The sequence below is a fragment of the Hydrogeniiclostridium mannosilyticum genome (genome assembly GCF_003268275.1).
Classification (GTDB): Bacteria; Bacillota; Clostridia; order Oscillospirales; family Acutalibacteraceae; genus Hydrogeniiclostridium; species Hydrogeniiclostridium mannosilyticum.
This window is the reverse complement of the sequence record NZ_QLYR01000002.1, coordinates 226,439-284,109: the sequence shown is the minus strand read 5'-3', so window position 1 is coordinate 284,109 and position 57,671 is coordinate 226,439. Positions and strand designations below refer to the sequence as shown.

51 protein-coding genes and 3 pseudogenes (2 of these 54 running past the window's edge) are annotated in these 57,671 nt (G+C 49.9%); 14 read left to right on the top strand and 40 right to left on the bottom strand.

The annotated features are described in order from the left end of the window. The 3 genes from DPQ25_RS06200 to DPQ25_RS06180 all read right to left on the bottom strand — a co-directional run. Positions 1-134, bottom strand: the 5' portion of a protein-coding gene (locus DPQ25_RS06200) for a uroporphyrinogen decarboxylase family protein (RefSeq protein ID WP_112332292.1). Its footprint begins 928 nt before the window's first position; 134 of the gene's 1,062 nt are visible here — the first part of the coding sequence; it begins with the start codon at positions 132-134; its stop codon lies beyond the left edge, outside the window. 310 nt (positions 135-444) lie between these two features. Further along, positions 445-1,461, bottom strand: coding sequence for a tryptophan--tRNA ligase (gene trpS, locus DPQ25_RS06190; RefSeq protein WP_407928155.1), 1,017 nt, complete (start codon positions 1,459-1,461; stop codon positions 445-447). A gap of 509 nt (positions 1,462-1,970) precedes the next feature. Continuing rightward, on the bottom strand, positions 1,971-3,164 hold the full coding sequence (locus DPQ25_RS06180) for an aminotransferase-like domain-containing protein (RefSeq protein ID WP_112332289.1): 1,194 nt from the start codon (positions 3,162-3,164) through the stop codon (positions 1,971-1,973). Between the two features lie 401 nt (positions 3,165-3,565). Between DPQ25_RS06180 and DPQ25_RS06175 the strand changes: the two genes are divergently transcribed. The 4 genes from DPQ25_RS06175 (at position 3,566) to DPQ25_RS06160 (ending at position 8,549) form a co-directional block, all read left to right on the top strand. Then, a complete protein-coding gene (locus tag DPQ25_RS06175) occupies positions 3,566-5,938 on the top strand; it encodes a SpoIIE family protein phosphatase (protein WP_112332288.1) in 2,373 nt (790 codons plus the stop codon). A 285-nt stretch (positions 5,939-6,223) separates the two neighbouring features. Continuing rightward, entirely contained in the window at positions 6,224-7,024 is an 801-nt protein-coding gene (locus DPQ25_RS06170; protein WP_112332287.1) for a MerR family transcriptional regulator, read from the top strand. Further along, complete coding sequence (locus DPQ25_RS06165; protein ID WP_112332286.1) at positions 7,021-7,836, top strand: ABC transporter ATP-binding protein; 816 nt, start codon at positions 7,021-7,023, stop codon at positions 7,834-7,836. The genes DPQ25_RS06170 and DPQ25_RS06165 overlap by 4 nt, the downstream gene beginning before the upstream one ends. Next, positions 7,833-8,549 carry an ABC transporter permease gene (locus DPQ25_RS06160; protein ID WP_112332285.1) on the top strand — a complete coding sequence of 239 codons (717 nt, stop codon included), beginning with the start codon at positions 7,833-7,835 and terminating at the stop codon, positions 8,547-8,549. Before DPQ25_RS06165 ends, DPQ25_RS06160 begins: the two co-directional genes overlap by 4 nt. Positions 8,550-8,728: 179 nt before the next feature. Here the strand turns inward: DPQ25_RS06160 and DPQ25_RS06155 are convergent, their stop codons facing one another. The 5 genes from DPQ25_RS06155 to DPQ25_RS06135 all read right to left on the bottom strand — a co-directional run bounded on the left by DPQ25_RS06155 (position 8,729) and on the right by DPQ25_RS06135 (position 15,129). After that, positions 8,729-9,577 carry a metal ABC transporter permease gene (locus DPQ25_RS06155; RefSeq protein WP_112332284.1) on the bottom strand — a complete coding sequence of 283 codons (849 nt, stop codon included), beginning with the start codon at positions 9,575-9,577 and terminating at the stop codon, positions 8,729-8,731. Beyond that, the gene (locus DPQ25_RS06150; RefSeq protein ID WP_112332283.1) at positions 9,574-10,335 is read right to left on the bottom strand and encodes a metal ABC transporter ATP-binding protein; all 762 of its coding nucleotides are present in this window, start codon (positions 10,333-10,335) and stop codon (positions 9,574-9,576) included. Before DPQ25_RS06150 ends, DPQ25_RS06155 begins: the two co-directional genes overlap by 4 nt. Continuing rightward, on the bottom strand, positions 10,335-11,231 hold the full coding sequence (locus DPQ25_RS06145; RefSeq protein WP_112332282.1) for a metal ABC transporter substrate-binding protein: 897 nt from the start codon (positions 11,229-11,231) through the stop codon (positions 10,335-10,337). The genes DPQ25_RS06150 and DPQ25_RS06145 overlap by 1 nt, the downstream gene beginning before the upstream one ends. 420 nt (positions 11,232-11,651) lie before the next feature. After that, positions 11,652-13,088: a collagen-like domain-containing protein gene (locus DPQ25_RS06140; protein WP_242978243.1), complete on the bottom strand. Its 1,437-nt coding sequence runs from the start codon at positions 13,086-13,088 to the stop codon at positions 11,652-11,654. A 631-nt stretch (positions 13,089-13,719) separates the two neighbouring features. Beyond that, a complete protein-coding gene (locus tag DPQ25_RS06135; RefSeq protein ID WP_112332280.1) occupies positions 13,720-15,129 on the bottom strand; it encodes an MATE family efflux transporter in 1,410 nt (469 codons plus the stop codon). A 69-nt stretch (positions 15,130-15,198) separates the two neighbouring features. On the opposite strand from DPQ25_RS06135, the gene DPQ25_RS06130 reads away from it, so the two are divergent. Beyond that, positions 15,199-15,546, top strand: coding sequence for a hypothetical protein (locus DPQ25_RS06130; RefSeq protein ID WP_112332279.1), 348 nt, complete (start codon positions 15,199-15,201; stop codon positions 15,544-15,546). A gap of 14 nt (positions 15,547-15,560) precedes the next feature. Here the strand turns inward: DPQ25_RS06130 and DPQ25_RS06125 are convergent, their stop codons facing one another. The 3 genes from DPQ25_RS06125 to DPQ25_RS06115 are packed head-to-tail and all read right to left on the bottom strand — an operon-like array spanning position 15,561 to position 19,486. Further along, positions 15,561-17,213, bottom strand: a complete 1,653-nt coding sequence (locus tag DPQ25_RS06125) for a S1C family serine protease (protein WP_112332278.1) — start codon at positions 17,211-17,213, stop codon at positions 15,561-15,563. A 6-nt stretch (positions 17,214-17,219) separates the two neighbouring features. Beyond that, positions 17,220-18,743: a HAMP domain-containing sensor histidine kinase gene (locus tag DPQ25_RS06120; protein ID WP_112332277.1), complete on the bottom strand. Its 1,524-nt coding sequence runs from the start codon at positions 18,741-18,743 to the stop codon at positions 17,220-17,222. Positions 18,744-18,796: 53 nt separating this feature from the next. Further along, on the bottom strand, positions 18,797-19,486 hold the full coding sequence (locus DPQ25_RS06115; RefSeq protein WP_112332276.1) for a response regulator transcription factor: 690 nt from the start codon (positions 19,484-19,486) through the stop codon (positions 18,797-18,799). A 424-nt stretch (positions 19,487-19,910) separates the two neighbouring features. Here DPQ25_RS06115 and DPQ25_RS06110 point away from each other — a divergent pair, with 424 nt between their 5' ends. Further along, positions 19,911-20,942, top strand: a complete 1,032-nt coding sequence (locus DPQ25_RS06110) for an SGNH/GDSL hydrolase family protein (protein WP_112332275.1) — start codon at positions 19,911-19,913, stop codon at positions 20,940-20,942. Positions 20,943-21,113: 171 nt separating this feature from the next. Here DPQ25_RS06110 and DPQ25_RS06105 read toward each other — a convergent pair whose 3' ends face one another. Further along, entirely contained in the window at positions 21,114-22,181 is a 1,068-nt protein-coding gene (locus DPQ25_RS06105; protein ID WP_112332274.1) for a lysylphosphatidylglycerol synthase transmembrane domain-containing protein, read from the bottom strand. A 239-nt stretch (positions 22,182-22,420) separates the two neighbouring features. On the opposite strand from DPQ25_RS06105, the gene DPQ25_RS06100 reads away from it, so the two are divergent. Genes DPQ25_RS06100 through DPQ25_RS06090 form a run of 3 tightly spaced genes read left to right on the top strand, consistent with a single transcriptional unit; the run spans position 22,421 to position 23,480 of the window. Then, positions 22,421-22,618 carry a spore coat associated protein CotJA gene (locus DPQ25_RS06100; RefSeq protein WP_242978242.1) on the top strand — a complete coding sequence of 66 codons (198 nt, stop codon included), beginning with the start codon at positions 22,421-22,423 and terminating at the stop codon, positions 22,616-22,618. Continuing rightward, positions 22,615-22,881 carry a spore coat protein CotJB gene (locus DPQ25_RS06095; protein ID WP_112332273.1) on the top strand — a complete coding sequence of 89 codons (267 nt, stop codon included), beginning with the start codon at positions 22,615-22,617 and terminating at the stop codon, positions 22,879-22,881. The genes DPQ25_RS06100 and DPQ25_RS06095 overlap by 4 nt, the downstream gene beginning before the upstream one ends. Further along, positions 22,881-23,480, top strand: a complete 600-nt coding sequence (locus DPQ25_RS06090; protein ID WP_112332272.1) for a manganese catalase family protein — start codon at positions 22,881-22,883, stop codon at positions 23,478-23,480. Before DPQ25_RS06095 ends, DPQ25_RS06090 begins: the two co-directional genes overlap by 1 nt. A 413-nt stretch (positions 23,481-23,893) precedes the next feature. On the opposite strand, the pseudogene DPQ25_RS06085 reads toward DPQ25_RS06090, so the two are convergent. From DPQ25_RS06085 to DPQ25_RS14630, 15 genes and pseudogenes are all read right to left on the bottom strand, one after another. Continuing rightward, positions 23,894-24,738: pseudogene (locus DPQ25_RS06085) on the bottom strand (DegV family protein). An 11-nt stretch (positions 24,739-24,749) separates the two neighbouring features. Beyond that, positions 24,750-25,259, bottom strand: a complete 510-nt coding sequence (locus DPQ25_RS06075; protein WP_177576866.1) for a MarR family winged helix-turn-helix transcriptional regulator — start codon at positions 25,257-25,259, stop codon at positions 24,750-24,752. A 217-nt stretch (positions 25,260-25,476) separates the two neighbouring features. After that, the gene (locus DPQ25_RS06070; protein WP_112332268.1) at positions 25,477-27,249 is read right to left on the bottom strand and encodes a recombinase family protein; all 1,773 of its coding nucleotides are present in this window, start codon (positions 27,247-27,249) and stop codon (positions 25,477-25,479) included. Positions 27,250-27,309: 60 nt separating this feature from the next. Next, entirely contained in the window at positions 27,310-27,477 is a 168-nt protein-coding gene (locus DPQ25_RS15035) for an SHOCT domain-containing protein (protein WP_112332267.1), read from the bottom strand. A 381-nt stretch (positions 27,478-27,858) separates the two neighbouring features. Further along, a pseudogene (locus tag DPQ25_RS15385) lies at positions 27,859-28,018 on the bottom strand (helix-turn-helix domain-containing protein). Between the two features lie 67 nt (positions 28,019-28,085). Continuing rightward, positions 28,086-28,517, bottom strand: coding sequence for an RNA polymerase sigma factor (locus DPQ25_RS06055; protein WP_112332266.1), 432 nt, complete (start codon positions 28,515-28,517; stop codon positions 28,086-28,088). A 494-nt stretch (positions 28,518-29,011) separates the two neighbouring features. Further along, positions 29,012-30,274: an ABC transporter permease subunit gene (locus DPQ25_RS06050; protein ID WP_112332265.1), complete on the bottom strand. Its 1,263-nt coding sequence runs from the start codon at positions 30,272-30,274 to the stop codon at positions 29,012-29,014. 18 nt (positions 30,275-30,292) lie between these two features. Beyond that, positions 30,293-31,393: an MFS transporter gene (locus DPQ25_RS06045; protein WP_112332264.1), complete on the bottom strand. Its 1,101-nt coding sequence runs from the start codon at positions 31,391-31,393 to the stop codon at positions 30,293-30,295. Further along, positions 31,371-32,117, bottom strand: a complete 747-nt coding sequence (locus DPQ25_RS06040; RefSeq protein WP_112332263.1) for an ABC transporter ATP-binding protein — start codon at positions 32,115-32,117, stop codon at positions 31,371-31,373. Before DPQ25_RS06040 ends, DPQ25_RS06045 begins: the two co-directional genes overlap by 23 nt. A 6-nt stretch (positions 32,118-32,123) precedes the next feature. Beyond that, a complete protein-coding gene (locus DPQ25_RS06035; protein WP_112332262.1) occupies positions 32,124-33,461 on the bottom strand; it encodes a hypothetical protein in 1,338 nt (445 codons plus the stop codon). Between the two features lie 90 nt (positions 33,462-33,551). Next, a complete protein-coding gene (locus DPQ25_RS06030) occupies positions 33,552-35,168 on the bottom strand; it encodes a sensor histidine kinase (RefSeq protein WP_177576865.1) in 1,617 nt (538 codons plus the stop codon). Further along, on the bottom strand, positions 35,165-35,830 hold the full coding sequence (locus DPQ25_RS06025; protein WP_112332260.1) for a response regulator transcription factor: 666 nt from the start codon (positions 35,828-35,830) through the stop codon (positions 35,165-35,167). The genes DPQ25_RS06030 and DPQ25_RS06025 overlap by 4 nt, the downstream gene beginning before the upstream one ends. A gap of 77 nt (positions 35,831-35,907) precedes the next feature. Next, the gene (locus DPQ25_RS06020) at positions 35,908-36,351 is read right to left on the bottom strand and encodes a DUF3592 domain-containing protein (protein ID WP_177576864.1); all 444 of its coding nucleotides are present in this window, start codon (positions 36,349-36,351) and stop codon (positions 35,908-35,910) included. 19 nt (positions 36,352-36,370) lie between these two features. Beyond that, a complete protein-coding gene (locus DPQ25_RS06015) occupies positions 36,371-37,402 on the bottom strand; it encodes a hypothetical protein (RefSeq protein ID WP_112332258.1) in 1,032 nt (343 codons plus the stop codon). 54 nt (positions 37,403-37,456) lie between these two features. Continuing rightward, a complete protein-coding gene (locus DPQ25_RS14630; protein WP_177576863.1) occupies positions 37,457-37,969 on the bottom strand; it encodes a DUF3592 domain-containing protein in 513 nt (170 codons plus the stop codon). Between the two features lie 229 nt (positions 37,970-38,198). Here DPQ25_RS14630 and DPQ25_RS06005 point away from each other — a divergent pair, with 229 nt between their 5' ends. The 5 genes from DPQ25_RS06005 (at position 38,199) to DPQ25_RS05985 (ending at position 41,761) form a co-directional block, all read left to right on the top strand. After that, positions 38,199-38,552: a helix-turn-helix transcriptional regulator gene (locus DPQ25_RS06005; protein ID WP_112332257.1), complete on the top strand. Its 354-nt coding sequence runs from the start codon at positions 38,199-38,201 to the stop codon at positions 38,550-38,552. Between the two features lie 232 nt (positions 38,553-38,784). Beyond that, a complete protein-coding gene (locus tag DPQ25_RS06000; protein WP_112332256.1) occupies positions 38,785-39,114 on the top strand; it encodes a plasmid mobilization protein in 330 nt (109 codons plus the stop codon). Further along, positions 39,075-40,415, top strand: coding sequence for a relaxase/mobilization nuclease domain-containing protein (locus DPQ25_RS05995; RefSeq protein WP_112332255.1), 1,341 nt, complete (start codon positions 39,075-39,077; stop codon positions 40,413-40,415). Before DPQ25_RS06000 ends, DPQ25_RS05995 begins: the two co-directional genes overlap by 40 nt. Positions 40,416-40,489: 74 nt before the next feature. Next, the gene (locus tag DPQ25_RS05990; protein ID WP_112332254.1) at positions 40,490-40,858 is read left to right on the top strand and encodes a DUF6050 family protein; all 369 of its coding nucleotides are present in this window, start codon (positions 40,490-40,492) and stop codon (positions 40,856-40,858) included. Between the two features lie 30 nt (positions 40,859-40,888). After that, a complete protein-coding gene (locus tag DPQ25_RS05985) occupies positions 40,889-41,761 on the top strand; it encodes a BRO-N domain-containing protein (RefSeq protein ID WP_112332253.1) in 873 nt (290 codons plus the stop codon). Positions 41,762-41,959: 198 nt separating this feature from the next. Here the strand turns inward: DPQ25_RS05985 and DPQ25_RS05980 are convergent, their stop codons facing one another. The 13 genes and pseudogenes from DPQ25_RS05980 to DPQ25_RS05915 all read right to left on the bottom strand — a co-directional run. After that, positions 41,960-42,325, bottom strand: coding sequence for a cysteine-rich VLP domain-containing protein (locus DPQ25_RS05980; RefSeq protein ID WP_112332252.1), 366 nt, complete (start codon positions 42,323-42,325; stop codon positions 41,960-41,962). Beyond that, a complete protein-coding gene (locus tag DPQ25_RS05975; protein ID WP_112332251.1) occupies positions 42,322-42,528 on the bottom strand; it encodes a transposon-transfer assisting family protein in 207 nt (68 codons plus the stop codon). The genes DPQ25_RS05980 and DPQ25_RS05975 overlap by 4 nt, the downstream gene beginning before the upstream one ends. Before the next feature lie 2 nt (positions 42,529-42,530). Continuing rightward, entirely contained in the window at positions 42,531-47,426 is a 4,896-nt protein-coding gene (locus DPQ25_RS14905; RefSeq protein WP_207657295.1) for a YodL domain-containing protein, read from the bottom strand. Between the two features lie 117 nt (positions 47,427-47,543). Next, on the bottom strand, positions 47,544-49,766 hold the full coding sequence (locus DPQ25_RS05960) for a DNA topoisomerase (protein ID WP_112332250.1): 2,223 nt from the start codon (positions 49,764-49,766) through the stop codon (positions 47,544-47,546). Further along, positions 49,763-50,569: a DUF4366 domain-containing protein gene (locus tag DPQ25_RS05955; RefSeq protein ID WP_112332249.1), complete on the bottom strand. Its 807-nt coding sequence runs from the start codon at positions 50,567-50,569 to the stop codon at positions 49,763-49,765. Before DPQ25_RS05955 ends, DPQ25_RS05960 begins: the two co-directional genes overlap by 4 nt. After that, on the bottom strand, positions 50,559-50,810 hold the full coding sequence (locus DPQ25_RS05950) for a DUF4315 family protein (protein WP_112332248.1): 252 nt from the start codon (positions 50,808-50,810) through the stop codon (positions 50,559-50,561). The genes DPQ25_RS05955 and DPQ25_RS05950 overlap by 11 nt, the downstream gene beginning before the upstream one ends. A gap of 21 nt (positions 50,811-50,831) precedes the next feature. After that, entirely contained in the window at positions 50,832-52,586 is a 1,755-nt protein-coding gene (locus tag DPQ25_RS05945; RefSeq protein ID WP_242978247.1) for a C40 family peptidase, read from the bottom strand. Positions 52,587-52,770: 184 nt separating this feature from the next. Further along, entirely contained in the window at positions 52,771-55,203 is a 2,433-nt protein-coding gene (locus DPQ25_RS05940; protein ID WP_112332246.1) for a VirB4-like conjugal transfer ATPase, CD1110 family, read from the bottom strand. Then, positions 55,154-55,555, bottom strand: a complete 402-nt coding sequence (locus tag DPQ25_RS05935) for a PrgI family protein (protein WP_112332245.1) — start codon at positions 55,553-55,555, stop codon at positions 55,154-55,156. Before DPQ25_RS05935 ends, DPQ25_RS05940 begins: the two co-directional genes overlap by 50 nt. Next, a complete protein-coding gene (locus tag DPQ25_RS05930; protein ID WP_177576891.1) occupies positions 55,555-56,454 on the bottom strand; it encodes a radical SAM protein in 900 nt (299 codons plus the stop codon). The genes DPQ25_RS05935 and DPQ25_RS05930 overlap by 1 nt, the downstream gene beginning before the upstream one ends. A gap of 23 nt (positions 56,455-56,477) precedes the next feature. Further along, positions 56,478-57,347: a VirB6/TrbL-like conjugal transfer protein, CD1112 family gene (locus tag DPQ25_RS05925; RefSeq protein WP_112332244.1), complete on the bottom strand. Its 870-nt coding sequence runs from the start codon at positions 57,345-57,347 to the stop codon at positions 56,478-56,480. Positions 57,348-57,366: 19 nt separating this feature from the next. Beyond that, positions 57,367-57,459 (bottom strand): annotated as a pseudogene (locus tag DPQ25_RS15315) (Maff2 family mobile element protein); the annotation flags it as partial. A gap of 90 nt (positions 57,460-57,549) precedes the next feature. Continuing rightward, a protein-coding gene (locus DPQ25_RS05915; protein WP_002569232.1) for a recombinase family protein crosses the window boundary here: on the bottom strand, positions 57,550-57,671 show its 3' portion. Its footprint extends 1,489 nt past the window's final position; the window shows 122 of its 1,611 coding nt (coding positions 1,490-1,611); its start codon lies off the right edge, out of view; it ends in the stop codon at positions 57,550-57,552.

The following is a 57,671-nucleotide window of genomic DNA, read 5'->3' as shown; positions in this document are numbered from 1 at the left end:
CCGCTGCCGCTGTCCACAGGAATGCCGGTGACCGCCCGGATCAGGCCCCAATACACACTAGCGGAGTACTCCGTCCGCGGGATTTTTTCCGGCATCTTTAATTGAATCGCATCCATTGCATTTTGATAAGACAAGATGTTCCCCTCCCTTGCTTGCTCTCTGCCGGCAGACGCGATCCGCCGCACGGCCAAGCTTGAAAACAGTATAGGGGATTTTCCGGATGAAATCAATCCCCCGCATGGCTTTTACGCTGTATAAAATAATATCAGCCGCCGGAGCTTACGCAGCCCAGGGCTATGCCGCTTCCCTTTCACCAACCCCAGCGCTTATTTTTGAAGCCGGTTGTTACAGCCGTCCCTCCTTATCCCAGCTCATAAATAAAAAAGGAGGCCTACAGCTGCTTAAAGCATAGCTGCGGCATCCTTTTTAACTGCGCGGCGACCCTTATTTGACCTGTAAAAAGCCAACCTTTTTCATTACCTTATTCAATGTGCGCTGGGCGATCGCCGTGGCCTTCTGTGCATTTTCACGGTAGCAGGCCTCCAGATAATCCTTGCTGTCAATCAACCGGCGGAATTTTTCCTGAATCGGCGCCAACTCCTCTACAACGGTCTGGCCCACAGCCTCCTTGAAGTCGCCATAGCCCTTCCCCTCAAATTCGCGCTCAATTTCTTCATAGCTTTTACCCGTCAGAACGGCGTAAATCCCCATCAGGTTATTGATGCCATCCTTGCCCTCCGCATAGTGGACGCGGGCCTCGCTGTCCGTAACGGCGCGCTTGAACTTACGCATGATGTCGTCCGGCGTGTCCAGCACGTAGACACAGCCGTTGGCATTGTCATCCGATTTGCTCATTTTCTTGGCGGGGTCCTGCAGGGACATAATTTTCGCGCCGGTTTTTGGGAACATCCCCTCCGGGACCGTGAAGGTCGGACTGTAAAGGGCGTTGAAGCGCTCCGCGATATTGCGCGCAAGCTCGATATGCTGCTTCTGGTCAATGCCCACCGGCACCAGATCCGCCTGGTAAAGCAGGATATCAGCTGCCATCAGGCTGGGGTAGGTGAATAAGCCCGCATTGATGTTGTCCGCATGTTTGGCGGACTTATCCTTAAACTGCGTCATGCGCGAGAGCTCGCCGAACTGCGTGTAGCAATTCAGTACCCAGGCCAGCTGCGCATGCGCCGGCACCTGGCTCTGAATAAAGAACAGACTTTTTTCCACATCGATGCCAAAGGCCAGCAGCAGGGCATAGGCCTCCAGCGTATTTTTGCGGAATTTAGCCGGTTCCTGGCGAACGGTTATGGTGTGCAGATCCGCAAGCGCGTAAATGCAGCGGTATTCATCCTGCATGGCGGCGCAGCCCCTCCAGGCGCCCAGAAAATTGCCGAGCGTAATGCTTCCGCTGGGCTGAATCGCGCTAAAGACCGTCTTTTTTTCGGCAGCTGTGTTTTCCATCCTCATAACTTCCTTTCCATTTAAATCGCCAAAAGGTACTGGCAACCTTTTATAAACACGGCGCGCCGGGGCCGCCTGTTTTTCAAGGAACGCCATAGAAAAAGCTTCCTGTCCCCTTAAACTGGGACAGGAAGCTTGACCTTCATTACAATCAATCCTGCGGTACCACCCGGCTTGGCGATGACGCCCGCTCGCTCTGCAGGGAACCCCTGCACTTCCAGGATAACGGGTGAAGCTCCCGTCGGAAAATACTGCGGCCGGAGCCTGAGCCCCGGGCCGGTTGTTTCCCGCCCTCGCGGACCCATTCGGCCTGCCGCCCCCGCCGCGCTTTCACCGTCCGCGGCTCGCTAAAGGGATAAAGCAAACTTACTTCTTCCGTTCATCGGTTTCAACCTATCTATGTTTTGCGCAGAGCAGCACTTTTGAACTGCCAAAACAGCTTTATTGGTATTTATTATAGGCCCCTTGCCGCTCCTTGTCAAGAAGCACGGCAAGGCCCCGCCGCCGGACCTGCTTTATTTCTCTACGATCTCACGAATCAGGCCGCCCAGAATTTGGATGCCCTTTGCAAGCTGCTCGTCCGTGGGTGTGGAATAGTTGATGCGGAAGCTCTGGCAGGGCTCGGCCTCATCGGTGAGAAAAGCATTCCCCGGCACAACGCAGACCTTACGCAGCACCGCCTGCTTGCAAAACGCCGGCATGTCCACGCCGGCCGGCAGCGTGCACCAGAGGAACAGGCCGCCGTCAATTGGATGGTAGGTAATATAGGGCGCTAGGTGCTTGTCGAGCAGGTCCATGGTATAAGCCGATTTTTCCCGGTAAATATCGCGCAGGCGGGCCAGATGCGCGTCAAAATCATAACGGCGCAGAAAACCGTCGCACACCATCTGGCTCCAGATATTGGTGTGCACATCCTCGCCCTGCTTGCAGACGACCATCTTTTGCATAACCGCCTTGGGCGCCACGGCGTACCCCACGCGCAGGCCGGGGGCAATAACCTTGCTGAAGCTGCCGCTGTAGAGCACGAGCCCATCCTCATCCAGGCTCTTAATTGCCGGTATATGCTCACCGCTGAAGCGCAGGTCCCCGTAGGGGTTATCCTCCAGGATCATGACGCCGTATTTTTTCGCCAGCGCATAAACCGCCTTGCGTTTTTCCCAGCTCATGGTAATGCCGGTGGGGTTTTGGAAATTGGGGATGGTATAAATGAACTTTACCGCCGGCTCTTCCCGCAGCGCGGTCTCCAGCGCCTCAAGATCCATGCCGTCCTCCTCCATGCGGACTCCGCGCAAGCGGACCTTAAAGGAGCGGAAGGTGTTAAGCGAGCCAATGAAGCTTGGCGCTTCGCAGAGCACCACATCCCCCTCATTGCACAGCGATTTTGTCGTCAGGTCCATCACCTGCTGCGCACCGGTTGTAATTAAAACATCGTCAAAATCGCGGCCGATATGGTGGGTCTTTTTCATATAATCCCGCAAGAAGTCCCGCAGCGGCACATAGCCCTCCGTAACGCTGTACTGCAGCGCATCGATGGGGCGGTTCGTCAGAATATCATTTGACACCTCGGCAAGCTCCCGGACCGGGAACGCCTCTGGCGAGGGGTTTCCCGCTGAAAGGGAGATAACCTCGGGGTCTGCCGCATATTTAAAAATTTCGCGAATCGCCGACGGCTTTAAATTTTGCACGCGCTCTGAAAATTGGTACTCCATATTTTTAAAATCCTCCTTTATATCGTCACGGTTCGATAGATTGCAAGACGCTCCAAATAATATTTTTATTTTAACATAAAGTGCGCCGGGAATCAATGCGGGCTGCTGGGCTTTTTTGCCGCCGCCTCCATGCCGGGCAGCGGCGGCCCCCTGCGGGAAAAGGGGGGAAAAGGCGCTTTACGAAGCTTATCAGCCGGTTTTTCACTTTTCCGCCACGGGGAGCTCCTTTTCCCGCGGGCCTTACAAATAAGCGCATAAAGGTACACGAGGTTTTGACAATGGCCCCCGTTTGCATGAAGGTATAATAATATGCACCAAGGGCGGGTAATATGACACCAAATCCATTCTTTAAGCACACAATTATAATCTGTTGGAAAGCCCGTCTAAAATGAGGTGTTGCAATGAATCTGGCAAATGAGAAACACGCTGTGTCCGCGGGCGGCCCCTCCAGGGTGCTGGGGACCCTCTCCAGGCTGGCGCACACTGCCGCGGGCAGCATCGCCCCGCATATTATCTGCGGCCTGCTGGGCCTGCTGTGTGCCCGGGGAATTGTTTTTGCCCGTTATGCGCCGTTCGGGGTCGCCGCAGTCGCCGCCGCCCCCTATTCCTCTATGTGGGCCGCCGTTCTCGGCGGGATTACCGGCTACCTGATGCCGGGAAACGCCGCCGTACCCATCCACTATATCGCCGCGGTGCTGGCCTGCGCGGCAATCCGCTGGACGCTCAGCGACCTGCTGAAGCTGCGCGCCCACCCGGCGTTTGCCCCGCTGGCCGCAGGGCTTCCAGCGCTGACAACCGCGCTTGCCGTCGCCTTTGTAAACGGTTCCCCCGGCGGGACCACGGCGCTTTTTGTTGCCGAGGCGTTTTTATCCGCCGGCGCCGCTTACTTTTTCTCACGCACGGTGAGCACGCTCCGTGGGAGGCGGCGCTCCTCCCCGCTGAATATTCAAGAGTCCTCCTGCCTGCTCATCAGCCTGGGCATCCTCTTAATCGCTCTCTCAGAGCTCTCTGTCGCGGGGATTTCCCTGGGGCACATCGCCGCCGTGCTGGCAGTCCTTTACGCATCTCGCTACGGCGGGCCGGCGGGCGGGGCCGTTGCGGGCATCGCCTCCGGCGCGGCCTTCGGCATGGCTACCACGGGGCTGAGCTACATTTCCGGCGCCTATGCGCTGGGCGGCCTGGTCGCAGGCATTTTCTCCCCGGTGGGCCGCCTGGCGGCCGCCGCGGCTTTTGTGCTGGCAAACGCAATTGCCTCTCTCCAAGTCGGCGGCGGGGCGGCGGTAACCACCGGGCTTTATGAGGTCGCCATCGCCACCGTGCTCTATTTGGCGCTTCCCTCAAAATTTGGCGCCGGGCTAGCGGCACTTTTCTCTGAGAGCAAGGCCTCCGACCGAAGTGAAGAGCTCCGCGGCGCAATTGTCCGCCGGCTGGACTACGCCGCCAAGGCGCTTGACGGCGTCTCTGATGCGGTGGAGGAGGTCTCCAAAAAGCTTGAGCTTGCCTGCATGCAGGACGTGGGCGTCGTCTATGAGAAAACCATTCGTGAGGTCTGCTCCGGATGCGGCCTGAAGCTTTACTGCTGGGACAAAAATTACCATGAAAATATGGAACGCCTGCTGTCTCTCAGCCCCGCCCTGAAAGAAAAGGGGTACGTACTGCACGGCGATTTTCCAGAAGCGTTCTCCACCCATTGTAGCCGGATGAACCAGGTCAGCGAGAGCATCAGCCGCCATTATCTTGAATTTTCCGCGCGGGAGGCCGCGGAACGGCGCGTGAGCCAGATCCGCGCGCTGGCTGCCGAACAGTTCGGCATGGCGAGCCGCATATTGGAGGACCTGTCGGGCGATTTAGAATTATTTGAACGTATTGATACGATTTCCGCGCAAAAAATCACGGAGATTCTGCGCACCCTGCAAATCAACCCGCTTCATGTCAACTGCTGCATCGACTCCTTTGGACGGCTGCGGGTGGAAGCCGAGCTCACCCCGCAGGAAAAAGGCCTGCTCGACCGGCCCTTTGTCGCCAAGGAAGCCTCCCGCGCCTGCGGAAGGACCTTTGACCTGCCGGTTCTGACTGCGGCACGCGGCAATTACCGCCTTGCCATGGCGGAACGCCCCGCATTCCGCATCCGCACCGGCTATGCCCAGCATATCTGCGGCAACGGCAAGCTCTGCGGCGACAGCTGCGAGTGCTTTTCGGACGGCTCCGGGCGCCAGATCGCCCTCATCAGCGACGGCATGGGCAACGGCGGTCGGGCCGCCGTGGATGCCGCGATGGCAGGCGGGTTGACCGCCAGGCTGCTGCAAACCGGCATCGGCGCGGACGCCTGCTTAAAAATTGTCAATTCCGCGCTGCTGGTAAAGGCGGGAGACGAATCCTTGGCCACTCTCGACCTCGCGCTCATCGACCTCTTCCAAGGCACAATCGAATTTTACAAGGCCGGGTCGCCGCTTTCCGTGCTGCGCACCAACGGGCACACCTCCGTCATTGACACACCCTCGCTGCCTATTGGCATTCTCAACGAGACGCACTTCTCAAAAAGCTCCGCCACAGTGGATGGCGAGGGCCTGCTGGTACTGATGAGCGACGGCGCCCTGGCGGCGGGGGAGGACTGGGTAATCGATGCCGTCGACCAATTCCAGGGCCAGCTGCCGCAGGAGCTGGCGGAGGAACTGGTGGGCGGCGCAATCTCTCGCCGGGATGACGGCCACGACGACGATATTACCGTGCTGGTCGCCGCGATTGAGCCGCTCCGAGAGCGGTCCTCTCCTTGATTACAAGCTCTTTCAAGATAGATCCAAAGCTTTCTTGGCATGCTGCAAAAGGCCCTTTTTGCAGCATATTCGCAGAACCGCCCGCGGGCCGGCCCATCCCCTTGTTTTGGGACGCCGTCCCCAGGCTGCTAAAATCCCGCTGGAAAATTCTCCGGCGGGATTTTTGTCTTATTCGGTAATTTCAGGCTTTTGCTCCTGCCCCCTCTCCAAAAATAAAAGCTGAAAACAGGGCTTGCATGTGACGTAAGGTCATGCGCTATACTAGAATCAAGGAGGCGAGAGCAAATGGAGAAAAGCAAGGCAATCCCACAGGGCTATATGACGGTGGGCGAAGTTGCGAAAAAGATGGGGGTTACCGTGCGCACCCTACAGTATTATGACCGCGAAGGGCTGTTCTCCCCGTCGGCGGAAAGCGAGGGCGGACGCCGGCTTTACACCGATAAGGATGTGGTCAAGCTGCATCAGATTTTATCATTAAAGCACCTGGGGTTTTCATTGAGCGACATCAAAAACCGCTTGATCCCCCTGGACACGCCCAACGAGGTAGCGGAGGTACTTGCAGAGCAGGCCGCCGCCCTCCGCGATAAAATAGAAGCCCTGACGGAATCCCTGCGGGAAATTCAGGCCCTGCGCTCGGAGGTACTGCAAATGCAGGCCGTGGATTTTAAAAAGTATGCCGATATCATCGTCAATGTACAGATGAAAAATAATTTCTATTGGCTGATCAAGCATTTTGACGAGCAGACCCTGGACCACATCCGCAGCCGGTTCGACAGAGACAGCGGCCTGGCCTTTATGGATGCCTTTACCCGGCTGCAGGACGAAGCGCTGCGCCTGCTGAAGGCCGGCGAACCGCCTGAGGGCCAGCAGGGCCAAGCGCTTGCAAAGGCATTCTGGGCAATGGTAACGGAGTTCACCGGCGGCGACACAAGCCTGCTGCCAAAGCTGATGGAAATTGGACAATTCAAGGGCACGGACAATGCGTGGCAGCAAAAGCAGGCCCTGGTAAACCGTTATATTGAGCCTGCCTTGGGCGCCTATTTCAGCCGTCTGGGGATCAATCCCTTTGAGGAGGGCTGCAAATGAACGAGGCCATTCGGGTTGAGGCCCTGCGTAAAAGCTACGGTGAACGAACCGTACTAAACGGGCTGACCTTTTCGGTACAAAAGGGCGAAATTTTTGCCCTCCTCGGCGTAAACGGCGCAGGTAAAACAACGGCGCTTGAGTGCATAGAGGGCCTGCGCAGATATGACAGCGGCACCATCGGCATAAACGGGCGGGTGGGCATTCAGCTGCAGTCAGCTTCTCTTCCGGCCCATATCAGGCCCATGGAGGCCGTGCGGCTGTTTGCAAAATGGAACCGGGTAAGGCCCGACACTGCTATACTTGCCACTCTCGGTATTGATAAGCTGGCTAAAAAACAATATGCCGGGCTGTCGACGGGCCAAAAGAGGCGGCTGCATCTTGCCCTTGCCCTCGTGAGCAACCCGGACATCGTCTTTCTGGACGAACCGACCGCCGGACTCGATGTAGAGGGGCGGCAGGCGCTTCACTGCCTGATTCGCAATCTAAAGGCAAGGGGGAAAACCATTCTCTTGGCCAGCCATGACATGACCGAGGTTGAAAGCCTCTGTGACCGGATTGCAATCATAGCCGGGGGCCGCATTTCATTTTTAGGGAGCGCCGCAGAGCTGGCCGAGCAGACCGGCAGCCGCTATACCGTTTCTATCACAACCAGCCAGGGGAACCGGCGTTATGAGGCCGCCAACATTGCGGACACCCTGCTCACCCTGCTGGAGGACTATAAACGCAAGGGTATGGCTGTTCTGGATATCCGCATAGACCGCGGAACACTGGAACAGCACTTCATGGAGCTGGTGAGGAGGAAAGAGCCGTGAATGCATTCATATATGCTGTGGCGTTGCAGTGGAAGCTGGATATCCGCAGCAAATCCCTGTTGATTACCTGCTATGCTGTCCCGCTGCTTTTTTTCGCCATCATGGGTGGAATTTTTACAGCCGTCAATCCGCAGGCTAAATACACGCTAATACAGTCCATGACCGTCATGGGCGTTTCCATGGGTGCGCTCATCGGCCTTCCCCCTTCGCTTGCCGAGATCTACGGAAGCGACATCCGAAAGGCATACCGGGCCAACGGGGTCCCCCTTTCCCTCGGCCTCTTCTCCATGCTTTTTTCCGCGTTTATCCACCTGCTGCTGATGTCGGCAATCATCTGTTGTGTCGCTCCCGCCGCCTTTGAAGCCGCGCTGCCGGAAAACCTGCCGGCCTATTTTGCGGCGCTCGCCGTTTTGATTTTCGTTTCACTCAGCATCGGCAGCGCCCTGGGGCTGGCAGTCAAAAATCAGGCAAAGCTTACCATGGTTGCCCAGCTGGTGTTTTTGCCCTCCATCATGCTGTCGGGAATCCTCTTCCCCGCTGAGCTGCTGCCGCCGGCGCTTAAGCTTGCCGGCAGGCTGTTCCCGGCTTTTTGGGGGTACCGGCTGATGGTCCCCGGCGGCTTTCATTGGAACAGCCTTTGGCCTCTGCTGTTAATCCTGGCGGCGGCGGGCTTGGCCTGTGCCTTGCGCGTCAAGCGGCTGAGGGCCGAATAATTTAAGGCCCGGCGCTTTTCTGCTATCTCAGTAATATCCGCGCACGAAACGCATGGAGTATGAAGCCGAATAAGACGCTATAGCCCTCTCGGGGCTGTTAAACAGGTACCGCAGTCCGCTCGCCGCATAAAAAGGAACCGGGGCAAGCAGCGTCCCGGTTCCTTTTTATGAAGCTTTGTTCAACTGTGCCCGCGCCGTACGCGGCCGTAAACGAAAGAGGCAAAAAAGATCGCCGCAGCCACCAGCACAATGGTACCGCCCGCAGCCGTCCCCAAGTAATAAGAGAGGATCAGCCCGCTCACCCCGGAGAACAACGAGATCGCAACGCTCCACACATGATAGGAACGCATGGACCCCGACAGATTGCGGGCGGAAGCCGCCGGCAGCACCAGCAGGGAGTTGATGATGAGAATACCCACCCATTTGATGCAGCTGGTGACAATCAGTGCAATCAGCACCACAAAAACCCGCTGTAGCAATTCCACCCGGATATTTTTACTGGCGGCCAGATCCGGGTTTAAACTTGCCAGCAGAAATTTGTTGAAAAAGAAAATCCAAAGCACAACCGTCAGGCAAAGCAGTACCGCCAGCAGAATAAGCTCCTCCGGCTGAATGGTGAGGATGTCCCCAATCAGATAGCCGGAGTACTTGGCAAACCCGCCGGTGGCGGACAGCAGCACGATGCCTAGTGCCAGGCCCGTGCTGGAGAACACGCCGATAACCGTATCCGCCGAGGAGGCGCTGGAGCCCATCACTGCGCTGATGCAGAGCGCAAACAGGAGCGCAAAGCCCAGCATAGATATAAAATAATTATCAATTCCCATCAGCACGCCAATGGCAATCCCCGTCAAGGCCGAGTGCCCCAGCGCATCCGAGAAAAAGCTCATGCGGTTGTTGACAATCATGGTGCCCACCAGGCCAAACAGCGGGGTAATCAGCAGAATAGCCAGCAAAGCGTTTTTCATAAAATCAAATTCCGTCCACTCAAACGGAAGCAGTGTGTCGATGAGTGAATATAAAAAGCTCATCTTCCCGCCCTCCCCACTATCGGAAGGCCAAAAACCTCCCGTACCTGGTCGGAAGCCATCACCTTATCCACCCGCCCGCTGATAATAACCGTTTTGTCAAGCAGGGCGGCTGAGGTCGCATATTTCTGCACATGGGCCAGGTCATGCGAAACCAGAATGACCGGCATGTGGTACTCGCTCCGCAGCGAGCACACCAGCTCATAAAAAAACGCTGTGCCCCGGCGGTCCAACGCCGACACCGGCTCGTCCAGCAGCAGCAGGTCCGGCATCGGCTGCAGGGCAAAGGCAAGCAGCACCCGCTGCAGTTCCCCGCCCGAGAGCGTGCCGATCCGTTTTTTCAGCAGGCCGGGCCGGGCGCCGGCCTTCGCCAGCACCGCCTCCGCCTGGGCCAGCTCCTCCTTGCGGTGCCCAAACCATACCGGCCTACGGGATAGATTCGCCTCCATCAGATCCGCCACCGTCATCGGCGTTGAATGATCAAAAATCAAGCTCTGCGGCACATAGCCGATGCGCGGGCGTTGGACCCGGTTTCCCCTATGGTCGGTAAACAGGACGCTCCCCTCGTAGGCTATCCGCCCCAGCAGGGCCTTGAGCAGCGTGGTTTTTCCGGCTCCGTTCCGGCCGATCAGCGCCATTATTTCCCCGTGCTCCACGTCGAGGTTGACATCGTGCAGGATGACGCCGTTGTGCTTTCGGACGGTCAGCCCGCGAATTTTTGTACTGCACTTGCAGGAACCTAAGTCATGCTTCTCTTCCACTATTCTTGTTCTCCTCCCAAAGCCTCGCAAAGCACCGCCAGGTTTTTCTCCATCGCCCGCAGGTAAGCATCCGGGCTGTCTTCTCCGGTTACCGCCGGGTCCAAGGTGTAAACGGCCGCGCCGCTTTCGCGCGCGACAATATCCGCCGCACTGTCGGGGTATTGGGGCTCTACAAAAACCGCGGTGACATCCGTGCCGCGAATTTCGCGGATGGTTTCGGCCAATTCCCGCGCACTGGGCTGGCTGTCCGGCTCCCGGTTGACGACCCGGACAATATTTAAATCAAACTCCTGGGCAAAATATGGGAATGCCTCATGGAAGGTGATGATATTTCTCGTCTGGCAGTTTTTCAGACGGCGCTGCATTTCCTGTTCCAGCGCGCTGAGCTTTTCAATATAGCGGTCCGCATTGGCGCGGTATTGCTCCGCGTGAGCCGGGTCCGCCCGCATCAGGCCCATAGCAATGTTATCGGTCTGCCGCGCGGCGTAGGAGACGTTGACCCAAAGGTGGGGGTTTTCCTCTCCGGACTCGTCCACAAGCAGAGGGATTCCCTCCCCCGCATTCACAACCTCCAAGGACGGCAGGCTGTCCGTTACCTTTTCCATAAAGCTCTCCATGCCGGCGCCGTTGATGACAAAAACACTGGCCCGCTCCAGATTTTTCATATCCTTGTTCTGCAGCTGGTAATCATGCAGGCAGCCGGCCTGCTGCCCTGCCATGTTATCCACCTGCACGCCCTCAACGCCCTGTGTGATGTTCAGCGCCATAATATACATGGGGTAAAACGACGTCACGACCCGAAAGCCCTGCCGCTGATCCGCCGAACGGCTGCAGCCCGCGCACCAAAGCAGGCAAAGGGCCAGACAGGCCGCAATACTCTTTTTAAGCTGCTTCAAATTTTTATCCTCCAAAAATGGGAATGCGATTCATTTGCATTTATCATATTTTATTTTTCGGAAAAAGTCAAGCGCAAGCTTCGCCGGTAAACCATCCTTTTTCAGAATCTACCCGTGGATGAAAACCGGCAGACTGCTGTCTCTATTATAATTGCCCTCGGTTTCAGAATCTGTCGAAGGCTTAGCCACAGGTAAAAAAGCAACGGCGTCCGTCTGCAAACGGGCGCCGCCATGCTTTGTGTTATATTTTTCAAATAAGAAAAAATATTACGTTTAACGCCAGATAATTGCTATATCAGATATAGGCTTGCGGATACCCCGCGATCCGGATCCAGTTCTCCCCTATTGATCCCGATGACCAAAAGCGCAGGAGTAAACCGCACCGTGGCAAACCAGAATACCGCCTGCTGCAAAAATCAATTAAACATCGCCCAGCCGTGTCACCGTCAGTCCAAGGTTGCTGAGTGAATAGCCCGCGTTATCCACTACCACCTGCAGGCTTGTCGGATTATCAGCGCGCAGGGGAACATCGAACGCGAGTGTAGACGTCTCGCCGGTTGCCGTAAAGGTATGGCTCGAAACCACGCCCTGCAGCGCCGTGCCACCCTGGTACAGCCGAACCGACATGGAGCCGGGGATAGCCGTGCCCGTCTCCACCGCTGCTACGCCGTGGAACGTGACCTGATAAATGCCGGGCTGATTGATCTCGATGTCGGTAGCCCCGGCCTGGTGGTTGATGGCGGATCCGCTGACAAGCAAATTATTGTCAAACACCAGCGCTCCACCGCTGCTGCTGCTCTGTGCCGTTTCGTTCACCGTTGCCAGAACATCCGGTGTTCCGCCGCTGCCCGGCTCCCCTCTGGGAATAACGAAGTCGAAAACCGCTTCCTCGTCCGTTCCCACATTTGTAACCTCGGCATCCGTTCCGGGGTTCCCTGTTGTTACGGTACCTATCCGAATGGTAGCCGCCGCGCCCGTTGGACCGGTTTCCCCTGTAGGGCCGGTTTCCCCCGTAGCGCCGGTAGCGCCAGTGGCACCCTCTGCACCCGTAGCGCCTGCCGGCCCGGTCTCTCCGGTGGCGCCGGTAGCGCCCGTTGCACCCGTTGCACCGCTGATTCCCTGGGGTCCAATAGGCCCTATATCTCCAGTTGCGCCCGTTGCGCCAGCGGAACCTGTCGCGCCTGTAGCGCCCGTTGGACCGGCAATGCCGGCAGGACCTGCGGCACCGGTGGCACCGGTCGCACCAGTGGGGCCGGTCGGGCCAGTAATGCCCTGAGGTCCCTGGGAACCTGTCGCCCCGGTTGCGCCTGTTGCACCGGCCGGCCCAGTAATGCCCTGGGGCCCCTGCGGGCCTGCGGGCCCGGTGGCACCGGTGGCACCGGTAGCACCGGTAGCGCCGGTAGCCCCAGTAATGCCCTGAAGTCCCTGCGGGCCGGTAGCTCCCGTGGCGCCTGTAGGGCCGGTCGGGCCGCCACTTGGCCCGGCGGGTCCCGTAGCGCCGGTGGCGCCTGCCAAACCAGTTGCGCCCGTTGCACCCTGCGGGCCCTGAGGGCCGGTAGCTCCCGTCGCACCGGCAGCTCCGGCCGGACCGGCAACACCCTGAGGCCCCTGCGGGCCGGTAGCGCCTGTACTGCCGGTAGCACCTGCGGCGCCCGTCACGCCGGTGGGGCCCGTGGGACCGGTCGGTCCAGGGTAACCGGGATAGCCCTGCGGGCCGGTGGGACCCGTGGGGCCTGTAGGGCCGGTCGGGCCCGTTATGACAACCGGTGGGCAAGGCGGCGGAACCGGCGGGCAGGGCGGCGGACATACCGGTGAACACGCAGAACAACGATATTTATCCTTTGGATCAATGTACATGTGCATTCCCCTTTCTTGGCAAGGAATAAATCATGGATATTTTCTATCATTCTATGCAAGCCCATAAAAAACGGTTCATTTTTGCTGTCTGCCGGAATAGATTTTCTTCGGGGCCTCAGCCTTTCCCAGCCTGTAAAATCCTAGCCCCGCGTTCCGCGCCGGTTCAAACATTTCCCCCTACCGCGTGCACAGTGCGGTTTATACCCCGGTATTTTTGCCTGCTCTTCATTCGCATGCGGGTCTAAGCTGCTCTTGACAACCGCCTGATTCCCAAGCGATGCCCGCGACGAGGCTTTGGGAAAATATCCTCCGAGCGGGGCTCCCAGCAGCAGCCAAACCCACGAGTGAACCGGCGGGCTGTTCAGGCTCGGGGAGGCCCTGCGCTTACCGATCCCTGGAAAGGGCGCTAAAAATAACCTTACCGCCTATACTGCGGCCGGTAAACCAGCTTGCTTCGGTTTGCCCTTTGGAACGCTGTATGCTATTTTGACAACGCCATTTACGGAGCAATAAAAAACCGCTGAAAGGCAGCTGCCTTTCAGCGGTTCACCCGCCACACCGCGGGAACTATAATAACATAAACGGACGGCTGCCGCCGCATAAAACGGCACAGCCTCTAAGGGCCGCGCTTTTAAGCCGCCCCGTCCGCCGGCTCCCGCTTGTGCAAAAAGCGGGCGGAAATCTGCTTCATAAAAACCAGCGCAACGGCAAGCGCGGCAGCCTCGGCAACCGGGAACGCCCACCAGACCATATCCTGCGCATTGGGCAGCAGGGTAAAAAGCCAGGCAAGCGGAAGTGCCACAACAATTAAGCGCAGCAGGGAGACCACCAGCGACCGCACCCCGCACCCCAGCGCCTGAAAAATCCCCTGAAACGCGACATTGGCGCCAACAAACAGATAGCTCAGCGTAATGATACGGAGGGCCTTCATGCACAGCTCCTGGGTTTCGGCTAAAAGCGGGAAAATTCCAATCAGCTGAGGGGCAAACAGCTGAAGCCCCACTGCGCCAACTGCCATGATGACCAGTGTATAAAGCATACCATAACGGATTCCGGCGCGGAGGCGGGCCTGGTCCTGCTTTCCATAATTAAAAGCAATAACGGGAATCATGGCGTTGTTCATGCCGAAGGCAGCAAAAAAGACAAACTGCTGGATTTTGTAGTAAACCCCATAAGCGGTAACGGCTTCAATTGAGATAAGGCCCAAAATGATATTGACCCCATAGGTCATAAAGGACGTCAGGGCCTGCATGACAATGGCGGGGAAACCAATGGCATAAATCCGGCGGATAACCTGCAGCCTGGGCCGCAGATAACGCAGATGGGTGTCGATATCCTTCCGATTATAGATGCTGTGGAAAATAAAATCCAAAAAGAACGAAACAAACTGACCGATTACGGTTGCATAGGCAGCGCCGTCTACGCCCATGGCCGGGCAGCCGAAGTAGCCGAAGATCATAATTGGATCCAAGATGATATTAACCAGCGCTCCTGCAACCTGGGCGATGGTTGACGGAAGGGTCCGGCCCGTCGCCTGCAAAAGCTTTTCGTAGATCATGTAAAGAATGACGCCGATGGACAAAACACTGCAAATTTTTAAATAGGAAGAGCCCATCCCGATCACCACTGGGTCGTTGGTTTGCGTGGCCAGGTAGGCATCGACCCCAAAAAGGCCGAAGAGCAGAAATACAATATAAGTACAGATTCCCAGAAAAACCGCATTCCCGGCTATCTGGCTGCCCTTCTCACGCTCCCCCTGGCCGATGCTCCTTGAGAGCAAAGCGTTGATGCCCACTCCGGTGCCTACGCCGACCGCAACCATCAGCATCTGAACAGGGAAAGCCAAGGTCAGCGCATTGACGGCATAATCGCCCATATTGGGGATTTCCGCCGTACCGGGCATGCTGCTGACAAAAAAGCTGTCGACAATATTGTAAAGCGCCTGCAGCGCCATAGAGAGGATCATGGGGACACCCATTGTAAGCATCAGCCTGCGGACCGGTACCGTCCCCATTTTGTTCGTTGTTGTTTCCTGTGCCATTAAAAGTCTCCTTCTTCGATTTTTGGGGGTATTTTTCGCCCCGCGGGAAAGCTGCCGCAGCCCCTGGCCTTGAATGAGCGAGCCGGAACCCTTGCCAGCCAAAACGCCGAAGAACAGAAAGGAGGCGTAAACCCGGAACCCGGATTTACGCCGCCACAGCCACTCGATTCTTTTTTTATTTTAGCGTACAAAAAACGCTTTGTCAAGAAATCCGGCCTAAAACTTTTCCGCCATGCCGGTGCGCCTCAGCTCCCTACACCTATTCCGCCGCAGTTCTGGGAAGATGGGCGGCACCGGACGCAGGCCGTCCCTCTGTGTCAGCAAGTAACCGTTTTATCATTAAATTTAGAATTAAAACTTCGCAAACAAGGTAAAAACACAAAATTTATTTTAAAAGTCTTCGGCCTTTACCTATAAACAGATTCTTACTGTCAAGGAAGCTGCTGTGTCTCGCCCTTATCCTCCAGCAGGGTGATGCGCTCCTCCCGGAGGCTGCCGTCGTGATAGATCTCTACCGTCACCACATCGCCGCCCCGATGCCTTGCCAAAATTGCATAGAGATCATCTAGGCTGGAAATGTCTTCCCCGTCCATTTTGGTGATGATATCTCCCTCCTCAGCAACGCCGCTGAAGCTGCTCTCATCATTGATAGTTACAATCAATACGCCGGAGACCTCCGAACCCCAGGAGCCGTTCGCCCCTAAATTCTGAGCGGTAATCCCCAGGCGCGCACGGTTTTCCACATAGCCCTGGTGAATCAGATCATTGAGAATCTCCTGAACCGTAACAACGGGAATGGAGAAGCCCATCCCCTCATACTGGGTAGAGACAATTTTACTGGTATTAATGCCAATAACCTGCCCGTACATATTCACCAGCGGGCCGCCGGAGTTGCCGGGGTTAATGGCGGCATCCGTCTGAATATAGCCGATATCCTCCGAGCCAAGGCGGCGGTTCAGGGCCGAAATGTAGCCGCCGGTCAAAGAGCCCGCGTAGCTCATGCCGCCGGGATTACCAATCGCCAGAACCTCCTGGCCCACCTTCATCTCATTGGCGTTGCCAAATGTAGCCGGGGCCAGTCCCTGGGCGTCTATTTTCAAAATGGCGACATCGGTCGCCTTATCAAAGCCCACCACGTTGGCGTCATAGGTAGATCCATCATGCAGTACCACCTGCACCGCATAATTTCTGGAATTATAAATCACATGGGAATTGGTGATAATGTATCCGTCGCTGGTAGCGATGATTCCAGTCCCCTGCCCTGTACCACTCTGCTGGTTATTGGCGGAAGTGACCGTCGTGTTGACGCCGACGACGCTTTCGACCAGCTGCTCATAAATTTCGTCCGCGGCCTTCTGCCCGGATCCCGGCAGCGGCTCAATTTCAATCCCCACATGACCGGGGTCCGTCTCCGGGGCCTGCGGCTCCTGCTGAGAGTCCCCCGGCTCGGAGGCCTGGGGATCCGAGCCCGAGGAAGAGCCCGGCTGCTGGCTGCTGCTGGAGGCCGGCGGCACTTCATGAAAATGATCCCACTCCAGTGCCGAATATACGATGAACGCCAGAATCAAGCCTACGGTAAGCGTCCCCAAAATCCAAAAGAAAACCTTCAGGCTGCCGCTCATTCGCCCGCGCGGCGGGGGCGGTACCGCGTTTGCGGGCGCAACAGGGGGCTGTGCAGGCGGTTGCGGAGGCGGCGCGGCAGCACCGCGGGAATCCCAGTAGGGGGCGCCGGCAGCGGCTTCCGGTACATTTCCCGTTTCACTGCCGCTCCCGCTGGACGGGCGCTCCGTTTGCTCCGCCGCATTGGCCTCCAGCCCACCGGCGGGGGACCCGGCAGCGGCCTCCTCTGAGGCTGCTGCGGAAGCCGCCGCATAAAGCTCCGCCATCTCCTCGGGCGGCTCAGATGTTGCCCGCCCGGCTTCCGGGGCCGGACCGCTGCCCTGGGGAATATCCGCCGCGGGATTTTCCGACGTACCGCCTTGCCTGCCCGCCTCCGCCTGCGCGCCCGGCAGCGGCGGCTCGCCTGTCCGCGGCCCAAGCGCTTCAGGGGAATCCGCGGAAAAACCATCATGCTTATCGTTCATACCCACTCATCCTTTATCTGCATTTTTCTCCTTGCCGTCTCTCAGCTTTTGGGGTTCCTTGCCCAGAGCCGGCACCGTGGAGACCTTCGGCAGCCAGAACTCAAACTGGCAATACTCATTTTCAATGCTGCTGACGGTAATTTCGCCGCCATGAAGCTTTATAATGGTTTTTACAATATAGAGGCCCAACCCCATGCCGGTTTTATCCTTGCTTCTCGATTTATCTGTCTTGTAAAAGCGGTCGAAGATCATGCCGATTTCATCGGAGGGAATCCCCGCGCCGCTGTTTTTAATCGCCACGGTTGTACGGTTGTCAAAATCCTGAACGCGAACCTCGATATAACCGCCCTCATTGGTAAATTTAGCAGCGTTTTCAATCAGATTATAAACAACCTGATGAATCATATCGGGGTCCCCGTCCACAAACAGGCTGTCGATATTCTCCAGCCCGCGCACCTCAATCCGCTTTTCCTCAATGGTTTTTTCAAAGGAAATCAGCGTTTCCAAGATGGTGCCCACCAGGTCAAAACGGCTGGGCCGCAAGTGAAGCTCACCGCTGTCAATCCGGGAAAGGTCCAGCATGGTGCGCACCAGACGGGACAGCCGCTTGACCTCGGCAGAGACAATCTGCAAATAATGCCGCTGCTTTTCAGGGGGAATGGTTCCGTCCAAAATACCGTCGATAAAGCCCGCAATGGTGGTCATCGGCGTTTTGAGCTCATGCGAGACATTGGCAATAAAGTTGCGCCGCACATTTTCGCCGCCGGCAAGCGAGCTCGCCATATTGTTAAAGGCCAGGGCCAGCTGGCCGATTTCATCCTGGCCGGTTACTGGCAGGCGCACCGAAAAATTCCCGTCCCCAAAGCTTTTTGCTGCGGCAGCCATCTGCCGCAGGGGGCGCACCAGGTTGTAGGAAAACAACCAGACAATACAGAATGAAATCATAAACGAAGCGACCGCTGCCAAGAGGAACATCTGAATCAAATTTGCCCGGTAGAGAGAGAACTCCTGAAACCCACAGGCGGCAAAAACCGTTCCGATGGTCACGGTGGACTCATCAGCCGCCGTGTAGCGAATGGGAACCCCTACCACATAATGCTGCTTTTTGTACAGCCCACCCATTGTGCTTTCATTGCTGTACATGCCGGTGGCAACCGCAATTTTAATCATTTCCTGCGGGATATTGACCTCCGTCGCCACTGGATCCTCGCTGCCGCTGCCAAGCGCCGTTAGAACCGGCTTGCCCGTCAGGTCAATGATAAAGATGTCTGAATTAATATTTTCCGCGAAAAAATTCATAAACACCTTCATGTCGGACCCGGGCAGGGTATAGTGGCCGTCCGCCTCCTCCTGGGCGCCGGTAGCCGCCAGCTTCGCCACGCTGGAGGCGTTTTTTTCCAGCAGGGACTGCTTTTCATCCTGCCAATTGGTGGTAATAAAGGTCAGCATCACCAGCCCAAGCAAAAAAAAGCTGATCAGGATGGTGAATGAGGTAATCCGCAAATATTTTTTAAACAGTGATTTTCGCATCTTGCGCACTCACAATCTGTAGTTATAGCGGAAAGAGGAGCCTGGCGGTCCCTTTATTCCTTCACTTCAAATTTATAGCCCACGCCCCAAACGGTTTTCAGCGCCCATTTATCCGAGACCCCTTCCAATTTTTCACGCAGGCGCTTGACGTGGACGTCAACCGTGCGGCTGTCGCCGTAATAATCAAAGCCCCACACCTCGTCAAGAAGCTGGTCGCGCGTAAACACCCGGTTCGGGTTGCTCGCCAGGTGGTAGATAAGCTCCATCTCCTTGGGCGGGGTGTCGATCTGCACTCCGTTTACCTTGAGCTCATAGTTCGTCAGGTTAATAGACAGCTTGTCGTATTTTACCTCTTTGACCGCCTCCGCCCCATTTTTACCCAAACGGCGCAGCACCGCCTTAATTCTAGCCATGACCTCCTTGGCCTCAAACGGCTTGACCACATAGTCGTCGGCGCCCAGCTCCAGGCCCAGCACCTTGTCAAAGACCTCCCCCTTAGCGGTGAGCATAATGATGGGGCACTGTGATTTTTTCCGAATTTCGCGGCACACCTGCCAGCCGTCAAGCTCAGGGAGCATGATGTCAAGCAAAATCAAGTCCGGATCGGTCTCCTCAAAGACGCGGAGCGCCTGGCGGCCGTCGTTGGCAATTGCGACCTCATAACCCTCTTTTTCAATATATAAGCGAAGCAGTTCGCAGATGTTCTGGTCGTCATCTACTACCATGATTTTTCCTGTAGCCACTCTTTTCTTCCGCCTTTCTTTATCCGCCGGGTCACCGGCGGGAAATATCATAATTTTATTTTACCACATAACTTACCACATAAAGACAACTCTTAAATAGATTATATAAAAAATTGCAGAAAAAATGATGAATATTTCATGAAGCTTCCCCCTAAAAATAAATTTTACCCGGTATGGCGAAGCCCTTTATGCTTTTAGCAATCTGAAAACCGGTCCTCTGCCACCATCAGAAGGCGGAGGGGCACACATGCTGCGTCAGTTTTTCGCGAACCCCTCTATGAAAAATTAAAAAACAGTTCATCCATTTTCTGCCCATCTCACTATTATAGAATCAAGCGGCACAGTCTTTTTATTGCATAAAAACACCGACCGCAAAAATCAAGCCCTTCTTTAATAAAAAATAAGATTAAAAGGAGCAGAAACTATGTCGAAAATACAGACCATTCTGGTTGCGGGAGACTCCCATACCTGGGGGCAGGGCTCCGGCGGCGAGCTGGAGCTTGATTCCCCAGTCAACGGCGAACTGCGTCCCCTGACCTTTACCTGCCCGAGCTATGTAAATCTCCTGCGGCAGCGCATCGGTGAGCTTACTGGCTCTTTAGCAATAGAATATCAAGGCAAAGCCCTGTCCGACCTGTGCGAAGGAAACCGCCGCGGCCAAAGCGCGCTATTGGACGAAGGTCACCGGCTTGTGCTCCCCGCCAACGCGGAGCTCTATCGCATATGCTTCCAAGGGCAGACTGAATCCTCCCGTGCCGAAATCTATTTGGACGGGATAGGCCGCCTTGAGATTGACCTGACCATGCCGGTCTCCGCCCATATGTACCGATTTATTCCCTTGCTCTGTGAGGACGGTCCGAAAAGCCTGGAAATTCGCTGCCGCTCCGGCTCAGTTCTGATCTACCGCATAGAAGCCTATCGCGGCCCCTATGCACTGATTAATGCCGGAATCGGCAGCTGTCCGCTAAACCGCTATCTGACACCCGAGGTATGGGATTCCTGGATTACTCCCTGGCAGCCCGCAGTGGTGATTGCGGAAGGCAACACCATCAACGACTGGCTCACCCGCGAATCCCCTGCTGAATACGGTAGCCTGCTCACCCGGGAGCTGGAGATGATCCGCAGCCTAGGGGCACGCCCCTACCTCCACACTGTTTCCCCCATTCTTGGGGAACAGGCTGAACCCCACAGCCCTTACTTGTACCCGGAGATGGTGGACACCGTGCGAAAGGTCGCTGCTGTGGAAGGCGTTCCTCTTGCAGATACCAACCGCAGTATGGAGCAGTTTCTTTCCGGACTGCCGGAACAGGAGCGGCCCTCTGCTCTATTCTGTGACCCATGGCATCCCAATCCCCGCGGGCATATGTTATATGCGCAGGCACTTTTTGAGCTTTTGACCGCCGATTTTCTTTTTTCAAGCCCTGCAGGCTTCCGCGAAAACCAGCGGGACCCTTAATGCTTCCAAAATACGCCTAAGCAAAAGGGTTCGGAATTTCTCAACAGCCCCCACCTTGCTTTTAAAATTGGACTGCCTCCTAGCGGCGGGCCGTTCAGTATATAACATCTTGCCAAAATCAAAAACCGGCTTGCCGATAAAAGCAAGCCGGTTTTGCTTGTTGTACTTTGGTTATTCGCCGGCGGCCGGTTCAGCCTCTGCCGGTTTACCGCGCCGAACGCTGTACTTGCGGTCGCCCCAATAGCAGAACGCCACGCCGAATAAAATATTGAAATAATAGGAGATGGTGCGCCACAAAAACAGAGCCGGGGCAATATAAAGCTTCCCAAAAAAGCTGCCGAAAAATAGGTAAAAGCTGACCTCGGCTCCTGCTGAAGCACCGGGAAGGGGGACAAACGCCGACACCATATTGACAAAAACCTGTGCGGAAATCATCACAAAGGCAGACTCTCCAGACAAGTTAAAGCTACGATAGAGGAAATAGGTAATCAAGCTGTTGACCGTCATTTGCACGACCGTCAGCAGGCCGGTGGACAGGTACAGCCTCCAGGAGCGCCCCAGCATCTTGGAGCTGCCGTGAAACATGGCCAATTGAGAATGGATGCCATGGTACCTTTTCAACGGCCTTTTGCAGAGCTTCAGCCGGTAGAGCCAGCGAATGCCGAAGCGCAAAATCTTATCCGTCATTTTTTCACTGAGGATAAATAAAAAGATGGCGCTGATAAACAGTACATTGCTGATTAGACCAATGACTGTTAAAAAGGAAAAATCCGTTATATTGGCCTGAAAAAAGCGGACCTGTGTGACGACTACGACCAGCGAATACAGTACCATAACGACCTGGTAAACCAGAGATTTCATGGCGATGACGGCCCCGGCCTTACCGACATCCATCCCCATTTTACCCATATAATAGATCTGCATGGGCTGCCCGCCGGTAGAAAACGGCGTGAGCGCACTGTATAGATAGCCTGTCATACCAACGGAAAAAGAACGGCCGTAAGTCCATTTTTTATCTACCCGCCGGCAGAATATTCCCTGCACGAAGCCTTCCAGCAGCCAGGTGCCCACTGCGGCGCACAGAGCAAGCGCAAACCAATGCACCTGCAAATTCTGCATAATCTCTCCAAAACGTGCAAGACCGTCATTTGAGAGCAAAAAACCGGTCATAACCACCAAGGCCAGTCCAATGGAAATAATTGCAAATAGATTCTTTTTTATTTTTGATCGAATTGACATAACGACTCCCTAAGTTGTTTGATATCCAGACTTTTAATCGGGAAAAGTAGAAGCAATAAGCTATGCAAAGCTTATTGTACCTTATTTTACGGTATTATACAAGCAAAAAATTCCGGCTCCGAAGCCCCTGCACGGCTTCCCCGTGCAACGCCTCGCCACCGTCACAGGAAAAAGCCCTGATTCATACTATAACATAAGGGAAACACTCCCGCTTAAACAAACCTGAAAGGAGAATTATCATGATGGAGAAAATGGATTACCCGTCATGCGACCTGCGTGACCCCACTCCGCTCCCTGCTAATCCAGTACCCACCATGGCCTATGTTCCTTACCAACAATATAATTCGGTATACCAGCCCGAAAAGGGACTTGACCAGGGCACGATTTTCCCGGAGCTTGACAAACCTTTTTACGGCAGAAGGGGGGCGCCGAGATGACCGAACAGGAACGCCTTTTCCGGCGCATCAGCGCCTTCCGCTTTTCAATGTGGGAACTCCATATGTTCCTGGATACCCACCCTAACAACTGTGATGCCGCCAAAAAGCTGGAAGAATACCGCCTGAAAACAGACGAGCTCACTAAAAAATACGAGGCCGAATTCGGCCCGCTGAACGAGACCAGCTCCCAAACCAGCCGCTGGGCGTGGATCAGCGGCCCGTGGCCCTGGGAAAACGGCACAGAAATGGACGGTGATCTTTAATGTGGGTCTATGAGAAAAAGCTGCAATACCCTGTCAACATCAAAAACCCTAACCCGGCGCTTGCAAAGCTGATTATATCACAATATGGCGGACCTCACGGTGAGCTCGGCGCCTCTCTTCGCTATCTTTCCCAGCGATACAGCATGCCATACCCCGAGCTGAAAGCCATCCTGACCGATATTGGTACCGAAGAGCTGGCACATTTAGAAATGATCGGCACCATTGTTTACCAGCTGACGCGGAATTTAACGCCGGAAGAAATAAAAAAGGCCGGCTTCGACGACTATTTTATCGACCACACAACCGGCGTTTACCCGGCTGCGGCCAGCGGTTCCCCCTTTACCGCAGCTTATATCGGTGTGACCGGCGACACCATCGCGGATCTGAACGAGGACCTCAGCGCAGAACAAAAAGCGCGTGTCACGTATGACAACATCCTCCGTTTTTGTGACGACCCTGATGTCAAGGACCCGATTCGTTTCCTGCGCGCACGCGAAATTGTCCATTACCAGCGTTTCGGCGAGGGCTTGAGAATCGCAACCGACCGCTTGGATTCCAATAATTTCTACGCCTTTAACCCCTCTTTTGATAAAAAGTAGCTAAAGACAAAAGGACAATGCCGGGCAAATAGCAACGGTACTCCGCATAGGTAGCGGGCCACGGGGAGGCGGCAGGCTTTTCAAAAGCCGCCTCCCCGTGCTTTTTATAAATGAGCCGGCCTAAGCTTTAAGCAAAATTCTATTCTTTTCAGTTTATTCTGTTTTTGTTCGCGTAATATTCTGAATTTCTTCATGTATTTTTCATATTTTACCGGTATTATAAGATTGTTCCCAAAAGGGAACCCTCAAAACAGCTTACAAGTATGCTTTTTCATAAATTTCTTCCTTCTATAAAAGAGACGCAGCCATGCGTCTCTTTTATATTTTGAAAACCGGCGCCGCATGGAAAAATCCTGTACCGCGCCGGTTTTTGATCTTTTATAATAAGGAGCCCGGGCTTTGTCCGGCAGCACCTATTTTTTCTGAATATAAGCAATACCTACACAGCCGCGGCCGGCATAAGCCCCGACCACCGGGCCAATATCGAAATGCTTGAGCCGGCTGAGCCCAAAGGCCACCTTCAGCCGCAGTGTAAAGGCTTCTAAAAGCTTCGGGCACTGCGTAGAGCCAATGCACGGCGCATAGGTTTGGTCAATCGGTTCCGCGCGGAGCGTCTCCACAATCCAATCATAAGCGGCAAAATTTCCGCGCACCTTTTTTGCTACGGTGATGATGCCGTCCTGAATACGCAAAACAGGCTTCATTTGCAGGATTGTTCCTACAATCGCCGCCGTCGCCGAAAGCCGCCCGCCCTTTTGCAGGTACTTTAAGGTCTCCAGCGCAACATAGACAACCAGCTGCTGCTTCAGCTGGTTCAGCTTTTCCTCGATTTGCGCCGCAGAGACGCCTGCATCGCGCATTTTGACAGCCTCACGAATAAGCAGGCTCAGGCCGAACGAGGCGGAGCCTGAATCGACTAGGCGAATGCTGCGGCGGGGAAACGTATTGCGTGCAATACTGGCCGACTGGAAGGTCCCGCTCAAATGCTGAGAGATAAAAATCCCCAGAATCTCCGCCCCGGGGTCCCGGTCCAGTATTTCTTTAAACGCCTCCATAAAAACGCCGGCAGGGGCCTGGCTGGTGGTGGGAATTTCTGTACAGCCATCCAGCTTTGTGAAAAACTCCTCGGAGGTCAGGTCAATGCGTCCCGGTACTCCTTCCCATCGATGGAAACGGTAAGCGGGACAACGGTTACCCCCAAGCTTTCAGCCTCTGCGGGGGTAAGGTCGCTTGTGCTGTCTGTGATAATTGTCAACATATTGTTCTCTCCTAAATGATGTCCAAATTTTTGAAAGGCTGCGCCGCCGCAGCCGGCTGTTCCCGCACGGCAGGCGTTACGGAAGAGAAATAATCGGCCAGCACCCGCAGCGCTTCGTCTAGCACGGCAAGCTGCTCCGGATTCAGCCGCTCCATAACAGCCCGCACCATCTCCTCGTGGAACCTGCGGTGCTCCAGAAAAGGCTGCTCGCTCAGGGCTGTGGGCTCAAGCCAGACCTGACGCCGGTCCCTCCCCTTTTTTACCCTTTTTACAAAGCCTTTTTTCTCTAACGTTTTTACCGCGGTGGTCAATGTCCCCATTGTAACGCCTAATTTTCGGGAAATTTCACCCATTGTGTTGTTCTTCTCCGCTTTCAGGCTGTATGCGGCATCGATTACATGAAACTCATAAATGGAAAGAATGCCCTCGCCATAAAGAGAGAGCGCCTTTTCCTCCTGGCGCAGCAGGGTATTAAAATTCTCTATCAGGAATTGATTTAAATTTCTTGAGATCGCCTGCAAATCCATCCTCCTCGCCCATTAAAATCCAATATTGCAAACTCAAGTCCTTGTAATTTGAAATTCAAACAATTTTATTATACGCCGCCGCATGGTTATTTGTCCAGTAAATCCTACCGGATTATTGAGCGGACTGTAAATTTATGATGGCCAGGGGGAGGCAAATCCGATTGGAATCCAGCGCCCGCGGCGGTACGCTTAAGCATGAGGCCCGGCCTGCTCAGGGACAAGCAGCGCCACGCACTCCACATGTGTCGTTACTATAATGGGAACACGTTGATTTTGCCTCGTCGGTTGAATGGGAACACAAATTGTCGCTTCGCTTTGTTGCCTTGCCGTTTTTTCTCGGTGGCTTATAAGTCGTACCGTCAACGCTGTTCTTAAAGCCTGTTTTGTAAATAAAGGTTAGCATAGCAGGGTCTTTGTTACCATCTTCATCATACCCGCCAACGATCACTTTTTCAACTATGCTTTCAAAAACATAGCGATCAAATGTGTCAAGCACTTCATTTTGTTCAAGCGTCTTCCTAAATTCAGAAATGCGACGCTTCATAGTGCTTTCGGTTTCTGCCGCTTCTTCCAACCCTCGCCGGGTGTCTTTTAACTGCTCTATCTGCTCCGATAGTACGAGATATTTTTCTTCATAAGTTGCCTTGTCAATAATTTCATCTAGGTGCATATCAACAAGTTTTGTACGTTTGGCTTCAAGAACTTTAATATCCTTGTCGGTTTTAGCTAACTGCTTTCCAGCGTTGGTAGCGGATAGGGCTTCCTCTGTTCGGGCTATAAATTCGTCCAACACATCTTTATTATTTTGACAAAGCAAACGGTAGGATTCAATAAAAGCCTGTTCTATTGTTTCCTCTGCAATACCTTTACTATCAGGGCAAAACTTTTTGCCCTTTTTGGTCGCTGTTACACATTGCCAAATAATTTTGTTATACTGTGAGCCGCTATGCCAACTTCGCCTTGTGAGAGTACCACCGCAAAAGCCACATTCAAGCAAACAGCTAAACGCATATTTTCGGCTAAATTTTTCACGTTTACCATCAGTACCTAATCGGCGCGGCTTTGCTCGGCGTTTCAGTATCTCTTGTGCAGCGTCAAAAACTTCTTCGGAAATAATTGCCTCATGGTGGTCGCGGATATAGAATTGATCTTCCTCTCCAAAGTTATCTAAACGACGTTTTGAAATCGGGTCGAGCGTAAAGGTTTTCCCCATCAAAATATCGCCTTTGTACTTTTCATTTTTGATAATGCCAATTACCGTAGTTTCAGCCCATGTCGTGCTGCCACGTTTGGTTTTATAACCTAAATTCTGTAATTCTTGCGCTATTACAGAACCGCCCGCACCCTCAATATAACGCTTAAAGATATACCGCACAATCTCGGCTTCTTTTTCGTTTATGGTAATCGTTTTGTCCTCTGGGTGATAGTCATATCCCAAACAACCTTGAAATCCCACTAATTCGCCGCGCTGCATTTTCATTTTTAATCCCTTTTTGACGTTAGCAGAAATATTTTCAACTTCTTGCTGTGCGACAGAACTTAAAATGACAAGCAACAATTCGCCGTCCATAGTTAGGGTATTTATATTTTCTTCCTCAAAAAATACAGCTATCCCTTTTTCTTTGAGCATACGCACATACTTCAACGTATCAAGGGTATTTCTTGCAAATCGGGAAATGGATTTTGTAACGATTAAATCAATGTCGCCATTCATACAGTCGTTAATTAAGTGTTGGAAATCTTCGCGCTTTGTTACTTGCGTACCCGTTATTGCTTCGTCTGCATAAATTCCAGCTAAAGACCACTCCGAATTGTTTTTAATTAAGTCGGTGTAATATTGTACTTGGGATTTATAGCTGTTAATCTGATCTTCGCTGTCTGTGCTTACACGGCAATATGCAGCTACTCGCAACCTTTTTGTTAGATTAGTCTTTGCACGAGATGATAGTGTATTACGCGCTTTTATAATCTCAACATCTTTCATTTGCCGCCCTCCTTTTTGTATTCCTATTATAGCGTATTATACAATAAAAAGGTGAACAATTCAAGATGTTAAGTCGGAACTTACTTTATAATCTTTCATAAGGCGATTTTTGATAAGGGAATACTCCTTTTCCGTTATCAGCTTCCTTTCAAGCAACTGCTTCAAAAAGGCAAGCTGCATACTATATCTTAATAAGTCAGCTTTTTTCAAAGAATATCCCCCTTTCATTTTTTATCAATAGGCTTTCATCGGACGGTTGTTAGCACAACCTCGCGGGAATTTCACCCCTGCTTGTTCAAAGCAGCTTTACCCATTGCCTGCGACGCTTTTAACGCTCGGACTGTGGCTGTAAAGACTTGTCTACCCTTAATGCGTGTCGTCGCCCGCAAGCCGCTACACTTGCTCCCCGTTGTGGTAGTGATCGCTCGACTTTTCCCCGTAGGGGAAAAGCGTCGTGGCGTACCCACCGTATGGCTCGGCGCAAAAAGGACGTATCCGATTTGCCCTATACTGCGCCGCCGTTATCTTGCCGCGCTTTCTTTTTCAAGGAGCAAAAAACAAGGTTTTATTGAGTATGCAAGCGGAAAGGGGGAACGCCCGCATATACTCTCAATCTAACTTGTAATTCAGAACAACCCGCATGAGCTTTGCTTGCAGCCGTTCCCGCATATCCTCGTCAATCCCGTAATAGGTGTCCGTATTCGTCGCGTACCTTTCGGGTAGACAAATAGGCTATGTAACCCGCGTAGTGCTGCACAACAATACTCATTGCGCTGGGGTCGCCTTTTGTTGCGGCTAATATGACCGGGTAGGGCAATAAGACGCGTTCATCGTTGTTACAATTCGTCCCATTCATCGGCGCGTTCCTCCAAATAGCGTTTTAGAAGCTCAAAAGAGCTTGTCCGTCGATACTGTACTGTGCTGCGGGGTATTTTTATAAGCTCCGCGATCTCAACGTCATTCATGCCAAAGAAATAGTACAGCGAAACAGCTTGACGCTTTTCCTCCGGTAATGCGCGTAGTGCTTCGGCAAGCAGTTTAGGCGTTATCCATTTTCCCGCCACTTGAAAGCCCTTCTCCTCTGCGAAATAGTGGTCGTAGGTATAAAGCTGGTTTTCTTCCTGCGGCGTTAGTTCCGAAAAAACGACTTCGTGCTTCCTGCGTGTCCGGCTTTCCCGGAAAGCGTCAATCGCTTCATTTTTCAATACTTTTTTATAAAAGCCATTGAAAGTGCAGCGTTTCTGCCATTCGGTGCGATTTGATTCCATGTTCTCACCCCCTTTCGTACCCAGGGGGCGGGTTTTTCTTCCCCTTTCGCAAACCCTTGACGGACGTGGGAGAACGTATGCCAATCGAGAGAAAATTGAAATTGAAAGAATAATAAAAAATGCCCGTCCGCAAGGCGCGAACGGGCGCAAAGGAATTATTAGCGATAATTAGATGTTCTGACAGTTCACATACATAGCCGGAATATCCCGTTGTAGGGCGAAGGCTTTTTTTGACAAATTAGAAAATGTCGTATTTTGTCGGACATAAAGAAACACGGCGGTACCTCCACGATACCGCCGTGTTCTTAAAAAAGGACGACTTTAATAAACCCTCCGCAAGTCCATTTTTTCAAAAGGAAAACGGCGGCTTGAATTTGTTATTTCAAAACCGCCACTTCCGATCTACAACCGTACTTTTGCCGACAAGCGGCGATTAGTCTTTCATGTTTTACCAGTAATCGCACAGCGCGAATAGTCAATAAAACCAATTTGCTTCAATACGTCATCATTTTTTTCTTTATGAAAGGACAAATGAAGCAAATACTTGATACCGCTGCTCCCGTATATAACATACAAATAATAAACTTGCCGGAATCGGTAAATGACGTACCCGCCTGTGCAAGCGGTAGCAGGCTAAAATACTGTGTTAAATTGATTCCCATAAAAGAAAGAATAATAGGAGCCGCCAATAAAAATATGGATAAGAGCATAGAAATCAAGCTGTTTTTATTGACAGATGATATGAGTAAAACAATCGCTGTGTTACTGATGATTGCCAATAACCTTAGTCCGAATAAAATAGCCGTATATCCCCATATCGGCAACCAGCCCGGTAAAACGGAAAACATAGGAATACTCGCAATAGAAGCGTTCCACTGGTTTAATCCGTAAACCTCATTTATCGAAAAAAACTCTAATCCCTGCGCTATCCCTGTAATACTAATTCCGACAACAAAACTCAAAACAACCTTACAGCGAATCGTATAAGAACGCCCTTTTGGAAGTGTACGAATCAATTTCACGGTATTGTTTTTGAGTTCCATAGAAAAGACGTTAAAAAAGCATAGTGCGCAAAAAATCACAAGGGCAAGAAAAGTTATTTGACTGCCCTTATATAAAATTTGATAGCCAGAATCGTAAACAAATGAGCCGCCGCCCTGTTGTGTGAGATGATTGTAATACTGCATGATACGCTGGAAAGCGTTTTGCTTCATTAAAATAGATTGATAGGGTTGCTCGTATTGCACACGCTGGATTTCCGTAATTTTGTTCTCTTGATATAACTGTTCGATACGGGTTATCTCCGCCTGCGCGTCGGCTAAATTTTGCTGCTCCGCTTGTAGATAGGATTCTTTTTCCGGCGTCAATTCGCCTGATAAAATTTGCATATAGTTTTTATAATAAAGTTCGTCTGTGGATAAATACACATTCTGCTGTGCTAACTTTGGAAAAATGAGCAGGGCAAAAACAAGAATGAGAACAATTCCTTTATTCACAATAAGCAGTTTATATGCTTCCTGTACCCAAACCGACGCGGCAGGAGTGCCGCGCAATTTGGGAAATCTCTTGCGTATTTTCTGAACAAGGGGCATACCTACTTGATAATTTTTTTTCTTGACATAGACAAAAACCGTAGCCGCCAGCAATAAAACACTGAATAAAGCGAATAGTACCCAAACGGAAGCAGGTGCAGAAACCGGCGCGCCAAACACATCAATCGTAGAATAGGTGGAGTAAAATGTATTTGTCTGTATCATAGAAAAAACATTGAAAATTCATAACAGGCAGTAGGGGGACAACGGTTCGATTCCAAAATAGAAAAAGGCTTCGATTCCCAATAGAGCCGTAGTTACGAATCCCACAGTGCTAACCCGTTCAAATAAAATGGAAGTCAGTAAAACACTCATACTAAAAATCGTGTAAACAAACCATTTTGTGAACAAGAAAATGACGAAATAGCCGATTATGGAAATCGGATAGGGACAGCCGATAAAAGCAGTAATAGACTGTATGGGGCGGGCAAAGTTATCTATACCAAAGGTAAAAAAACAGTAAATAAAATTGCTACCCCAAAATAACACGGTGAAAAATCCTGACGAAACGATTAGTACGACTATTTTTGAAACAATCGTTTTCCCGCGTCCGTTCGGCATAGAACGAATGAGAGAAAATAATCCCTTTTGTTTTTCGTCAAAAATCGAAACTGCGGCAAAGAGCAATAATAATAGCAAAAGAATCAAATCTGTTGCGATACTGTCTGTTGTAGATAAAAAGCCCTTCGACTGTCCGGGCGAAACAACAACATTGTCTAACTGCTGGTACTGCTTTGCCGTTTGCTTCATAGATTCTTGCTCGTAAGAATCTACGCTTGAATCCCCAAAAATAGAAATGCTAGATAAAATTTCCGCTTTTTCACTGACGCTTGACAAAAAGACTTCATATTCTTCCCTCGTGACGGAATCTGCGCCTATTTTATCCCACAAAGTTTTTTCTTCTTCAATGGAATTTGCGTATTGCAAAGTAACCCCGTTTTGATATTCCTCACGGTAGTTTTCTAAGTTTGGATTTTCTTCTTTTAGGCGGGTGATCTGTGTTTCACCAAGTTCACCCATTCCCGCCTTTATTAAGTCAATTTGTTCGAGCGCATACAAAGCAGAAGCCCGTTCTTGCTGTTTCTCAATAAAATCTGCCCTTTCGTCGGGAGTTAAATCCTGTAATTCTTCTGCAACTTTTTGATAGGCGGAAACAGGAACAGAGCAATCGCTACTTGCGTACCACAACAAAAGAATGTTGATAACGAGCAAACCGAAAACACAGGTAAGCAAAAAAGGCTTTTTCCATACCTTTGCAGTTTCACAGCGTAGAATGGAGAGCATACTGATTCACCTCGTTTTCAAAAAAGCGAAGATAAACATCTTCCATGCTGCCGCCGGGACAATACTGCAATATCAAATTTTGGGGCGTATTGTACGCTGCTAAACTTCCTTTTTTCAGTAACATAATTTGATTTGCAATCGTTTCTATATCGGAAACAACGTGCGTGGCAATTAAAACAATGCGTTCTTTCCCTAATTCGGTAAATAAATTGCGGGTACGCACCCGTTCGTATGGGTCAAGCCCTGCGGTTGGTTCGTCAAATATGAGCAATTCGGGATTTCCCATAATTGCCTGTGCGATCAAAATACGTTGTTTCATTCCACCGGAATAAGCCCCCAGTAATTTATCTAATTCATCCCCCAGATTTACCAAATGGGAAACCCGTTCAATCTCGCGCGGAACTGTTTTTTTCGGCAGACCTTTGAGGGCTGCAACATAAGCTAAAAAACGCCGCCCGGTAAATTCATGATAAAGTCCTTGTTGCTGCGGCATATACCCAAGCACTTTTCGATAACTCCGTCCTAATCTTGAAATCGGCTGCCCGTTCCATAAAATTTTGCCGGAATCTGCTGTTAAATTATCGGTTAATAGATTCATCAACGTGGATTTTCCCGCGCCGTTTGGCCCAAGCAGCGCATATATGCCATTTTCTAAAGTAAAGCTAATGGAAGTTAGCGCCTTTTTGCCTTTATAACTTTTTGAAAGATTTTCAGCTACCAGCATAGGCTTTTACCTCTCTGAAATTTCTTTATATTCCACATGGCTGTTTTGATAATCGGATTTCGCAATGAGCGCATAATAACGCTTCGTAGTTGTATAGGACGGGAAGTGATGTTCCGTACCATTTTCATCAATCATAACGGAATCTTTTTCATCACGTATGCGGTCGCAACGATAGTTTACCAAGTAATCGTTACCAGCTTCGGCAAGAATGGAAACGGGTTCGGCTCCCGGTTCGTTCGTCATAAGCTGAATAGGTGCATATTCTTTGTTTTCTAAATCATAGCGATACGCCGCCGCTTTGTTTTCGTTATCCCGCGTTTCAAAATACAACTGCCCGTCATAGCATTGTTTTAGTGCCGGGGTCGCTGTAAGCCCCATCACAACAGGCTCGGCGGTCTTGTTTTCTAAATTGAGCGACATAATGTTGTTTTTATGGATAAAAAATAATTGTTTGCCATATCGGACGCTGTTCCATAACTCTGCTCCCGGCTCTGCTGTATAAAGCAAGGTGCTTGTTTGTGTATCTGGGCGAAACAGTACGATACGTGTTTTTTGATTTGCAAGAGCTTTGTCAATTTCTTCAGGCTCCGTGACATCTTGCGGAAGTTCGTCCGTTTCGGAAAGAATAAAACCGTCTTGATAACCAGCTAATAAACTGCGGTTCTGCATTTCCAATATATTTGTGCTTTTACCACTTGTCAGGTTCAAACAGGTTAGGGAATCGACAGATTTACCAAGTTCGACAACTCCATCTTCGTTCGGCTCGGAAGCCCCTATGCTTTGTGTTTGAAAGTATAAATTATTTCCGTCCGTGTAGGGCGTAATATACCGGTCAAACTGTGTTCCTGATTCTGCCGTAAAAATTACGTCCCGATTTTCTCCGTCTAAATCCATTCGGTAAATGGCAGGCGGATTCCCATTTGAAAAAAATGCCGAACCGCCCATATAAAAAAGATACAGTTCGCGGTCGGTACAATAAACAGCATAGTCGTTTGAAACGCTGCTGCTGTTCTGAAAACTGTTACCTCCTGCGAGATAGGACGTACAGGCCGAGTTATTGTGTTCGCAATTCGGTTTGGAACACAAAAAGACTTTTTGCTTTGTTTGATAGTCGATATAGACTAAATTAAAATTCTGATCGTTGGATTGTTCCACCAGATAATAACCTTTGTCATTACCGCTTTTTAACGGCTGTATTTCCCCGTTTTCTCCCGGCTGCTCTACTTGTTGCTGTGTTAAACTGCTGTTTTCTATATCGTCCGGTTGTTTCTGTTTCTGATTTTGACAGCCCATCGTACAAAGTATAAGGAATAAAATGACTACAAAAGAAAGTGCTTTTTTCATAGATTCACGACCTTTCGTCCTAAATATATCATGTGTATCTGGAGTATATATGAAGAACGAGGTATGATTGTTAGTCATACCTCGTTCTGATTATTTGTGTAATTTTATCTGGAACAGCACGCCACCATTTGAATTGCCTAACGAAAAAGGAATATTCATACTGTCAAGCAACCGTTTTGTAATTGCAAGCCCTAAACCACTGTGCCCGTCTTTTCTGCTACGAGCTTTATCCATTCGGAAAAACGGCTCAAACAAATTTTTGATTTCCTCCGGTGGGATTATTGCGCCCTCGTTCCAAACATTCAAAATCATCTCGTCTGTATTTTCGTCCGTCCAAACGCGCACCTTTTTTTGAGATTTTGTATTTTGCAGGGCGTTCAATATCACATTATCCATTACACGGCTCAACCGGATTTTGTCAGCAATACAAGTTTGCGATTCTGATACCCTGATTTCTAAAATTTGTTTGTTCCCCTCGGCAATCGCTTGATAAAGGGGGAGCTTTTCGGAAAGAAGGTCATACAGTTTAATTGTCTCCATCTGAATGGGTGTCTGATCTTCTTCTAACCGTACAATTTCCAATAGCTCCGCAATAAGTTTTTTCATGGAATCCGTAATACGCAAACATTCCCGCAAATATTTTGGGTGATTTTTATAGTCTCCCACTTCTTCCAGCATACCCTCTAACAAAGCACTAATGGCGGCAATCGGCGTTTTCATCTCGTGTGACGCTGCCGTAAACAGGTTTCGCTGGTTGTTTTCCATTCGCTTTACCAGTTCCATTTCGTTCTCCAATTCTTCTATGGTACGGTTTAATTGCTTGTAAAGCGAATATACGTCCTTTGTCAAATCTCCTATTTCATCATGGCTTATTTTGCCATTGGTAATTTGCTCCCTGTCCGCCATCTTTTCGGTCTGTTTTGCAAGCCGCTTTACAGGCCGGGTTATCAATTTAGCAAACAGGAAAGAACCGAGAAAAGCCGGAATAATAGAAATCCCCAAAACTTTAATTAGAATTTCCATTAACGATTTAATGGTTTCCTGCTTATCAATCCCTTGCTGTATCAAAAGACGGTATGTGCCATCTTTCGAAATAATCGTTTCTTCTGAACGCTCGTAATTGTCTAAAGTTGAACTGCTCCAACCGGAGATCGCCGGTTCCAACATAGGGTTTCCATTCTCATCATAATGAATATCCCAATTCGATTGATTTTCCAAACCACTCCGATTCAAAACAGTAATATCCGGGTGATTTTGGGAGAACTCTTTGATAGCGGTTAATTCTTCCCCTGTGGAAGCTGTAATTTCTTGTTGCAAAGAAGCTGCCGCCTGCTCCAAATCTATTTTGGATAACTGGTCGGAAATCAAAAGGACATTTCCCATCTGTGGGGTATTTACTGAAACAATCGAGAATTTATCGGAATACCATAATACAGAGTCAGAATGTTCATCTAAAAGCAAAAAAAGCGAATCAGGGTGTTTTTGCTGGTAATCTGTTAGATACTCTATCGCCTTTTCGCTTGTTTGATGATTCAGATTAGAAATAAGCTGTGCTTTTTGGTCGGCTCGTTTGAACGCATTATTTTCTTCGGCATATCGCAAAAATTGCGAGGAAAAAGCAGCTACGATAAAAGCGGAAACAGCCAGAACAAGGAGAAAGGTAAATAGAAGCGTTTTTCCTAAAATGCCGATACGCATTTTTTTCATAAACTGTCCTCCAAACGGTACCCAACGCCTTTTATAGTTTGAATAATTGCACATGGAAATTTACCGCGTAAATTCTTAATATGAGTATCTATAATTCTTTCGTTTCCCTCAAAATCATATCCCCATAAATGTGTAATCATTTTTTCTCTTGTCACTATGCTGCCGTTTGCTTGTGCGAGCAAAACTAAAATATCAAATTCCTTAGCGGTTACCTCTATATCCTTTTCACGGTAAGTAACCTTTTTGCTGCCCGGATATAGGCAAAGGCTTTTCCCTATTCTGATTTCTTGTTTTAGTAAACCAATTCGGCGTAGGATTGCTTCTACACGTTTTACTAAAACATTCATATAGAAAGGCTTTGTAATATAATCGTCCGCTTGATACGCAAATGCGTTTAACTGGTTTTTTTCATCATCAAGTGCTGTCATCATTAAAACAGGAACGTCTGATTCCCGCCGTATTTCCTGCAAAATTTCCATTCCATTCATGGAAGGCAGCATAATATCTAAAACGACTAACTGATAGCTCTGATCGAAAAACTGCGTAAGGCCCTGCAAGCCATCTTCACAAGTATCGACGATAAATCCGTTACGTTCCAAAAAGGCTTTCGCCGTATTGCGGATAGAACTATCGTCCTCTATGATTAAAATATGAATATCCATTGTTTTACCTCATTTTTGGGGGATAACTATGATGTCGCTTTTTCATCTTTTATATGTCGTTTTACAAAATATGAAATTTATTTTTTTGTGAAGGACTTTTGAATCATACGGAAACCGATGAAACCAAACACAATAAAAGCGGCTAACCCTGATAGAACAGGAACCAAAGAAGGTTCTGTGTATTCCACGGAACTATTTGGCGTATCAGGGTTAAATTTGATTGAGAAAGTTTCGCCAAGCTTTTTTGGTGTACTGCTTTTCAAAATCTCGCCTGTATAAACATTTCCGTTTGCTTCATACTGATATGTAATATCGTAAACCGTGCGGCGGTGACGGTAACCGTGGCGGCTGCCGCTACTTTCGGTACGTTGATCTACGTTAATTACTGTTGCAGTTTCCATAGGCCAGTCTTTTTGTCCAAGCTGTTGCAGATAACCCGTGATTCCTATAATCAAAAAAGCAATACCGAAACAAATGAGAATAACACCCCAAAATGAAATTTTACTCTTTTTCTTTTCCACGAAAACGCTCCTCCAGATATTATTGACTGTTCAAATAACCGAGTTTAATTAAAATATCATTGATTTCATCTAAGGATTCAGGCGAATAGGCGTAAATTAACATGTTGCCTTGATACAAAACAAGATAATATACGCCGTCTACGGCTATTGTGAACATCTTATTGTCGTTGGAAAGTTCTGTTTCATGTTTTTTTCGCTCCGTTGGTTCCATATCCGGCGAAATGTTGTATGAAATCTGATTGTATACGAGATCGATTGTTTCGCCATTATTATATTCATAATATTCAAATTTGCTGTCGCCTTTAACGCCGGCGCATACATACATCAGTTTGTTTTCATCAATATCCCAATAAGTTACCGGAATTTCTGCTGTTTCATAGCCCTTTTCTTTTAGTACAGCGTTCACATCTTCACGGCTTATGCTGTTAGAATAGGTGGGCTTGCCTGACAAGCCGTGTGTCCCAATATGCGTGAAATCCACCCCGGCAATCAGCAGCATAAAGAAAAGCAAAATGCCGAAGAAAAAAGCGCCGACAAAGGAATAAACGATGATGTTTTTTCTGCGGTTCTTTTTTCCTTCTTCTTTTTCTTTGGAATGCTTGGCTTCCAGTTTTTCAGCCATTGCCTCATCAAGCGGATGTTTCTTTCTGTAAATTTTTCCGCTGATAACAATAATGATGTTGATAAGAACAAGAAGCAGATTTCCGATAAAAGCGTATTTTAGATTTTCAGGATTCAAGGCGGAATATACTGCAAGCGGCATTGCAGCGGCGCCAGGAAGCGTGCATATTCCGAATATCCACAGAAGCCGAATGGATTTTTTCGGATCAGAGCTTTTTTCTCGAAAAAAGGCAACCAAAAACCTTTGCCTTTTTCGCATTCTGCGCTGTGGCGAAGCGCCTTCGAGATTCACATCAGAAGTAAACGTCAAAAATTCTTTGAATGTCATGCCCGTTAAATTCATAGCCTCTCTGAAAAGCCAAAAGGCACAGCAAAAGTTAACCGGTAACAGGATAATGGAAAATACAATATTCAATATTTGTGTTGTCATAAAATGATTCGCACCTTTCAAGGAAATCCCATGTTTTACGCTCCATACAGCTTGTTATTCTTCCATAGGGGATTGCGCTTTTTTCTGCTTTCGCTTATTCATTTTTTTCAGCAATATAATATTAAAGACCACCAACGCCGACCCTACGGCTACAAAGATAGCAGAATTTCCAATGAATGACAAAGTTGGCTCCAATATGTAAGTGGATTCTTCCGGGGCTTCGGGATTATATTTAACTTCAAAAGATTCGCCGATTTTTTTAGATTTGCCCGAATCTATAAACACCTCTGTGTAAATCTGATTATCAACTTCATACTCATAGTAAACGATATGATAGGAAGATCTGGAGTGTGACCTCTTTCCCGTTGTTGTCCTGATTTCCACATTACGTACCGTTGCGTCCGTGACAATCCAGTCTACTTGTTTGAGTTGTTCCCGATAATCTATTAAGTTGTTAAACAGGCTCGGAACTGCAACAAAAAGAATGACAAATCCTGCGAGCATAAAGAATGCCGGAAGACCGGTTTTGAATTGATTTTTCGCCTCATCCCAATTACTTATCTTCATATGAAACCTCCATGTAACAGACACAATTTTAATTACTAATAGATTTATTTTATCAATGGAATCTGGAGTATATATGAAGCAGGAAACACTATGAATATTATAACTTTTTGCTAAAACAACATCAAGGCTACCTTGTAAAAAAATAGAATTATTTAAGCTAATAATAGGTACTATGTAGACATATCCGAAAAAGAAAGGTGAACTGTAAAATGTAGTAGGGTGAATAAAAATGAAAAGGCCAGTGCCAATGTATGACTTTAAGGCTTTTGGAGCCGCCATAAAAGACGCAAGAAAAGAATATGGGGAGAGCCGGAAAAAGGTAAGCGACGAGTTATATATTTCTCCGCGCTATCTTGCGAATATTGAAAATAAAGGACAGCAGCCGAGTTTACAGGTATTCTATGACCTTGTGACACGGTATCATATATCGGTCGATCAGTTCTTTTTCCCGGACGATACCGCCGAGAAGTCAACCGGGCGGCGGCAGCTTGACGCGCTGCTCGACAGCATGAGCGATACAGGATTGCGGATTGTAACCGCTACGGCAAAAGAGATAGCGGAAGTTGAAAAAGAGGACGAATAAAAAGTCGGTAAAATAGATTGATAGAGAGCGTTGTAATCTTTACAGATTGCAGCGTTTTTCTTTTGCGCTGGTTTGGTAAAACGTGCATTTGTACCGTCGTAGGAAGTATAGGGAGAGTTTCGTAGCAAGCATAGGAAAGGGGTACCCTTTCCGTATTTTCGCCCGGCTGCGCGTCGGCTGAAAATTACTTTTTGGGAAGTGTCCCAAACCCTCGAACAGAAAGGAGCTACACATGGGCGGCAGAAAACGGACGGTACAAATTAAATTCAGAGTAACCGAGGAAGAACGAGCTTTAATTGAGCGAAAAATGCAGCTTGTCCCTACCCTGAACATGGAAGCCTATTTACGAAAAATGGCAATCGACGGGTACATTATTCAAGTAGACCACAGCGACATAAAGGCCATGACCGCCGAGATACAGAAAATCGGGGTAAATGTCAACCAAATAGCCCGCCGGGTCAATGCGACGGGCAGCGTCTATGAGCAGGATATAGCGGAAATAAAGGGGGCGTTATCGGAGATATGGCGGTTACAAAGATTAAGCCTATTAAAAGCACGCTGAAAAAAGCTCTTGACTATATCCAAAACCCGGAGAAAACAGACGAAAAAATGCTTGTGTCCTCGTTCGGCTGCTCGGCTGAAACGGCAGATATTGAGTTCGGTTTTACTTTGTCGCAAGCGTTAGAGAAAGGAAATAATTTAGCCCACCATTTGATACAATCCTTTGAGCCGGGAGAAGTTGATTATCAGAAAGCCCATGAAATCGGGAAACAGCTTGCCGACGCGGTAACAAAGGGGCAATTTGAATACGTTTTGACAACGCACATTGATAAAGGGCATATCCATAACCACATCATTTTTTGTGCGGTCAACTTCGTAAATTATCACAAGTATAATTCCAACAAGCGCACTTATTACGGCATACGGAATATGAGTGACAAGCTGTGCCGGGAAAATGGGTTATCCGTTCTTGTACCGGAGAAAGGCAGCAAGGGCAAGAATTATGCGGAGTATAAGAAAGAGAAAAACGCAAAGGCAAAATTGAAGCTCGCTATTGATACGCTCGTTTCGGCTGTGTCTGATTTTGAGGAATTGATTTCCCGCCTGCAAACGGCGGGCTATGAGATAAAGACGGGTAAATATATCTCTTGCCGCGTACCGGGACAGGAACGGTTTACCCGTTTGAAAACGCTCGGTGCAGACTATACAGAGGACGCGCTGAAAGAACGAATTAGCGGCAAGCGCACCCGCGCCGCCAAAGCTCCAAAGACAGAACGCGGCGTTTCGCTGCTCGTTGATCTGCAAAACAGTATCATGGCGCAACAAAGCAAGGGCTATGAGCAATGGGCGAAAATCCACAACTTGAAGCAGGCGGCAAAAACCATGAATTTCCTAACTGAAAACAGGATTGAACGGTATGCGGATTTGACCGCCAAGATAACAGAAATACAGGCAGAAAGCGAACAGGCGGCAGACGCGCTAAAGGGCGTGGAAAAGCGTCTTTCAGATATGGGGTTACTCATAAAGCACATTACTACCTACCAAAAGACAAAGCCCATTTATGACGCATACCGCAAGGCAAGGGATAAAGAACAGTACCACGCCGGACATGAAAGCAGTATCATTCTTTTTGAAGCTGCTGCAAAGGCACTAAAGGCGGTGGGTGTTTCGGGCAAGCTCCCAAACCTTGCAACCCTGCAAGCGGAATACGGGAAGCTGCAAGAGCAGAAAGAAGCCCTTTATGCCGACTATGGAAAGCTGAAACGAAAAGTAAAAGAATACGACGTTATCAAAAGGAACATAGACAGTATTTTGCGAAAAGGCAACGAACTGGAACGGGGCAAGGAAACAGAGCGCGGATAAATAGACTTATTCACGTTTATATGGTATCATTATCCATAACAAAAGATTACAGGCAGGAAGAAAAGAGGGATAATATGACACGCGGAGAGATTGTAAAAGACTTTTTTAAGAAAACGGTTTTGCCCGTTGCTATTGCGGTATGCCTGTTCTTCATGTTCAAAAATGTTTTTACGGAAAACGGACAGACAAATTACTTTTATATATGGCTGTGCTGCGGTATTCCCTTTGGTATTCGCCGCATGTTCGTATGGCTGGTACCGCATGGCTACGACATAGCCGGAACGGTGGGGATTGTCGCCCTCAACTTTATTGTTGGCGGGTTGATCGGCGGCGTCATTTTAATCTGGCGGCTTGCCGTAGCTGTATGGTATATCCCGTTGACGGTTTACCGGCTGCTTACAGTGGGCAAAAGTACAATCCCTCAAAATATGACAGAAGAATAAGAGCAGGGTTGCTTGGAAAGGAGTACACTAATGGAAAACGATAAATTACAGCTTTTTGAAGATAAAGCGATTCGGACGGCATGGGACGAGGAAGCGGAAGAATGGTATTTTTCCATTGTAGATGTCGTCGCGGTTTTGACTGATAGCCCCAATCCTCAAACCTACTGGCGCGTGATGAAAAAACGCTTAAAAGACGAGGGAAATGAAACCGTTACAAACTGTAACGCTTTGAAAATGACAGCCGCAGACGGAAAAAAGCGATTAACAGATGTTGCGACAACGGAACAGCTTTTGCGTATTATTCAGTCTATCCCGTCGCCCAAGGCCGAGCCGTTTAAGTTGTGGCTTGCAGAAGTCGGACGGGAACGGATAGAGGAAACCATAGACCCGGAATTGACGATTGAACGCGCCCTTGAAACTTATTTGAAAAAGGGATATACCCGCGAATGGATAAACCAACGGTTGCAGGCAATCCAAGTCCGCAAGGAATTGACTGACGAATGGCAGGACAGGGGCGTACAAAAGGGCGTAGAATATGCGATACTCACCGACGAGATTACCCGCGCATGGTCGGGTATGACAACGCGGCAATACAAAAAACTAAAGGGCTTGAAAAAAGAAAATTTAAGGGACAACATGAGTACAATGGAAATCGTGCTGAATATGCTTGCGGAAGCGACAACGACAGAACTATCCAAAGTCCACCAGCCGCAAGGCTTTGAAGAAAGCAAGGAAATTGCGAAGCGCGGCGGCAGCTATGCCGGAGAAACGCGGAAATCCATTGAAGCTGACACCGGGCGTCCGATTATTACGTCCCAAAATGCGGCGCAATTAAACGACGTTGTAACGGGCATGATTAAGGGTGTTGCGGACGCGGAAAAGGACGAAGATAAAAAAGAATAAATTTTTACTGCTATTTCGAGATAAAAAAAGAACGGGACGCGGCAGCCAATGAATGGCCACCGCGCCCCGTTTTCTTATGGGTATAGCTTCCAATATTTGTTACGGAGTAGAACGCTGTTTTTTGAGGGAAAGGTAGAAACACCTTGCCACTTGTTTTCTGCACCTGTAAAACCGCATGAAACAAGGCTTTTTTCGCCCCTACTGCGTAACTTTACCGCGCATTTTCCGCATACGCTCGGCGGCTTGTTTGCGGGTAATGCGCCCCCGGCAATCCGGGCAGTATTTGACACTGTTGGAGCTGGACGCGAAAAGTGCGCCGCATACCGTACACCGCCGCTTTCCCTCATGTTGGTATAGCTCGGCATAAAGCAGCTTATCGGCGGGAAGTACAGCGTTATAAAACCATTTGCAAAGCAGGGAGTAGGAAATCATCTGCGGGCATACGCAAGGCTCCCCGTCGTCCAGTAAAATACAATTCCCGTCAATGCAGTTGCAACACGTTTTCTTGATAAGGCTGTTTACCCTGCGGCTTTGCTGCGGCGTTAGCCGCTTTCGCTCGCTCATACCTCGTCGGCGGCTAATGCCGCAAGCTCGGTATATTCTTCCTCGCTCAAAGTCTCCACTTTGGAAAGAGTGCGTTTTGCAAGCTCCCGCATATCCTCGTCCATATATGGCAGCGCGGCGTTAATATTCTCGGCAAAGCCCTGTTTACCGCCTTCGTTGTAAATGCTCAAAAGGTTAATTTCTTCAATGGTAAAATTATTCATGCCTATACCTCCAAATCGTGATTTTTAGATTTTGTCGTTTCCTTTTTCGGGGCGGTACTTTCTTTTGCCGCTTTAAGCTGCGCCAGAATAGACGGTTTCTTTTCCGGTTGCGCGGCCTTGCCCCGTTTCTCGTCGTCTTTTATGGCATTTGCAAGGTCATATAGGGAAATTTGTTCCCCGGCCTTGGCCTTTTGCTCCAATTCGTCAACCGTAGGAGTGTTATTGATAAGCCCGTCAAAACTGTTGTCGTTCTGCTCGATTGTGTCCTCCACATGCTTTAAGGGATTTTCCTTTTCCGGCTGTGCCTCCACCGCAAACGCCCGTGTACTGTCTGTCATAATAAGATACCGCCCGTCCTCCGACGTGTGATGAACGCCATAGCCCGCCGTTTTCATTTGCTCCGGTGTCATATCGGTTAGATAGAACGTACCGCGCGGCGTTCGGATTGTTTCGCCTGTGGTATGTTCGTCCGGTTCCAGCGTTTTTTGCTGTTCCTGTAAAAATTCCGGCACTTGTCGATAACCTCCCCTATCGAGATAGTGAGCGGTTTCTCTGTCCCCTTGACGTAATACAATAATGTCTGACATGGAAAGGCTGTGCCCTGTAAAATCTGCCGGGTGGTCGATATTAAACCGTGTAAAAATATCTTCAAGCGAAGTGTCCGGCGCAAGCGGCGCGGTATAAACAAGGTCATAATTTGCCGGGTCAACAGTATATCCCGCCGCCTGCAAGCGGTCGTAAGGCTCAAAGCGTAAATCCCGTGTTTCGTCACCGCCCTTTAATTGATAAATGGAAAAGGTGTCTTTGTTCGGCGGCATATCCATATCCGGCGCGGGCTTTTCCTGTAAAGCTACCTTTTGCTGCGCTGTTTCCCGTTCTGCAAGGGCCTTTTCCGCGCGCTGCCGCACATCGTCACGGAGAGGCAAAGAATATAAACTCGAAGCGGTAGAAAAGCCTACATTGTCAAAAACATAGTCCACATCTGTTTCTTTCAATGCCCCTGCTGCATGATAATTCCCTTTTGAAAAAATTTCGTTTACTTTGCCGCCCGCTATGTCATAACTTAACCCCGTTTCCATGTGGGCGCGGATTTTTCCGTCAACAGCTATCGTCACATAATACCAGCCCATATATCCGGCGTTTCTCTCGTCTGCACCGTCGTTAAACTCGACATTCAACAGTGTGTAAGGCTTCAAGCCCTTTTGCATGGCGATCTCGTTGTCTTTTGTTTCTCTCTGCCGCAATGCGCCAATAGCGGCTTCCTTTGCTGCGCTGATAATTTCCGGGTTGTACCGCGTTAATGTATTTCTGATAAACTCGTGTTGCACTTTTACGGTTTTTGCTTTTGGGGTGAGAGCATTACCGATATACAGGGACGCACCGTTATCAAACCGGATAGATATATCGCTTGTACCGCGCCATTTTCCAGTACAAGGGGACGTTTCAATTTTCCCCGTCGTACAGCCGAACGCCTGCGCGATCACGCTGATTTTATCCTGCATAGACAGCGTTTCATACTTCTTTGCTATTTCAGCCGCTTTTTTCTGTAATGGGGTAACATCTGTGTCTTGCTCGTTTTTGGGTGCGTCCGCATGGTTTTCCACCCAAGCGTTAAACTGTTCGGCACTTTCAAAATGTGTAAATTCAATACCCGCATTATTCAAAGAATTTTCTACAAAGGAATTGACCGTTTCCGGTTGCTTTGTAAGCTGCCCGTCCTGATAGGAATAGCCCTGCGCTGCAACTGCTTCAAGGGTGCTTTCCGTAACCTCGCCATGTGCCGCCATATCCGCGTCAATGAGCATTTGCAATGTGTCCTTTACTGTATCGGAAAGGGCTTGCTGCTGTTCGGGCGGTAGAGTATCAAATACGGGCGTTTCCTGCGTAGGGGTGCGCGGCTCATAGCCGTTTGCCGCATATTCCTCCACTGTCATGCCCGCGCTGGCGGCCTCTTGCGTAATCTCGTCTGTGACGTGCTGTTTGTATTCCTGCAACTCCGGGTCAAAATCGGAAAGGCGCGGGGCGGCGGGCAAGATATAATTTCCCTGATTAAGCAACTTCCGGCAATCGTCCACATACTGTTGCAGGGCTTCATAATAGGCGGTTTCTGCGGGGGTAAGGTTATCCGTTCCCCTCATAGCCTGTATTGCGGCCTGCTCCATTTGAGAAAGGCTGTCATGCAATTTGAGATATAGGACAAACTCGTTTACAACTTGCTCATGCCCTGCAATCGTCTGTTCCATAGCTTCTTGTCCTTCATTGTGAAGCAAACGGTTTTTATATTCTTCGTCCTGGGCATACCCGGTATGGAATTTCTCGATATGTTCAATCAAAGAACCGTCCCCGTCGCCAAAATCCTGTTGCCCTTCATAATGCCCTGCTTCGCCGTTTAAGGTATAATCAATTTCAAATCTCGTCTTGTCATACAATCTGCCGCCAAACTTTGCGTATTTATCGGCGTCAAGGCTTCGGAAAATCTCATTTGCGCGGGAAAGGGGTAGTTTGATACCGTCTTGCAGTTCGTCGCTCTCACTCCATACCACCGTAACAACGGGCTGGATAACTGGGTCAAGGCTTGCCCGTGTTTCTTTTTGTGTTTCCTGTTCCTTTTGGATTTCCGCAAAATGCCCGTCAATGGTTTCAATAAGAGTAGCGGCGGTACTGCGGATTGTTTCAAGGGAGCTTTTCAGTTCTGCAAGATCGCGCCCGCTACTCCACCCGGCAACATAGCCGAAAGAGTAGTCCGACGTATCCAGCCCGTAATGCTGGCAGACGGTATAAGCAATACTTTCCGCCTGTACTTCGCGGGTGCGGCGGTCAGGGCGTTCCGGCGCGTCCCGGTCTATGTCGTGCAGCGTTGCATGGGCTATTTCGTGGATTGCGGTTTCTATGGTCTGTATCTCGCTCATTTTGTCGTCAATCTGTATGCGCCGTTCATTATACAGGCAGCGTCCGTTTGTCCCCGGTTCCAATGGCTCCAAGCTAATTTCAAAGGGAGAAGTGCGCTTTAAGGCTGCAAAAAAATCCTCGTAATTATTCACGTCGCCAAGCAGTTCGGAAACGCCTAATTCCGGTAATGGTTTTCCCTCTGTCTGCGATACGTCAAAGACGGAAACGACCCTGTAATTCGGTATTTTAATTTCTTGTTCTTCGGTTACAGAATTTCCGTCCTTGTCGATCACTGGCTGTTTTGTTTCCGGGTCAAGCACTTTCACCCGTCTTTTTACAGTATAAGGTGCGGGGGCGAGTATTTTAATTGCCTTTTCACCGGGCTTTACATGGCGGTCAAATTCCTTTTCCCATTGCCGATAGCCCTTTACAAGATTACCGCCCTGCATGGCAATTAAAATTGTGTTGTTCAAACTATAATCGTGAAACTTTGACATAGTATTCAAATATTCGGCGTAGCGTTCACTCTCAAATATTCCAGCGATACCCTGTTCCAAACGGTCAGTAATCTCTCTCATTTTGTCGTCGGGCTTTTCTGATGAAAGGATAATCGGCGTAACAGGGTGCGGCTCGTTGGGCTGCGCCGCTTCTTTCTCTGGAGCGACAGCGTTCAAATCTGCGGTTTGTTCCGGCTGGGGATAGCTCATAATGCGGTATTCCTCCGGCACGTCGCGCCCCTCAAAATGACGCTCCCACTCGTCGCCGCTTTCCACAATATACCCGTATTCGGTAAACGCGCCTTTTTCCTGCTCGGCGGCGTTTTTTCCAAAGGCTGCAAGGTCAACGCCGTTTTTCCATTCGTCGGGCATTTGTACCATGCCGGATTGATTGAGGTAATAGTCGCCCAAATCGCGGAATGTGCGTACTTCGGGGATATGTACGAAATGATCTACATTGTAGGTAAAGTCAATAATCTGTCCTATATTCTCAAAGCCGTTTTGCCGTTGCGCCGCCGCGTTCAGTTTATCAAGCTCGGCGGGGTCAATCTGATTAAGCCGTGCCGCAAGGAAATTGAGTTCGTCCACGTTGGCGGCGCATACCATTTCATAAGGCAAGGCAATATGTTTGTCCGGGTCGTCGGAATAGCCGCGAATAGAGAAATCCTGCGGGTTGTCGGCGGTAATGCCGACGCTTTGCATAGCGACCTGAAGCTGCTCCTTTGTGGCGGGCAAATCCAACCAATAGCCGCCCCCGTCACCCGCTTCAAAACGGCTGCGGTTGCTAATCATAATAGAAAATTCCCCGTCTATGTGTTCTTGTTTCTTCGGTTGTTCAGAAATAACGGTTGCCTGCTGCCGTGGGGGTTCTTCGCCCTCAATATTGTAATCTGGCATAAGCTGTCCATTTACCTTGAAATATTCGGCGTATTCCTGCGGGATAGGCGGGGAAATTTCTGTAAACAAGTGGTCGTATGCTTTGATACGTCCGTTTAGATATTTCTCCATAGCCGCCTTGTCGCTAAAGGTTTTTCTGTCCTGTCCGGCAATCTTCGCTTGCCCGTTTTTGCTGGGGCTGTTGGTATGCACGCTCCATGTCAGCGTCCATGAATAGGGAATAGATTTTTGTGTTTCTCTGTCATATCGGGTATTCTCGTAAATGTAGTAACTCATTTGATATACGCGGTTGCTGCGGGTATATCGGTCATATTCGCTTTTTTGCCATTCGTTAGCGGTATGTTGAACGTTGGGCGTTCTCACATATTCAAGCGTTCTGTCATACAAAAGCGTTTTCCCCGCCTGTTCTTCCCATGCGGCGGCTTGTTCCGCCAATCGGTTAAAAATCGTCTGTTCTGCCGCCGCGCTTTCCTTTCGCATAGTAAGTAGCTGTGCAATCGGTAAGGAAGTATAAGGGGCAATATCCCCGTCTTTCGCGTTAAAATATATCCGCCGTTCTATCCACATATTTGAGGCGGTTTCTAATTTATCAAGGTCGTATGAGGAATACGGCATATTGTTAAATCACGTCCTTTCATATTTTTAAGGGTTTGGGACTATCCCAAAAGGCAAAAATCCCCGCAATCGCTGGCAGGCGAAAACGGGGATTTTTACGGAAAGGGTACCCCTTTCCTATGCTTGCTGCGTAACTTCTCTGTCCCTCTGAACGGAAATCCGGTAGTTTACATATTTACCGCCTGTGTCGGCTAAAACGATTGTCCCGTCGTAGGTTTTGCCCGTTTTGGGGGAATACAGCTTTTTCACCTTTGCCTTGCCGCTTTTTAGAAGCTCGGCGGCAATCTTCGGGGTAAAGGTAATCTTGCGTTCCTCAAAAAAGCGGTCGTTTTTCCACATGACAAAGGCGCAATCCTTGTTGGAACAGTAATAGTTTTTCTTTCCTTCGTACACGTCGCCGCCGCAACGGGGGCATTTGCCGATTGCCTGTTTTTCCTCTTTGAAAAGCCCCTTGTCTTTATCGGAAAGGAAAGGATAGGTTTTCACAAGCTCCCGCGCCATATCTTCAATGCCGCGCATAAAATCCTCCGGCGCGGCGGTTCCCTTTGCGATCTGCGTCAACTTGTTTTCCCACTCAGCCGTAAGCTGCGGGGAAGTAAGCGTTTCCGGCAGGACGCATATTAAATTGTTTCCGTCTTTGGTGGGAAGTAGCTGTTTGCCCTTGCGCTGGATAAAACCGCCTTTGATAAGTTTTTCAATAATCGCGGCACGGGTGGCGGGGGTGCCAAGTCCCCGGCGTTGCGTCGTCGCAAACTCCGCTTCACTACACCCGTCTAAAGCCGGGTATTCGTTTTGCTCCGTTGCTCCTCCTTTTCCCACAAAGTCTTGCGACTTTGCGGGAGCCCTGTATTTTGGGTCGGTTTCTTCATTTCCGGCGCGCTCCATAGCGGAAAGCAAGGTCGCTTCGGTATGCTGTTTCGGGGGTGTTGTATCGTGTTCTGTAACCGTTGCGGCGGGATTGTCAAATTGCTGTCCTTCTGCAAAATCCGGCACCTCTAACGCAAGCCCGGCGGCTTCGTCCTCGTCGGCGTCGGGCTTTGCTTTTAGGGTTGCCCTGTACCGCCGTTCCAGTTCTTTCCACCCGGCGGCAAGCACGGTCTTTCCCTTTGCTGTAAACTCGGTACCGGCGCATGAGAAAACCGCCGTAACCGCTTCGTAGATATGCGGCTCGGCGGCGGCAAATAGCAGGCGTACCCCGGCAAGGGTCAGGATATTTCTCTCGCTTTCCGGCAGCGCGGCAAAGTCGGCCTTTGCAAGCTCCATTGTAGGGATAATAGCGTGGTGGTCGGAAACCTTTTTGCTGTCAAGCATACGGGAAACGCCGGGGTTAAATTCTGCGCCCGCCATAAAGGGTAATTTGCTGCAAAGCAGCGCGGCGATCTGCGCCGCCGTATCGCCCATATCGTCGGTTAAAAATACGCTGTCCGTTCTCGGATAGGTTAAAAGCCGTTTTTCATACAGGGCTTGCGCCAAATCAAGGGTTTGTTTTGCCGTATATCCGAAAAGGCGGTTTGCTTCTCGCTGTAAACTCGTTAGGTCAAACAGCTTTGGCGGGGTTATGGCCTTTTTCTCTTTGACGACGGAAACACAAACGGCCTGCGACGTTTCGCAAGCCGTTTTCAGCACCTTTGCTTTTTGAGTGTCGGAAATCCTTTCGCTAACCGCTTCCGCGCCGCCGATTGCAAGGCGCACATGGTAGTATTTTTCTCTCTTAAACCGGGTAATCGCTGCGTCCCGGTCTACCAGCATTTTTAGGGTAGGGGTTTGGACGCGCCCCACATTCAGGGTGTGATGATATAGAACAGAAAAAAGGCGGGTGGCATTGATACCGATTAACCAATCGGCTTTTGCACGGCATAGGGCAGACGCAAAAAGCGCGTCATATTCCCGTCCGTCCTTTAGGCTTTCAAAGCCGCGCCGGATTGCTTCGCTTTCCATTGAGGAAATCCAAAGGCGGCGCATAGGCTTTTTACAGCCCGCCATTTCATAGACGAAACGAAAAATTAGCTCGCCCTCGCGCCCGGCGTCGCAAGCGTTGACAACCTCCGAAACGTCGGCGCGGTGCATAAGCTCCTTTAGGATTTTGAACTGCTTGTCTTTATCCTTTGCGACAGTGTATTTCCATTCCTGCGGCAGAATGGGTAGACTGTCATAGCTCCATTTTTTATACTGTTCGCCGTAGGCGGCGGCTTCTGCAAGCCCTATCAAATGTCCGACGCACCATGAAATGAGATAGCCCGCGCCCTCCATATATCCGTCCTGTTTTTCCTTAACGCCGAGTGCGGCGGCGATATTCGCCGCCACGCTGGGTTTTTCTGCAATTACAAGGGTATAGCTCATTCCTCGTCCTCCTGTTTGTCGTCTGCTTCGGGTTGGTCGTCCTCATTCTGCGGCTCGTCCTCGTATTCGTCAAAGTCGAAATCTTCAAGGTCGGTGTTTCCCTTTGCCGCCTGCTTCGGCTTCATAACCTTAAAATAATAAAGCGCGCCACCGCCGCCAAGCAGCGCGACAACGGCAAAAAGGATAATACCGCCGATACCGCCGCCGCTTTCTTCCGGCTGCTCCGGTTCGTCCGGCGTTTCGGCTGCGGCTTCCTTGCCCACGCACTCGCTCATATTGACAGTGCATACCGGGCAATTCATATCCACGTTTCCGGCTGCGCATTTATCGGTACAGGTACAAACGTCCGGGGTTTCCTGCGTCTGCCCGTTTTCGTCCTCGATAATCGCCATGAGATCGGCCTCGTCCACCTGATTTAAGAAATGGACGGTGTTTTCCCCCTGCGCCGCATGGTCGATCACGATATAGAAGTAATTGCCGCCCTTGCTCTGCACAACAATAAACTCTTTATCTTCGGACGCTTCGCCCTGTATTTCGTCGATAAGGCTCATATTGCCCTCCGGCGTTAGCGGCTGGGGTTCCACGCCGCCCGTGGTTTCTTCTTCCGGTTCCTGTGCTTCGTTGGCCTCCGGCTCCTGTGGCTCGGCAGCTTCGGGCGTGGTGGTTTCGGCCTCTGTCTGTACGGTGGTTTCGCTGTTTGCTTCTTCGCCACTATATGCGTAGGCGGTAACAGAAAAGCCGCCCAAAACGACAAGGGCGGCAAGCATTACAAAAAAGCTGCGGAAAAATCGCTTATTCCTCATTTACATTGTCCTCCCGTTCTTCATAGTCTGCTGCGGTCATGCCGGGAATGGTACCGCCGGAAAGCAGTTCGTTAAGCTCCTGCGGGGTAATACGCATAGAACGCACAAGCTGGACGATTTGCAGATTTTCCGCTTCGGTTTTCTGCGCTTCCAACCCTTTGAGCTTGTTTTGATATTCGGTGATTTTCTCGCGGGTCTTTTCAATCTCCCGGTCGATACGGTCAATTTTGTTGTTTGCCATAATAAAAAACTCCTTTCAATTTTACGGTAACCGCCCATAGGCGTAAAAGTGTTCTTGCCAATAGTTCGTATTGATATTTGCGTAGGAAATCGGGTCGCCGCAATGTATCATCATACCGTCGCCCACATAAATACCGACGTGTGAAACGCCGGAAACGTCATAGGTGCCTTGAAAAAAGATAAGGTCGCCGGGCTTTGCCTGCGCTGCCGTTACGGGGGTGCAGATGTTATATAAGCTCTGCGCGCCAAGCCGCCCCACGTCCCAACCACTGTGATTGATTACCCACGATACAAAGCCACTGCAATCAAAAGACGTTGCCGGGCTGCTGCCGCCCCAAACGTAAGGATAGCCGATATACTTTTTCGCTTCGGTCAGCATTGCCGCAAAGGTAGCGTCTTTCAACGCTTCGGGTGGTACCTCGTAATAGGTCGGCTCCTTGATAGTAGAAGCGTTCGGGTAACTGCTGGTCGGAAATAAATCGGGGCGGTTTCCCAATGTCTGCATATAGGTAGCATACAGGGATAGGGTTTCCTCGTCCATGATATAGACGGGTAAATGGGATAAGTCGAAATTTTCCAGCGACACATGTAAGATATGGCGTTCATCATAAGGGACTTGTACCTCGTATTCGTAGGTTTCAGTGGTTTCCTTGCCCGTTTCCGGGTCAATCACGGTACGGGTACCTGTCCGCGTTTCTGTGCGGTAGAGCGTTTCCACTTCTTCGGTAAGCGTCAAAATATACTGCTTTTCAAAGAGCATTTGCAACGTGTCCTGTACGTCTGCGCGGGTGTAGTCAAGGTGCAGCGCGGTTAAAATGGAAGTCAGCACATAGGGGTCGTGTCCGATTGTATCAAGGTCGTAACGGTACTCGTCATAGCCGAGGTGCGTTTCCTCGATAGCGTCAATCTCGTTTTGTAAATTTGCTTCCAACGCCGCGTAGTCCTGTTCGGCTCCGATCATCTCCGCGTCCTCCGCAACGTATGACGTTCCTACAACCGTAGAAGCACCGCCGGAAAATATGGACGCGCATGAGGATAGTCCTGCGAAAATCATAATGAAAAGCAACAGTACGCCAATAGCGATTACCACGCCTACCGGGTGCCGCGCCACAAACATGACCTTTTTCCTTGTTTCTTCTGCGGCTTTCCGCGCCAATTTACGCATTTTCGCTGCGGTGGCTCTAATGCCCGTTGTCCCGCCTTTTCGCAATGCCTGTGCATACTGCTTTTTAATCTGCCGCTTTTGCCATAAGTGCGATACGGGGTTAGACGTAAGCTGTGGGTTATCCCGCAAAATTTTACGGTACTCTACTTTAACATTCGCTTTTGCCGCCGCCTTTTCTGCTTTTGCGGCTTTCCGGTATGGTTTGAGCTTGCGGCTATGATAGCCCTGCCGGATTTTTCGCGCCCCGTACCGTGCGCCGCGCTCTCCAAGTTCTTCCGCTTTATGCGCACCCTCAACGCCCGCGTTGTCCTTTTCAACCGAATGGATTTTATTGTGAACAAAAACGCCCGCCTCCTGTACGGGGCGGGACAAGGGATTTTTATGCTGTTTATCGTTTGGGGCGGGCTTCTCCTGCTTTTCAAAGCGTAAGCGGGTTTTGCCTTTCCCGGCGGCCTCGTCATAGGTGCGCTCCTTGATAAGTTTCCTTTGCTTTGGGATTTTCTCCCTTGCCGCGTCCAGACGGTCGGCGGCTTTATCGGATTTGCGGATATACTTTGCAAGCTCCGGTGCGGCGCGTTCCTCGTCGGTAAATTGCAGCCGGGACGATTTCATATGTAGGGTGGTTTCTTCCTGCAACTCTCGCGCTGCCTTTTTGCTTTTATGCCGGGTATGCGCCGCGTCCACATGCTCTAAAATACGCTCGGCGGCGGCTGTACTCTGCTGCGGTACCTGCTGCTCCTGTTTTTCCTGTTGATCGCTCAATCGCTATCACCTCCAATCTGTATGCGCGCTATTTTCATGCTTCGCCCACTTCCTCCGGCTTTGTCGTCATTACCCTGTAAAGCTCGGTATCTTTGGGGAAATGGTCTACAAAGGGAAGTACGACGTTTCCATAGAAAATAAGCCCTTCGCCTGCTTCGGTGTGGGTAACGTATTTCATCTGCTGCGGGGAAATATTAAGCTGCCGTGCAAGGATTTCCCGGTCGCCTGCCGCTTGATTGAGCATAAGGATAAAGTCGCTGTTTTCAAAGATATTTTCCACCTCATAGCTGCTCAACAAGTCTTTCACATTCTGCGTTATGCCGCTTGGAATACCGCCCCATTTCCGAAAGCGTTTCCAAATCTCCACGCTGTACGCTGCTGTTTGTTCTTCCTTTAAGAGCAAGTGAAATTCGTCCATGTAATAGCGGGTTGTCTTTTTCTCTGCCCGGTTGACGGTTACGCGGTTCCACACCTGATCTTGCACAATGAGCATACCCAGCTTTTTAAGCTGTTTCCCAAGCTGCTTTATATCAAAGCAGACAAGGCGATTGTCAAGCTGTACGTTAGTACGGTGGTTAAAAACATTGAGAGAACCGGAAACATAAAGCTCCAACGCGGACGCAATATGCGCCGCTTCCGGCTCCGGCTGCCGGAGCAGTTCGTCGTACAGGTCGCCCAAAATCGGCATTTTCGCCGGGTCGGGGTCAGCCAAAAACGGACGGTACATGTTCCGCACAGCGCGGTCAATGATTGTTTTTTCTACGGGCTGTAAGCCCTCCTTGCCGCCAATGATAAGCTCGCAAAGGGAAAGGATAAAGTCGGATTTGAGGGCAAGGGGGTTGTCGTCCTCGCTGTAATTGAGGTTAATATCCATAGGGTTGACATACTGCGGTGTTCCGTCTATGCCTTTTCCCGTGGGAGATAAGCGGATAACCTGTCCATGCAGGCGTTCCACAAGGGAAAAATATTCGGCTTCCGGGTCGCAAATAATAATATCGTCGTTGGTAATGAGAAAAGCGTTTGTCATTTCCCGCTTTGCTGCAAAGGATTTGCCACTGCCGGGGGTGCCGAGAATAAGCCCGTTTGGATTTTTTAGCTGCTTGCGGTCGCAAAGTATCATGTTGTTGGATAATGCGTTTAGCCCGTAATAAAGGGCTTCGCCGCTTTGAAAAAGCTCTTGCGTAATAAAGGGAATAAAAATAGCGGTGCTGCTCGTCGTCAGCCGCCGTTGTATGGAAATATGGTTTTCGCCAAGAGGAAGAGAGGACATAAGCCCCTGCTCCTGCTGGTAATCAAGCCGGGTTAGCGCACAATTATACTTTTGTGCCACGCCCGCCGCCGCAAATATGTCATTTTCCAGCTTGCGCCGTGTATCGGCAATATTCACGACAAGGAACGTCAGTAGAAACATTCGCTCGTTGCGGCTCTGTAAATCCTGCAAGAGATTTTTTGCGTCGTCGCCGTAGGTGGCAAGGTCGGACGGGATAATATCCATATCGTAACCGCTTCTCACCGCCTTTTTCTGCTCCTCGATTTTCATTTTATCAAGGTTGGTGATTTTGCGCTTTATGGTCTTGATCGCTTCGGTCTGGTCGATACTCTGAATATGCAGGTTGACGATTACGCCCATTTCAAGGTCTAAAATCTCCGATAAAATCCGGTCGTTCAGTTCCGGCGCAAGTATCTGTAAAAACGACACCGCACCGATTTTTTTACCTATGCGGAAATATCGCCCCTCGCCAAAGGTGAAAGAGGACGGGGCGATATAGTCCTTTGTGGAAAGCCCGGACGGGACAAGCCAATCAAAAGAAAACTGGAACGGCTCGCCCTCCGGGTGGAACACCCCGTGCAGGGCTTTTAGCCGCTCATAGCCGGACATAGGCTTTGCCGATACGCCGAGTACCTTAAAATTATTCAGTATATCGGTTTCAATCCGGGCAAGCCGCGTTTTGGCTGCCGTGTAGCTCTCTGCTTCTATGGAAACAGTAATATATTTCTGTTTCACAAGGCCGTTGTTGCCCTTTGCAAGCTGGTTTTTGAGCATGTCCGCATATTCGGTGCGAATGGAATTAAAAGCGTCGTCCTGCGCTGGAATCGTAATCGCCTTTTCCGCGTCGCTGTGCTGCGTCCCCTGATTGATAAAGGAAAATTGCACCGATACGGTAGCGTCAAAGTAGTTGAGAAAATCGCACCACCCCTCGAAAATGGCGTTCTTGTCGTCGTTCCCGGCGAGCTGGTAGCTAATATCCTCAAAGGCGATACTTTTGGAATATTTCTTTTCCGTAACCTTGCAGATACCGTCCGGGTACATCTGCAAATAGGGAATGGTCTGCTGTGCGGTATGGGGCTTTCCGTCGCCCTTTGCCTTGCGGATAAGGGCGGCAATCTCTTTCTTCTCTGCGCGGGTCAGCTTGCGTTTAGGCTTTGTTGCTGTTTCCCGCGTCTTTGTGGCGTGTGCGTTTGACAATAGCTGAAACCTCCTTTTCCAGTTTTCTTTGTTTTTCTAACAGGCTGTAAAAATTTTCGGTTTTGTAGGGGCGTTCCCTGGGGCGGATAAACTTGGTCTGAATAACATTTTTCAATACCACCTCAAGGGGCTGCCCGTGTTTTTCATACATGGCGAACAGGAAGCACGGGAGCATGACAAGTATCATGGCAAAAGCCGCAAGGCTGGTTCCCGCGCTGCCTTTGAGCAAAAAGAAAAGCGGTAGTCCTACTACAAGGGCTGCCGCAAAGCAAATAAGCTGCCGCTTCGTCAAGTTGAAAATGACCTTTGTTTTGACTTGGGACAAATCTTTTGGTACAGGTACATACGCCATTAGTCATGCCTCCTTTTTGCAGGGAGATAATCGCTAAAATCGTTCACAGTGTAGAAAATCCGTTTATTGTTCACCCAACGCTGCAAGTGGCGGGTGATAGGCGGGGCGGTGGGGCGTTCATAAATCATCACATAGGGGTCAAAGCCCATAGCCCGCAAGGTGTTCACGCGGTATAAATCCTGTTCGTGAGTGCTGCCGTAGTTTGTCAGCACATATACCCGGCGGTTTCGGCTGCTTTTAACGGTGGTAAAATCTAAAAAACGCTGGAAATGCCCGGTTAAATCTTCGTTGGGGTTATCCCATGCAAAGTGTACCGCCTTTGTCCGTACACGGTTGAGCAGGGAAATGTTGTCCCGGTTGACAAGACGAATATCAAGCCCCTGCATAAAATCTACCAATGCGCGGCTTTGTGCAAGCTGTTCAATGAGATTTTCATGGTCGGCGCAAGCCAAAAGGTTTGCGTCCATCAGCTTGATTTCCTTTTGTCCGTCCCAAAATTCGGAGAGATCGGCGGTCTTTACGCTTTTGCGCCCCTCCTTGCCGCTAACAATACAAAATCCGCAATTTCGGGGGCAACCACGGCTCAAAAAGCCATAAGCTGTGCCAGAAAACTGCGGATAAAGAGAATAATCGGGGCGGGTATGCTCCACGTCATAGGGCAAGGCGTTATCTGCGCCGTAGCCTGTACCTCCCTTGATAACCCGCGCTGCGTTCCTGACGGTTATTTCATCTTTGGAATAGGTGTCTGTAAACACCCTGCTTTTGTAGACAATATCGTACCGTCTGAACGGTCGCCACCATTCCACTTTGTCGCCTGCCGCCTTATGATACGCGGATAACTTCATCAAGCAAAGGTTGGGAAAATTATGACTGTCTACATCTATCAATCCTATTTTCAAATTCAAATATTGCTGTGCCTCCTTTAATGAGCGTCAAATATGGATTTTGCAAGCGCGCCGGATTTGAACAGCGAGAAGCAAAGAATAACGGTATAGGCTGCAAGGGAAAAAATCGCGCTGTGCAGATTGTCCGCTATAATCATGCTGTTTACTAAAACCGCATAAATGCCGACGCATATCATAATAAGAAAACCTTGAAATCCCAAAGCAAACAGGGATTTGAGATAGTTGTTGCCGATCTGCCCCCATTCCCGGTTTGTCATGGTCGCAAACGGGATAGGAGATACCGAGCAATAAAGGTAAATTTCTATCATTCTGCCGTACAGGATAACCGTAATAAGCACCGACATGATTTTCATGCACAGGCTTACAAGGCTTGTTTCCATAACGAGCAAGAGCAGTTCGGGAATACCCATAGCGTCAAGTCCGGCCTGCATGGAAGCGAGGGCAGCGTCTACATCAATACTGGTATCTCTACCGATAATCCCCGCCGCGCCGGAGACAATATGCTGCGCTAAATCGAACACCGCCATAGTAATATCAAAGGTGTGTGTAACAAGGAAAACCGCTACAAACGCCTTGAAAAACCACTTGAAAAACATAAAAGTGTCTACGTCGTGCATATTGTTCTTTTCCGTTATCATGCTGATTAGCTCCACGCATAGGACGTAGGTAATGACAAGCCCCGCAATGGGTACAATCACATTTTCCGAAATGGTCTGTATCATGGAAAAAATGCTTGCGTTCCACGCTTGCGGGGTTTGCCCTACCTCCGTAGCAATAGTGCCGACTTTTTCGTTTACGTCCCCAAACATAGTTGACAGATTACCATTTATGGCTCCGATTAAGATACCCTTTATCCAATCGTTAATCGCGTCAATTATGCCGAACATAAACCCTCTACCTCATTTCCTAATTGAATAGATTTGCAAGCAAAGGTACAAGGGTCATGCCGATCAATGCAACGCCGCCGCCCGCCATAAGCTGTTTAATTCCTTGACTTTTTACTGATGTGCGATAAAGAAGTAATAGAAGTGTAAAAAATTTTGCCGTTCCTATCCGGCACTTGCGCATTGTGTCGGATAGGTCGGGCGGTTATTCGGGCAAGTCCACCTTGCCAACAAAAGAATAATAAATCTCAATGTCCTGTCTGCGGGTCTTGTTCTCGTCATAGCTGCACTCATGCACAACGATTTTCTCTACAAACTCCCGCAGCA

What these genes read in the sequence shown, in the direction of transcription:
- DPQ25_RS06110 (WP_112332275.1), top strand. Translation starts at nt 19,911, where the DNA reads ATGTCGAAAATACAGACCATTCTGGTTGCGGGAGACTCCCATACCTGG.
- DPQ25_RS06045 (WP_112332264.1), bottom strand. Translation starts at nt 31,393, where the DNA reads ATGCTCTCCATTCTACGCTGTGAAACTGCAAAGGTATGGAAAAAGCCT.
- DPQ25_RS05980 (WP_112332252.1), bottom strand. Translation starts at nt 42,325, where the DNA reads ATGAGCGAGCGAAAGCGGCTAACGCCGCAGCAAAGCCGCAGGGTAAAC.
- DPQ25_RS06040 (WP_112332263.1), bottom strand. Translation starts at nt 32,117, where the DNA reads ATGCTGGTAGCTGAAAATCTTTCAAAAAGTTATAAAGGCAAAAAGGCG.
- DPQ25_RS06050 (WP_112332265.1), bottom strand. Translation starts at nt 30,274, where the DNA reads ATGATACAGACAAATACATTTTACTCCACCTATTCTACGATTGATGTG.
- DPQ25_RS06135 (WP_112332280.1), bottom strand. Translation starts at nt 15,129, where the DNA reads ATGGCACAGGAAACAACAACGAACAAAATGGGGACGGTACCGGTCCGC.
- DPQ25_RS06165 (WP_112332286.1), top strand. Translation starts at nt 7,021, where the DNA reads ATGAACGAGGCCATTCGGGTTGAGGCCCTGCGTAAAAGCTACGGTGAA.
- DPQ25_RS05935 (WP_112332245.1), bottom strand. Translation starts at nt 55,555, where the DNA reads ATGGCGTATGTACCTGTACCAAAAGATTTGTCCCAAGTCAAAACAAAG.
- DPQ25_RS06155 (WP_112332284.1), bottom strand. Translation starts at nt 9,577, where the DNA reads ATGAGCTTTTTATATTCACTCATCGACACACTGCTTCCGTTTGAGTGG.
- DPQ25_RS14630 (WP_177576863.1), bottom strand. Translation starts at nt 37,969, where the DNA reads ATGAAGATAAGTAATTGGGATGAGGCGAAAAATCAATTCAAAACCGGT.
- DPQ25_RS06070 (WP_112332268.1), bottom strand. Translation starts at nt 27,249, where the DNA reads ATGAAAGATGTTGAGATTATAAAAGCGCGTAATACACTATCATCTCGT.
- DPQ25_RS06025 (WP_112332260.1), bottom strand. Translation starts at nt 35,830, where the DNA reads ATGGATATTCATATTTTAATCATAGAGGACGATAGTTCTATCCGCAAT.
- DPQ25_RS06125 (WP_112332278.1), bottom strand. Translation starts at nt 17,213, where the DNA reads ATGAACGATAAGCATGATGGTTTTTCCGCGGATTCCCCTGAAGCGCTT.
- DPQ25_RS06015 (WP_112332258.1), bottom strand. Translation starts at nt 37,402, where the DNA reads ATGACAACACAAATATTGAATATTGTATTTTCCATTATCCTGTTACCG.
- DPQ25_RS05960 (WP_112332250.1), bottom strand. Translation starts at nt 49,766, where the DNA reads ATGAGCTATACCCTTGTAATTGCAGAAAAACCCAGCGTGGCGGCGAAT.
- DPQ25_RS15035 (WP_112332267.1), bottom strand. Translation starts at nt 27,477, where the DNA reads ATGAAAGGGGGATATTCTTTGAAAAAAGCTGACTTATTAAGATATAGT.
- DPQ25_RS06175 (WP_112332288.1), top strand. Translation starts at nt 3,566, where the DNA reads ATGAATCTGGCAAATGAGAAACACGCTGTGTCCGCGGGCGGCCCCTCC.
- DPQ25_RS06180 (WP_112332289.1), bottom strand. Translation starts at nt 3,164, where the DNA reads ATGGAGTACCAATTTTCAGAGCGCGTGCAAAATTTAAAGCCGTCGGCG.
- DPQ25_RS05990 (WP_112332254.1), top strand. Translation starts at nt 40,490, where the DNA reads ATGACACGCGGAGAGATTGTAAAAGACTTTTTTAAGAAAACGGTTTTG.
- DPQ25_RS05955 (WP_112332249.1), bottom strand. Translation starts at nt 50,569, where the DNA reads ATGAGGAATAAGCGATTTTTCCGCAGCTTTTTTGTAATGCTTGCCGCC.
- trpS (WP_407928155.1), bottom strand. Translation starts at nt 1,461, where the DNA reads ATGAGGATGGAAAACACAGCTGCCGAAAAAAAGACGGTCTTTAGCGCG.
- DPQ25_RS05985 (WP_112332253.1), top strand. Translation starts at nt 40,889, where the DNA reads ATGGAAAACGATAAATTACAGCTTTTTGAAGATAAAGCGATTCGGACG.
- DPQ25_RS06090 (WP_112332272.1), top strand. Translation starts at nt 22,881, where the DNA reads ATGTGGGTCTATGAGAAAAAGCTGCAATACCCTGTCAACATCAAAAAC.
- DPQ25_RS06105 (WP_112332274.1), bottom strand. Translation starts at nt 22,181, where the DNA reads ATGTCAATTCGATCAAAAATAAAAAAGAATCTATTTGCAATTATTTCC.
- DPQ25_RS14905 (WP_207657295.1), bottom strand. Translation starts at nt 47,426, where the DNA reads ATGCCGTATTCCTCATACGACCTTGATAAATTAGAAACCGCCTCAAAT.
- DPQ25_RS05925 (WP_112332244.1), bottom strand. Translation starts at nt 57,347, where the DNA reads ATGTTCGGCATAATTGACGCGATTAACGATTGGATAAAGGGTATCTTA.
- DPQ25_RS06100 (WP_242978242.1), top strand. Translation starts at nt 22,421, where the DNA reads ATGATGGAGAAAATGGATTACCCGTCATGCGACCTGCGTGACCCCACT.
- DPQ25_RS05950 (WP_112332248.1), bottom strand. Translation starts at nt 50,810, where the DNA reads ATGGCAAACAACAAAATTGACCGTATCGACCGGGAGATTGAAAAGACC.
- DPQ25_RS06120 (WP_112332277.1), bottom strand. Translation starts at nt 18,743, where the DNA reads ATGCGAAAATCACTGTTTAAAAAATATTTGCGGATTACCTCATTCACC.
- DPQ25_RS05945 (WP_242978247.1), bottom strand. Translation starts at nt 52,586, where the DNA reads ATGAAATCGTCCCGGCTGCAATTTACCGACGAGGAACGCGCCGCACCG.
- DPQ25_RS06140 (WP_242978243.1), bottom strand. Translation starts at nt 13,088, where the DNA reads ATGTACATTGATCCAAAGGATAAATATCGTTGTTCTGCGTGTTCACCG.
- DPQ25_RS06055 (WP_112332266.1), bottom strand. Translation starts at nt 28,517, where the DNA reads ATGGAATCAAATCGCACCGAATGGCAGAAACGCTGCACTTTCAATGGC.
- DPQ25_RS06035 (WP_112332262.1), bottom strand. Translation starts at nt 33,461, where the DNA reads ATGAAAAAAGCACTTTCTTTTGTAGTCATTTTATTCCTTATACTTTGT.
- DPQ25_RS06170 (WP_112332287.1), top strand. Translation starts at nt 6,224, where the DNA reads ATGGAGAAAAGCAAGGCAATCCCACAGGGCTATATGACGGTGGGCGAA.
- DPQ25_RS06005 (WP_112332257.1), top strand. Translation starts at nt 38,199, where the DNA reads ATGAAAAGGCCAGTGCCAATGTATGACTTTAAGGCTTTTGGAGCCGCC.
- DPQ25_RS06030 (WP_177576865.1), bottom strand. Translation starts at nt 35,168, where the DNA reads ATGAAAAAAATGCGTATCGGCATTTTAGGAAAAACGCTTCTATTTACC.
- DPQ25_RS05995 (WP_112332255.1), top strand. Translation starts at nt 39,075, where the DNA reads ATGGCGGTTACAAAGATTAAGCCTATTAAAAGCACGCTGAAAAAAGCT.
- DPQ25_RS06000 (WP_112332256.1), top strand. Translation starts at nt 38,785, where the DNA reads ATGGGCGGCAGAAAACGGACGGTACAAATTAAATTCAGAGTAACCGAG.
- DPQ25_RS06095 (WP_112332273.1), top strand. Translation starts at nt 22,615, where the DNA reads ATGACCGAACAGGAACGCCTTTTCCGGCGCATCAGCGCCTTCCGCTTT.
- DPQ25_RS05975 (WP_112332251.1), bottom strand. Translation starts at nt 42,528, where the DNA reads ATGAATAATTTTACCATTGAAGAAATTAACCTTTTGAGCATTTACAAC.